The organism is Curtobacterium sp. MCPF17_050, assembly GCF_003224435.2.
GTDB lineage: Bacteria > Actinomycetota > Actinomycetes > Actinomycetales > Microbacteriaceae > Curtobacterium.
The window spans coordinates 2,843,996-2,901,666 of sequence record NZ_CP126250.1; the positions used below are offsets into that span (position 1 = coordinate 2,843,996).

At 71.5% G+C, this 57,671-nt stretch carries 46 protein-coding genes and 1 tRNA gene (2 of these 47 running past the window's edge); 18 read left to right on the forward strand and 29 right to left on the reverse strand.

Going from position 1 to position 57,671, the window contains the following annotated elements; genetic code table 11:
• From DEJ34_RS13560 to DEJ34_RS13575, 4 genes are all read left to right on the forward strand, one after another.
• Positions 1 to 1,566 carry the 3' portion of a helicase-associated domain-containing protein gene (locus DEJ34_RS13560; RefSeq protein ID WP_110911698.1) on the forward strand. 219 nt of this gene lie to the left of the window's left edge, so only the last 1,566 of its 1,785 coding nucleotides appear in the window; its start codon lies off the left edge, out of view; it ends in the stop codon at positions 1,564 to 1,566.
• A 58-nt stretch (positions 1,567 to 1,624) separates the two neighbouring features.
• Entirely contained in the window at positions 1,625 to 3,322 is a 1,698-nt protein-coding gene (locus tag DEJ34_RS13565; protein WP_110900941.1) for a DNA repair helicase XPB, read from the forward strand.
• A gap of 80 nt (positions 3,323 to 3,402) precedes the next feature.
• Positions 3,403 to 4,098 (forward strand): response regulator transcription factor, encoded by a 696-nt coding sequence (locus DEJ34_RS13570; protein WP_058740468.1) that lies wholly within the window; start codon positions 3,403 to 3,405, stop codon positions 4,096 to 4,098.
• Positions 4,099 to 4,181: 83 nt separating this feature from the next.
• Positions 4,182 to 5,888: a sensor histidine kinase gene (locus tag DEJ34_RS13575; protein ID WP_110824091.1), complete on the forward strand. Its 1,707-nt coding sequence runs from the start codon at positions 4,182 to 4,184 to the stop codon at positions 5,886 to 5,888.
• A 179-nt stretch (positions 5,889 to 6,067) separates the two neighbouring features.
• On the opposite strand, the gene DEJ34_RS13580 is transcribed toward DEJ34_RS13575, so the two are convergent.
• The 7 genes from DEJ34_RS13580 to DEJ34_RS13610 form a co-directional block, all read right to left on the reverse strand.
• A complete protein-coding gene (locus DEJ34_RS13580) occupies positions 6,068 to 6,850 on the reverse strand; it encodes a putative endonuclease domain-containing protein (protein WP_284180685.1) in 783 nt (260 codons plus the stop codon).
• A 403-nt stretch (positions 6,851 to 7,253) separates the two neighbouring features.
• Complete coding sequence (groL, locus tag DEJ34_RS13585; RefSeq protein WP_110824093.1) at positions 7,254 to 8,876, reverse strand: chaperonin GroEL; 1,623 nt, start codon at positions 8,874 to 8,876, stop codon at positions 7,254 to 7,256.
• A gap of 212 nt (positions 8,877 to 9,088) precedes the next feature.
• Positions 9,089 to 9,292 (reverse strand): cold-shock protein, encoded by a 204-nt coding sequence (locus DEJ34_RS13590; protein WP_022903461.1) that lies wholly within the window; start codon positions 9,290 to 9,292, stop codon positions 9,089 to 9,091.
• Positions 9,293 to 9,549: 257 nt separating this feature from the next.
• On the reverse strand, positions 9,550 to 10,173 hold the full coding sequence (locus DEJ34_RS13595; protein WP_110911700.1) for a LytR C-terminal domain-containing protein: 624 nt from the start codon (positions 10,171 to 10,173) through the stop codon (positions 9,550 to 9,552).
• On the reverse strand, positions 10,170 to 10,469 hold the full coding sequence (locus tag DEJ34_RS13600; RefSeq protein WP_220032726.1) for a DUF3263 domain-containing protein: 300 nt from the start codon (positions 10,467 to 10,469) through the stop codon (positions 10,170 to 10,172). Before DEJ34_RS13600 ends, DEJ34_RS13595 begins: the two co-directional genes overlap by 4 nt.
• Before the next feature lie 97 nt (positions 10,470 to 10,566).
• On the reverse strand, positions 10,567 to 11,685 hold the full coding sequence (locus DEJ34_RS13605) for a DUF2332 family protein (RefSeq protein ID WP_110911701.1): 1,119 nt from the start codon (positions 11,683 to 11,685) through the stop codon (positions 10,567 to 10,569).
• Positions 11,685 to 12,161 (reverse strand): GNAT family N-acetyltransferase, encoded by a 477-nt coding sequence (locus DEJ34_RS13610; protein ID WP_181422268.1) that lies wholly within the window; start codon positions 12,159 to 12,161, stop codon positions 11,685 to 11,687. Before DEJ34_RS13610 ends, DEJ34_RS13605 begins: the two co-directional genes overlap by 1 nt.
• Positions 12,162 to 12,234: 73 nt before the next feature.
• Between DEJ34_RS13610 and msrB the strand changes: the two genes are divergently transcribed.
• Together msrB and DEJ34_RS13620 are read left to right on the forward strand one after the other, a co-directional pair.
• Positions 12,235 to 12,636 (forward strand): peptide-methionine (R)-S-oxide reductase MsrB, encoded by a 402-nt coding sequence (gene msrB / locus DEJ34_RS13615; RefSeq protein WP_110900945.1) that lies wholly within the window; start codon positions 12,235 to 12,237, stop codon positions 12,634 to 12,636.
• A gap of 71 nt (positions 12,637 to 12,707) precedes the next feature.
• Positions 12,708 to 12,783: transfer RNA gene (locus DEJ34_RS13620), tRNA-Thr, on the forward strand.
• 101 nt (positions 12,784 to 12,884) lie between these two features.
• Here DEJ34_RS13620 and DEJ34_RS13625 read toward each other — a convergent pair.
• The 3 genes from DEJ34_RS13625 to DEJ34_RS13635 all read right to left on the reverse strand — a co-directional run bounded on the left by DEJ34_RS13625 (position 12,885) and on the right by DEJ34_RS13635 (position 16,606).
• A complete protein-coding gene (locus tag DEJ34_RS13625) occupies positions 12,885 to 14,477 on the reverse strand; it encodes an ArnT family glycosyltransferase (protein ID WP_181422269.1) in 1,593 nt (530 codons plus the stop codon).
• 229 nt (positions 14,478 to 14,706) lie between these two features.
• Positions 14,707 to 15,738, reverse strand: a complete 1,032-nt coding sequence (locus DEJ34_RS13630; protein WP_110911703.1) for an aldo/keto reductase — start codon at positions 15,736 to 15,738, stop codon at positions 14,707 to 14,709.
• A gap of 82 nt (positions 15,739 to 15,820) precedes the next feature.
• Positions 15,821 to 16,606: an alpha/beta fold hydrolase gene (locus DEJ34_RS13635; protein ID WP_110911704.1), complete on the reverse strand. Its 786-nt coding sequence runs from the start codon at positions 16,604 to 16,606 to the stop codon at positions 15,821 to 15,823.
• 35 nt (positions 16,607 to 16,641) lie between these two features.
• On the opposite strand from DEJ34_RS13635, the gene DEJ34_RS13640 reads away from it, so the two are divergent.
• Positions 16,642 to 17,406: an NAD(P)H-hydrate epimerase gene (locus DEJ34_RS13640; protein WP_110911705.1), complete on the forward strand. Its 765-nt coding sequence runs from the start codon at positions 16,642 to 16,644 to the stop codon at positions 17,404 to 17,406.
• Between the two features lie 29 nt (positions 17,407 to 17,435).
• Here DEJ34_RS13640 and DEJ34_RS13645 read toward each other — a convergent pair whose 3' ends face one another.
• Positions 17,436 to 18,377, reverse strand: a complete 942-nt coding sequence (locus tag DEJ34_RS13645; RefSeq protein ID WP_110911706.1) for a 2-deoxy-5-keto-D-gluconate 6-phosphate aldolase domain-containing protein — start codon at positions 18,375 to 18,377, stop codon at positions 17,436 to 17,438.
• A gap of 79 nt (positions 18,378 to 18,456) precedes the next feature.
• Between DEJ34_RS13645 and ypfJ the strand changes: the two genes are divergently transcribed.
• Complete coding sequence (gene ypfJ / locus DEJ34_RS13650) at positions 18,457 to 19,353, forward strand: KPN_02809 family neutral zinc metallopeptidase (protein ID WP_110911707.1); 897 nt, start codon at positions 18,457 to 18,459, stop codon at positions 19,351 to 19,353.
• Between the two features lie 91 nt (positions 19,354 to 19,444).
• Here ypfJ and DEJ34_RS13655 read toward each other — a convergent pair whose 3' ends face one another.
• Complete coding sequence (locus tag DEJ34_RS13655; protein ID WP_181422270.1) at positions 19,445 to 20,389, reverse strand: DsbA family protein; 945 nt, start codon at positions 20,387 to 20,389, stop codon at positions 19,445 to 19,447.
• A gap of 262 nt (positions 20,390 to 20,651) precedes the next feature.
• Here DEJ34_RS13655 and DEJ34_RS13660 point away from each other — a divergent pair, with 262 nt between their 5' ends.
• Both DEJ34_RS13660 and DEJ34_RS13665 read left to right on the forward strand, forming a co-directional pair.
• A complete protein-coding gene (locus tag DEJ34_RS13660; protein ID WP_110890964.1) occupies positions 20,652 to 21,752 on the forward strand; it encodes an ABC transporter ATP-binding protein in 1,101 nt (366 codons plus the stop codon).
• A gap of 145 nt (positions 21,753 to 21,897) precedes the next feature.
• Positions 21,898 to 23,184, forward strand: coding sequence for a DUF4032 domain-containing protein (locus DEJ34_RS13665; RefSeq protein WP_110890963.1), 1,287 nt, complete (start codon positions 21,898 to 21,900; stop codon positions 23,182 to 23,184).
• Positions 23,185 to 23,413: 229 nt separating this feature from the next.
• Here DEJ34_RS13665 and rlmB read toward each other — a convergent pair whose 3' ends face one another.
• From rlmB to DEJ34_RS13685, 4 genes are all read right to left on the reverse strand, one after another.
• A complete protein-coding gene (gene rlmB, locus DEJ34_RS13670; RefSeq protein WP_110824107.1) occupies positions 23,414 to 24,433 on the reverse strand; it encodes a 23S rRNA (guanosine(2251)-2'-O)-methyltransferase RlmB in 1,020 nt (339 codons plus the stop codon).
• A gap of 28 nt (positions 24,434 to 24,461) precedes the next feature.
• Positions 24,462 to 25,871 (reverse strand): cysteine--tRNA ligase, encoded by a 1,410-nt coding sequence (gene cysS, locus DEJ34_RS13675; protein ID WP_110900953.1) that lies wholly within the window; start codon positions 25,869 to 25,871, stop codon positions 24,462 to 24,464.
• 61 nt (positions 25,872 to 25,932) lie between these two features.
• Positions 25,933 to 27,108, reverse strand: a complete 1,176-nt coding sequence (gene ispD, locus DEJ34_RS13680; protein ID WP_110911818.1) for a 2-C-methyl-D-erythritol 4-phosphate cytidylyltransferase — start codon at positions 27,106 to 27,108, stop codon at positions 25,933 to 25,935.
• A 51-nt stretch (positions 27,109 to 27,159) separates the two neighbouring features.
• A complete protein-coding gene (locus DEJ34_RS13685; protein WP_017888066.1) occupies positions 27,160 to 27,642 on the reverse strand; it encodes a CarD family transcriptional regulator in 483 nt (160 codons plus the stop codon).
• Positions 27,643 to 27,827: 185 nt separating this feature from the next.
• Here DEJ34_RS13685 and DEJ34_RS13690 point away from each other — a divergent pair, with 185 nt between their 5' ends.
• Positions 27,828 to 28,415 carry a hypothetical protein gene (locus DEJ34_RS13690; protein ID WP_110911819.1) on the forward strand — a complete coding sequence of 196 codons (588 nt, stop codon included), beginning with the start codon at positions 27,828 to 27,830 and terminating at the stop codon, positions 28,413 to 28,415.
• Positions 28,416 to 28,489: 74 nt separating this feature from the next.
• Here the strand turns inward: DEJ34_RS13690 and DEJ34_RS13695 are convergent, their stop codons facing one another.
• The gene (locus tag DEJ34_RS13695) at positions 28,490 to 29,170 is read right to left on the reverse strand and encodes a response regulator (protein WP_110824111.1); all 681 of its coding nucleotides are present in this window, start codon (positions 29,168 to 29,170) and stop codon (positions 28,490 to 28,492) included.
• A complete protein-coding gene (locus tag DEJ34_RS13700) occupies positions 29,167 to 30,333 on the reverse strand; it encodes a sensor histidine kinase (RefSeq protein WP_110911820.1) in 1,167 nt (388 codons plus the stop codon). The genes DEJ34_RS13695 and DEJ34_RS13700 overlap by 4 nt, the downstream gene beginning before the upstream one ends.
• Before the next feature lie 146 nt (positions 30,334 to 30,479).
• Between DEJ34_RS13700 and phoU the strand changes: the two genes are divergently transcribed.
• Both phoU and DEJ34_RS13710 read left to right on the forward strand, forming a co-directional pair.
• On the forward strand, positions 30,480 to 31,151 hold the full coding sequence (gene phoU / locus DEJ34_RS13705; protein WP_110824113.1) for a phosphate signaling complex protein PhoU: 672 nt from the start codon (positions 30,480 to 30,482) through the stop codon (positions 31,149 to 31,151).
• A 119-nt stretch (positions 31,152 to 31,270) separates the two neighbouring features.
• On the forward strand, positions 31,271 to 31,813 hold the full coding sequence (locus DEJ34_RS13710; RefSeq protein WP_110911821.1) for a P-loop nucleotide/nucleoside kinase family protein: 543 nt from the start codon (positions 31,271 to 31,273) through the stop codon (positions 31,811 to 31,813).
• A gap of 71 nt (positions 31,814 to 31,884) precedes the next feature.
• On the opposite strand, the gene DEJ34_RS13715 is transcribed toward DEJ34_RS13710, so the two are convergent.
• The gene (locus DEJ34_RS13715; RefSeq protein ID WP_110824115.1) at positions 31,885 to 32,631 is read right to left on the reverse strand and encodes a phosphoglyceromutase; all 747 of its coding nucleotides are present in this window, start codon (positions 32,629 to 32,631) and stop codon (positions 31,885 to 31,887) included.
• 43 nt (positions 32,632 to 32,674) lie between these two features.
• Between DEJ34_RS13715 and DEJ34_RS13720 the strand changes: the two genes are divergently transcribed.
• A complete protein-coding gene (locus tag DEJ34_RS13720; RefSeq protein ID WP_110911822.1) occupies positions 32,675 to 33,463 on the forward strand; it encodes a class I SAM-dependent methyltransferase in 789 nt (262 codons plus the stop codon).
• A 119-nt stretch (positions 33,464 to 33,582) separates the two neighbouring features.
• On the opposite strand, the gene ygfZ is transcribed toward DEJ34_RS13720, so the two are convergent.
• The 3 genes from ygfZ to DEJ34_RS13735 form a co-directional block, all read right to left on the reverse strand.
• A complete protein-coding gene (ygfZ, locus tag DEJ34_RS13725) occupies positions 33,583 to 34,659 on the reverse strand; it encodes a CAF17-like 4Fe-4S cluster assembly/insertion protein YgfZ (protein ID WP_110911823.1) in 1,077 nt (358 codons plus the stop codon).
• Positions 34,659 to 35,261, reverse strand: a complete 603-nt coding sequence (locus tag DEJ34_RS13730) for a heme-binding beta-barrel domain-containing protein (RefSeq protein WP_110891080.1) — start codon at positions 35,259 to 35,261, stop codon at positions 34,659 to 34,661. Before DEJ34_RS13730 ends, ygfZ begins: the two co-directional genes overlap by 1 nt.
• A gap of 153 nt (positions 35,262 to 35,414) precedes the next feature.
• A complete protein-coding gene (locus tag DEJ34_RS13735; RefSeq protein ID WP_110824119.1) occupies positions 35,415 to 35,720 on the reverse strand; it encodes a hypothetical protein in 306 nt (101 codons plus the stop codon).
• Between the two features lie 98 nt (positions 35,721 to 35,818).
• Here DEJ34_RS13735 and DEJ34_RS13740 point away from each other — a divergent pair, with 98 nt between their 5' ends.
• From DEJ34_RS13740 to DEJ34_RS13750, 3 genes are read left to right on the forward strand one after another with little or no spacing between them, the layout of a single operon-like run.
• Entirely contained in the window at positions 35,819 to 36,499 is a 681-nt protein-coding gene (locus DEJ34_RS13740) for a response regulator transcription factor (RefSeq protein ID WP_110824120.1), read from the forward strand.
• Entirely contained in the window at positions 36,499 to 37,323 is an 825-nt protein-coding gene (mshD, locus tag DEJ34_RS13745; protein WP_146236946.1) for a mycothiol synthase, read from the forward strand. The genes DEJ34_RS13740 and mshD overlap by 1 nt, the downstream gene beginning before the upstream one ends.
• Before the next feature lie 47 nt (positions 37,324 to 37,370).
• Positions 37,371 to 39,539 (forward strand): serine/threonine-protein kinase, encoded by a 2,169-nt coding sequence (locus DEJ34_RS13750; RefSeq protein WP_110911825.1) that lies wholly within the window; start codon positions 37,371 to 37,373, stop codon positions 39,537 to 39,539.
• 315 nt (positions 39,540 to 39,854) lie between these two features.
• Here the strand turns inward: DEJ34_RS13750 and DEJ34_RS13755 are convergent, their stop codons facing one another.
• From DEJ34_RS13755 to DEJ34_RS13785, 7 genes are all read right to left on the reverse strand, one after another.
• Positions 39,855 to 44,150, reverse strand: a complete 4,296-nt coding sequence (locus DEJ34_RS13755) for a type VII secretion EssC family protein (RefSeq protein WP_110911826.1) — start codon at positions 44,148 to 44,150, stop codon at positions 39,855 to 39,857.
• Between the two features lie 100 nt (positions 44,151 to 44,250).
• Positions 44,251 to 45,603, reverse strand: a complete 1,353-nt coding sequence (locus DEJ34_RS13760) for a type 1 periplasmic-binding domain-containing protein (RefSeq protein WP_110911827.1) — start codon at positions 45,601 to 45,603, stop codon at positions 44,251 to 44,253.
• Complete coding sequence (locus DEJ34_RS13765) at positions 45,600 to 48,290, reverse strand: hypothetical protein (RefSeq protein ID WP_110911828.1); 2,691 nt, start codon at positions 48,288 to 48,290, stop codon at positions 45,600 to 45,602. Before DEJ34_RS13765 ends, DEJ34_RS13760 begins: the two co-directional genes overlap by 4 nt.
• Positions 48,291 to 48,584: 294 nt before the next feature.
• Positions 48,585 to 48,815 carry a hypothetical protein gene (locus DEJ34_RS13770; RefSeq protein ID WP_110891086.1) on the reverse strand — a complete coding sequence of 77 codons (231 nt, stop codon included), beginning with the start codon at positions 48,813 to 48,815 and terminating at the stop codon, positions 48,585 to 48,587.
• 763 nt (positions 48,816 to 49,578) lie between these two features.
• Complete coding sequence (locus DEJ34_RS13775) at positions 49,579 to 50,334, reverse strand: hypothetical protein (RefSeq protein ID WP_146236947.1); 756 nt, start codon at positions 50,332 to 50,334, stop codon at positions 49,579 to 49,581.
• A gap of 31 nt (positions 50,335 to 50,365) precedes the next feature.
• Positions 50,366 to 55,810, reverse strand: coding sequence for a DUF6531 domain-containing protein (locus tag DEJ34_RS13780; protein WP_110911830.1), 5,445 nt, complete (start codon positions 55,808 to 55,810; stop codon positions 50,366 to 50,368).
• A gap of 106 nt (positions 55,811 to 55,916) precedes the next feature.
• A complete protein-coding gene (locus tag DEJ34_RS13785) occupies positions 55,917 to 56,198 on the reverse strand; it encodes a pyrophosphorylase (protein ID WP_110823592.1) in 282 nt (93 codons plus the stop codon).
• Positions 56,199 to 56,407: 209 nt separating this feature from the next.
• On the opposite strand from DEJ34_RS13785, the gene DEJ34_RS13790 reads away from it, so the two are divergent.
• Positions 56,408 to 57,671 carry the 5' portion of an RNA degradosome polyphosphate kinase gene (locus DEJ34_RS13790; RefSeq protein WP_110824134.1) on the forward strand. 902 nt of this gene lie beyond the right edge of the window, so 1,264 of the gene's 2,166 nt are visible here — the first part of the coding sequence; it begins with the start codon at positions 56,408 to 56,410; its stop codon lies beyond the right edge, outside the window.

Sequence of the window (57,671 nt, forward strand, 5' to 3'; positions counted from 1 at the left end):
GACGGGGGCCCCGCCGAGGACCTCGCGCCGGCCGTCGCACTCGGGCTCGTCGGCCGTGACGGCGCCGTCGACGACGCGGTCACCTCCCGGCTCGCGGCCCGCCCGGACCTCGTCCCCGACGGCCCGGGAGGCCCGGCTCCGGTCCGCCCCGCAGCCGCCGCCCAGCAGGGTGCCGACGGCGGCACCGACGACGCCCGCGCCCGCGCGACCGGAGCGGAGCACGCCTTCGAGACGCTCACGGTGCTCGCGGAGCTCCTCCGCGCGGCCGACGACGGCGCCGTCCGCGAGCTCGCGAAGGGCGGGATCGGAGCGCCCCTCGCTCGACAGCTCGCCGAACGCACGGGGGCCGACGCCGCCGTGGTCGCGGACCGCCTCGCCCTGCTCGACCGGATCGGTGCCGCCCACCCCGTGGACGGGTCCTGGACGGTCTCGGACCGCGGCCGGACCTGGCTGCACGCCACGTGGCCGGAGCGGTGGGCATCGCTCGTGCACGACTGGCGCGACGCCCTCGCCCCCGCCGTGGTCGAGGTCCTCACGCTCGCGGACGACGACCTCACCGACCTCGTGGCGCTGGGCCGGTGGGCGTACCCAGCCGGCTCGCGCTGGCTCGACGCGGCCCTGCTCGACGCGGCCGGCGCCGCGGGTGTCCTCGGGCTCGCGGTGGCCGGGCGCCTGACGTCCACCGGGCACGCACTGCTCGGCGACGACCGCGACGCCGCTCTGGCCGCGGCGGTCGCCGACCTGCCGGGGACGGTCGACGGCGTGTACCTCCAGCCGGACCTGACGGTCATCGCGCCGGGTCCGCTGTCGCCCGCCGACGACGACGACCTCCGTGCCGTCGCCGACCTGGAGGCGCCGGGGCTCGCCGCTCGGTACCGGGTGTCCGAGGACTCGCTCCGCCGGGCGCTCCGGGCCGGACGGACCCGCGAGGAGGTCGTGGCGCTCTTCACCCGGCTCGGCGCCACGGACGTCCCGCAGCCCCTCACGTACCTCATCGACCAGGTCGCGACCCGGGACGGCAGTGTCGTCGTGGGCCGTGGCGAGGGCGACCTCGGGTCGGTCGTGCACGGGACGCCCGAGCAGCTCGACCTCGTCGGGGTCGACGCCGAGCTCCGCCAGCTGGCGTGGGAGCGGCCCGACCTCACGACCCTCGTGACGAAGTACCCGCCGCACGTCGTGGCCAGTGCACTCGAGGACCAGCGCTACCCGGCCGTGCTCGCAGCCGACGCCCGCCCGGAGACGCGATCCGGGCCTCCCGTCCGGCGGCGGACGCCGAGCCGCTCACCGGAGCAGGCGGCCCGCGCCCTGGTGGAGCGGCTGCGATTGACGACGGAACGCGGCGACGCGGAACCCGAGCAGGAGTGGATGGCCCGCCAGATCGACATGGCCGTGCGCGGTCGGACGCCGATCCGCGTGACCGTCCGGATGCCGGACGGGTCGGAGAAGCCGTTCTCGATCGTCCCGACCTCGGTCGCGGCCGGTCGGGTGCGGGGGAGGGACACCGCGGTCGACGTCGAGCGGACCCTCCCGCTCTCCCTCGTGGTCACGATCGAGAGCGATGCCTGACGGCCGTCCTGTGGACAACCGGGCGACGCACCAGCTGCGCCGCCTAGGCTGATCCGTCATGAACGGACCGCTGATCGTGCAGAGTGACCGCACCGTGCTGCTCGAGGTCGCGCACCCCGACGCCGAGGACGCCCGCCACGCGCTCGCGGTGTTCGCCGAGCTCGAGCGGGCACCCGAGCACGTGCACACGTACCGCATCACGCGGCTCGGCCTCTGGAACGCCCGGGCGGCCGGACACGACGCCGCGTCCATGGTCGACACCCTCGAACGGTTCGCCAAGTTCCCGGTGCCGCAGAGCGTCACGGTCGACATCGAGGACACCGTCTCCCGGTACGGCCGTCTGGTGATCCGGCGCGAGGAGCGCGAGGACGCCCCCGTCATCGCGAACTCCCCGACCGAGGAGCTCGAGCAGCAGCCCGCTCTCGTGCTGACCGCGTCGGACCCCGCGCTCCTGGCCGAGGTCACCCGGTCCAAGCGCATCCAGCCGCTCCTCGGTGAGCGCCGCTCGGACACGGCCGTCGAGCTGCAGGCCTGGGCCCGCGGGCAGGTCAAGCAGGAGCTCGTGAAGATCGGCTGGCCCGCCGAGGACCTCGCCGGCTACACGCCCGGTCAGCCGCACGACATCGACCTCGACACCACGGACTGGGACCTCCGGCCGTACCAGCACGACGCCGTGGACAGCTTCTTCCAGCAGGGGTCCGGCGTCGTCGTGCTGCCCTGTGGTGCCGGCAAGACGCTGGTCGGTGCCGGAGCGATGGCGACCGTGAAGGCGACGACGCTCATCCTCGTCACGAACACCGTCTCCGCCCGGCAGTGGCGGACCGAGCTGCTCAAGCGGACGACCCTCACCGAGGACGAGATCGGCGAGTACTCGGGCAGCGTCAAGGAGATCCGGCCGGTCACGATCGCGACCTACCAGATCCTCACCGCCCGCCGGAAGGGCGCGTACACGCACCTGTCGCTGCTCGACGCCCTCGACTGGGGGCTCGTGGTCTACGACGAGGTGCACCTGCTCCCCGCCCCGGTGTTCAAGCTGACCGCCGACCTCCAGGCACGTCGTCGCCTCGGGCTCACCGCGACGCTCGTGCGCGAGGACGGGCGCGAAGGGGACGTGTTCTCCCTGATCGGGCCGAAGCGCTACGACGCACCGTGGAAGGAGATCGAGGCCCAGGGCTACATCTCCCCCGCCGAGTGCTACGAGGTCCGGATCGACCTCGCACACGAAGACCGGCTGGAGTACGCGGCGTCGAGCGACGACGAGCGGTACCGGCTCGCGGCGACCTCACCGGCCAAGACCCCGGTCGTGCGGGACCTCATCGAGAAGCACCACGGTGAGCAGATCCTGGTGATCGGCCAGTACATCGACCAGCTCGACGAGCTCGCGGCCTCCCTGGACGCCGCCGAGATCACGGGCGCGACGCCGGTCGAGGAACGGGAGCGGCTGTACCAGGCGTTCCGCGAGGGCTCGATCGACGTGCTCGTGGTGTCCAAGGTCGCGAACTTCTCGGTCGACCTGCCGGACGCGACCGTGGCGATCCAGGTGTCGGGCTCGTTCGGGTCCCGCCAAGAAGAAGCACAGCGGCTCGGCCGCCTCCTCCGCCCGAACAAGGACGGCGTCCCGGCGTCGTTCTACACGCTCGTCACGCGGGACACGGTCGACCAGGACTTCGCGCAGAACCGGCAGCGGTTCCTCGCGGAGCAGGGGTACTCGTACACGATCCTCGACGCGGACCAGATCGCCCCGGCCGTGGCGTAGTACCCGGACTCCAGACCACCTCTGGCCAACACACGAAGTGCTCCCAGGAAGCAACCAGGGAACAGTCAGAGGATGGTCGCATGACCGACGGACCCAAGATCCTCATCGTCGACGACGAGCCGAACATCCGCGATCTCCTCACGACCTCGCTGCGCTTCGCCGGATTCGCGGTGCGTGCGGTCGGGAACGGCGCACAGGCGATCTCCGCCGTGCTCGAGGAGGAGCCGGACCTCATCATCCTCGACGTCATGCTCCCCGACATGAACGGGTTCGGCGTGACCAAGCGCCTCCGCTCGTCGGGCTACACCTCGCCGATCCTCTTCCTCACGGCGAAGGACGACACCGAGGACAAGATCACCGGTCTCACGGTCGGAGGTGATGACTACGTCACCAAGCCGTTCTCGCTCGACGAGATCGTCGCCCGCATCAAGGCGATCCTCCGTCGCACGATGAACGACGAAGAGGACGCGATCATCCGCGCGGGTGAGCTCACGATGGACCAGGACACGCACGAGGTCACCATCGGCGACGCGCAGATCGAACTCTCCCCCACGGAGTTCAAGCTCCTCCGCTACCTCATGCTCAACCCGAACCGCGTGCTCTCGAAGGCGCAGATCCTCGACCACGTGTGGGAGTACGACTTCAACGGCGACGCCGGGATCGTCGAGTCCTACATCTCCTACCTGCGCCGCAAGCTCGACCAGTACTCGTCCGAGCCGATCATCCAGACCAAGCGCGGGTTCGGCTACATGCTCAAGGCGACCAAGGCCTCCTGAGCGTCGGACCGCGCAGGTCGCACAGCTGACTGTCGGCGGCCGTCGGGATCTTCCCGACGGCCGCCGCTTACTGTTGGGGAAGCATGCACGAGCGAATGAGCCACTGGTGGGACGGGATCTCCCTCCGCACCAAGATCACCGGGATCACCGTCCTCCTGGTCGCCCTCGGCCTGCTCGTCGCCGGCCTCGGCACGATGACCGTCCTGAGCACATACCTCAACCTGCGACTCGACACGCAGGTCGAGACCACGAGCTCGCAGCTCGAGGGGCAGAACGTCAGCGACGGCGAGCAGTACTGCAACCTGTCCGTCGTCCTCGAGAAGAGCTCCTACGTGGCCGCGTACGACGGCAACGGCGAGCAGATCTGCGACACCCAGTCCTCGTCCCAGCCGGACATCTCCCGCGTGGACTTCACGGCCGCCGCGTCGGCTGCGCATCCGTTCAGCCTGTACGACCGGCAGCACAGCCACGAGTGGCGGGCCCAGGTCATCCCCGCGAACCTGCAGAACCTGTCGAACGGCGCCACCGAGACCGGGTACGTCCTCGTCGCCGTGTCCAGCGCGGACACCGACCAGACCATCCTCCGGTTCACCGTCATCTTCCTGTTCTTCGGCATCGCGGTGATCCTGCTCGGGGCGATGCTCACGCGCCTCCTCGTGACGGCGACGTTCGACCCGCTCCGCAACGTCGAGGACACGGCCGCCCGCTTCGCCGCCGGCGACTTCAACCAGCGCCTCGACGCCGACACCCCGAACACCGAGGTCGGGCGCCTCAACCGGTCCCTGAACGCCATGCTCGAACGCATCGACGACGCCTTCGAGGACCGGCAGCGCACCATCGACCAGATGCGCCGCTTCGTCGGTGACGCATCCCACGAACTCCGGACGCCGCTCGTGTCGCTCCGCGGGTACGCCGAGCTCTACCGGATGGGCGCCCTCCGCAAGGAGGAGGACGTCGCCCAGGCCATGGACCGGATCGAGAAGGAAGCCCAGCGCATGGGCCTGCTCGTGCAGGACCTGCTCCAGCTCGCCCGCATCGACGAGTCGAAGCCCCTCGAGCTCGGGCCCGTCGACCTCGTCGCCATCGCCCGCGACTCGGCCCTCGACACGATGGCCTCGAACCCGGACCGCGAGATCCAGGTCCTCGTCGAGGACGCCGTGACCGGCGAGAACGTCCCGCAGGCCGTCCGCCCCGCCAGCTCCTTCGGGCCGGCAGCGGACGGCGAGGCCGGTGGTCCCGCCCCGGTGTCGCCGTCGCTCAACACCACCGGGCCGATCGCGTTCTCGCGGCAGACGATCGCCAGACTGCGTGCTCGACGGACCCGGGCCATGAACGTCGACGCGAAGCCGACGGACGAGACCACCCCGCTGCCGACGATCGTGCTGCCGAAGCGCCCGCCGATCGTCCTGGCCGAGGAGAACAAGATCCGGCAGGTCATCACGAACCTGATGGGCAACGCGATGCGGTTCACCGAGCACGACGACCCGATCGAGATCGGCATCGGCGTGGACGACGACCGCGGCATGGCGCACATCGACGTCATCGACCACGGCGAGGGCATCCCGCCGCAGCTGCGCGACAAGATCTTCCAGCGCTTCTGGCGTGCCGACACCTCGCGCGCGCGGGACACCGGCGGCTCGGGGCTCGGTCTCGCGATCGTGTCGGGCATCGTGCACGCGCACCACGGGTCGGTCGAGGTGTTCGACACCCCGGGCGGTGGCGCGACCTTCCGCGTCTGGCTCCCGCTCCTGCCCCGCGACGCTGACCCCGCGGCCCCCACCCTGTCCTGACGCGCGCGCCGGGCGGCGGTCGGCGGTCGGCGGCTCCCCGCCGAGGTCGCACGAACTGCCTGCTCACCGTCCGTGCGGCGGCAGTCCGCGCGACCGCGGCGCATCGGCCGCGGCATGTCCTGCGACTTCAGGAGAACGGTAGCGGGGGGGAAACGGACGGCATGGCCTGGGTGCCGACATCAAGCGCCACGACTCCGAGCGGCGAACGCCTGCCGGAGTCGCTCGAAGACCAGAGCGGGACGTGCTGCATCCACCGCTGTGGCGTGCACCACCAACCAGTCGTTGACGACGAACCCGTTGTCACGCCGGTGGTCGTGGTGGAAGACGTCCCGGTCGCGATGATGGTCACCGTCGTACTCGAAGGCGATGCGTTGCTCAGGCCAGGCCATGTCGACCCGGCCGAGGAAGACTCCACCTGCGTCGAAGACCTCGACGTTCAAGTCGGGCTCCGGGAACCCCGCGTCGACGATCGCAAGACGGAACCACGTCTCCATCGGTGATTCCGCTCCGACCCGCACGAGTTCCAGCGCTGCTCGCGCCACCCTGACGTGGCGATGTCCCGGACGGATGGCAGCCGCGAGGCGGTCGATCGTCGTCAGCGACCCCCTGCCGACGAGGGCATCGCCCACCGCGACGAGTTCCCTGACGGTCAGGACGCTCGCGCACTCCCACCAACTCCGCTCGGGCGTGCTGAGACGGGTTCCGAACGCGGTGACGGTGGGAACGTCGGGTCGAGCACGATGCGCGGTGATGCCGGGGCGCCGCATCAAGGCGGCGGTCCCCGCGGTGGTGACGTGGACCTCCGCTCGGACGCGTCGCGGGAGTGGTGCTCCCCACAGGGCAGCAGCCGTGGTGTGACTGAAGAACTGGTCGGGCCGGAGGAGCGGCGTGAGCACGTCGACCATGGTGGCGTCGCTCCCGCGTACCACCCGGACGCCGTGGACGGGACGTTGCAGGTCCATCCGGCGGAGCCGACCCGGGTCGAGCCCCGACGCGAGAGCGTCCCGGACTCTGAACGGGCCGTCGGAGAACGGCGCGGGCAGCGGTCGTGGTTCCACCATCACCGCAGCATCGGGCAGCCGCGTCCGGTGCTCCGCCTGTGTCCCGAGCTTGTGGACGGAAGCTGCCTCCGTGCCTCCAGTGCAGGGCAGGCGTGAGCGATGGCTGCAAGGGGTCCTGATGACCCGTTTGAAGTCGCACGACACGCCGCGCTGGCATCACCGAGGGCGCTCGATGTGCCGCGCCGCAGGCAGGCAGGCGGCACTTCGTGCGACCTCGGCGACACAGCACCGGCCGTAACACGGCCGCGCACGCGGAAGGGCCCCCGCACGCGCAGCGTACGAGGGCCCTTGCCGGCAGGACGGACTAGAAGTCCATGCCACCCGTGGGGTCGCCGGCCGGCATGGCCGGGGTCTTCTCCGGCTTGTCGGCGACGACGGCCTCGGTCGTGAGGAACAGACCGGCGATCGACGCGGCGTTCTGCAGCGCCGAGCGCGTGACCTTGGCCGGGTCGATGATGCCCGCGGCGATGAGGTCGACGTACTCACCCGTCGCAGCGTTGAGGCCGTGGCCGGCCTCGAGCTCGCGAACACGAGCGGCGACGACACCCGGCTCGAGACCGGCGTTCAACGCGATCTGCTTGAGCGGGGCGTCGATGGCGACGCGCACGATGTTCGCACCCGTGGCCTCGTCACCCTCGAGCGAGAGACCGTCGAGCGCGACCTTGCCGGCCTGGATGAGGGCGACGCCACCACCGGCGACGATGCCCTCTTCGACGGCGGCCTTCGCGTTGCGGACGGCGTCCTCGATGCGGTGCTTGCGCTCCTTGAGCTCGACCTCGGTCGCGGCACCCGCCTTGATGACGGCGACGCCACCGGCGAGCTTCGCGAGGCGCTCCTGGAGCTTCTCGCGGTCGTAGTCGGAGTCGGTCGCCTCGATCTCGGCGCGGATCTGCTTGACGCGGCCCGCGATCTGGTCGGCGTCGCCGGCACCCTCGACGATCGTGGTCTCGTCCTTGGTGATGACGACCTTGCGGGCACGACCGAGCAGGTCGAGCGTCGCGTTCTCGAGCTTGAGGCCGACCTCTTCCGAGATGACCTGGCCGCCGGTGAGGATCGCGATGTCCTGCAGCATGGCCTTGCGGCGGTCGCCGAAGCCCGGGGCCTTGACGGCGACGGACTTGAAGATGCCGCGGATCTTGTTCACGACGAGCGTGGCCAGGGCCTCGCCGTCGACGTCCTCGGCGATGATCAGGAGCTGCTTGCCCGCCTGAATCACCTTGTCGACGACCGGCAGGAGGTCCTTGATGTTCGAGATCTTCGAGTTGACGATCAGGACGTACGCGTCCTCGAAGACGGCTTCCTGGCGCTCGGGGTCGGTGACGAAGTACTGCGACAGGTAGCCCTTGTCGAAGCGCATGCCCTCGGTGAGCTCGAGCTCGGTACCGAAGGTGTTCGACTCCTCGACGGTGACGACACCTTCCTTGCCGACCTTGTCGATTGCCTCGGCGATGAGCGCGCCGATGGTCGGGTCAGCGGCCGAGATCGACGCGGTGGCGGCGATCTGGTCCTTGGTCTCGATCTCCTTGGCGTCGGCGAGCAGCTGCTCGGAGACGGCCGCGACGGCCTTCTCGATGCCGCGCTTCAGGGAGATGGGGTCGGCGCCGGCGGCGACGTTGCGGAGGCCTTCGCGGACGAGGGCCTGGGCGAGGACGGTCGCGGTGGTCGTACCGTCACCGGCGACGTCGTCGGTCTTCTTGGCGACCTCCTTGACGAGCTCCGCACCGATCTTCTCGTACGGGTCGTCGAGCTCGATCTCCTTGGCGATGGAGACACCGTCGTTCGTGATCGTGGGGGCGCCCCACTTCTTCTCGAGGACGACGTTGCGGCCGCGCGGGCCGAGCGTCACCTTCACGGCGTCGGCCAGCTGGTTGAGGCCGCGCTCGAGGCCGCGTCGGGCCTCTTCGTTGAAAGCAATGATCTTTGCCATGTGAGTTCTTCGTCCCTCCCGGACGTCGTCATCGGGGTCGTTCTGGCACTCAGCCTGGCCGAGTGCCAAGCCCGATTCTGGCACTCGCCACCCGAGAGTGCAACACAGTGGGGAGGCTCTGCCCCACTCCACAGGTCGACCCACCGCGTCCCGGCGGACGACGAACGCGCCGCCCCCGAGGGGACGGCGCGTTCGCGAGTGGTTCCGGACGACTACGCGGGACGGACCGACTCGGCCTGCGGGCCCTTCGACCCGGTGCCGACGTCGAACGTCACCGCCTGGCCCTCCTCGAGGACCTTGTAGCCGCTCATGTCGATGGCCGAGTAGTGCACGAACACGTCCTGGCCCCCTCCATCCACGGTGATGAAGCCGAAGCCCTTCTCGGCGTTGAACCACTTCACGGTTCCGTTGGCCATGATCCTTGCTCCCTGCGGTACTGCTGTTGCGAACGACGGCCTCCTCGCGCGAGGTGACCGCCGGGTCCGAGCGCATGTCGACTCACCCGCTCCCGGACGGCAACATGAGGCGTCGTCGCGATCACGGGGTGACCACTGGTGACTCTGACCGAAGGACGGCATTTCGGCAAGGGGTGTGACACGCATTTCACGCGGAGCACCCCGATCCGCAACGTGACGGAAACACGACGACCACGGAGGACCGCCGCGGACCCCGATCAGCCCGTGTAGTCGGAGCCGAGCACGACCGAGACGTCCGCGTTCGGGAACGCCGCCGACTGCTGCACCGCGCTGACCCCGAGCGCCTGCGCGACGCCCTGTGCGACGGCCGCCTGCGACTCCTGCTGGTAGTAGACGATCGTCTGGGTCGCCCCGGTCGTCCCGGCGTCCCCGGTCGAACTCACGGTCCACCCGGCGGTCCCGAGCCGCGTCGAGGCGTTCGCGGCCAGACCGGTCGTCGAGGTCCCGTTCAGCACGACGAGCGTCGTCGCACCCTGGTCGGCAGCAGATGCGCCGGCCGCTGCCGACGGCGACTGCGTCGCTCCCCCGTCGTCCGACCCGGAGTCCGCGTCAGCGCCGGCACCCGAGTCCGAGTCCGAGGATGCGCTGGCCGAGGGCGTCGAGGTCGCGGACGCCGTCGACCCACCACTCCCCTCCGTGAACTGCACGCTGCCGTTCAGCAGGGCGAGGACGAGGACCCCGATGCCGACCAGCACGCCGGTCGCGAGTGCGGCCCACGCGAAGACGACCCACCCGCCACCCCGGCGGGCAGCACCACGGTGGGCGCCGACCCGGGGGCCGTCTGCGACGTCGTCGAACCGGTCTCGCGGGAATCTCGTCATCGTTCCTCTTCACGTCCTTCGGGGTCGGCCGGGGGCGCGACGAAACTGCGGGCAGCGCGTGCGCTCGTCCGGGCGCTGCGGAGCCGCTGCAGCCGGGTGACGAGCTGCGGGTCGTACGCGAGGGCGGCCGGTGTGTCGATCACGCGGTTGAGCACCTGGTAGTACCGCGTCGGCGACATGTCGAACTCGACCCGGATCTCCGCTTCCTTCGTCCGGTCGTGCCGCGCCCGGTCGTGCTCGAACGCGAGCACGTGCTTGGCGAGCTCGGTGAGCTCGTCGGCGGGGAGGGCGGTCACAGGCTGGTCCGATCGCGAACGGGTTGCAGGTCTCGCACATCGTAGGGGTGCGCGGCATGTCGACCCTGGCACGGTGCTGGACTGTCGCGGAACCCGCTCACCCCACGGTCTCCGCCAGCACCTCGGGCGGGGCGGACCACCGGACGCGGGTGCCGAAGGCGTCCGACACGGCGAGCGCCCGGCCGTCGAGCGAGAGCGTCGCGAAGGCGTCCGGGTCCGCGGGGTCGACGACCTCCGGCAGGGTCGCCGCGACCCCGGTGAGGACACCGGTGCGTTCGAGCGCCACCCAGCGGACACCCCGCTCGCGGAGCCGGTCGACGAAGCGCTGCCGCCCAACGCCCGGCACGTAGACGAGCGTCCCCGTGGTCATGACGACCGGCTCGCAGTCGTCCGGCAGGGCGTCGAGGGCCCGGTCGAGGTCGTCCGGCACGCTGCCGCGGACCCGGACGGGAGGCTCGACCAGCGTTGCCCGCAGCGCGTCCCGCATCAGGGCGGTCCGGTCCGTCGCCTCGGGCGGGACGGCCTCGACGAGTCGGGCGAACGCGTCCGGCGCCGCGGGGTCGATCGGGTTCGGGTCGAGGGCGACGCGGGCACCGATCCGGATCGGGGTCGTCGCGGGAGCGGGTGGTGTCCCCACGACCTCGGCGACGAGGTGCACCGCGGGCCCCTCGACCGCCGTGTGCACCCGGACGAGGTCGCCCGCCGTCGCGCTCCGTCGTCCGCGCTGCGTTGGCCCCGGGCCGGACGGGAACAGACCGGACGGGACCGGACCGCCCGGGACCGGACCGGCCGGACGCGCACGGTCGACGAGCCGGTGGTCGAGCGTCACGCGGTCCGGGATCGAGCAGAGTCCGGCCGCCGCTCCGACGTCGAGCAGACCGAGGGGTCGCGCCGAGGCCGCCGAGAGCGCGGCGAGCACCGGGACGACGGGGGCGAGCCGTCGCGGGTCGTTGGCCTGCACCGTGGCGGTGGTGAGGGCCGCGACGAGGGCGGGGCCGGCCTCCCGGCCGAGTGCGCGGAGCGCTGCCGGGTCAGCAGGGTCGGCACCCAGCCGTCGCGCGACCGCGAACAGGAGCTCGGGCTGGCGCTTCGGCTCCGGCACGGCGTCGAGCAGGTCGACGAGCGGACCCTCGACCGAGCGCGCCCAGGCGGCGTACGTCGGGGAGACCCCGTCGATCCGGTCGGCGTAGGCGCGGTAGCGGTCCCGCGTGTCCATCAGGCCCCGGGGCGGTACATGCCGACGTGGGTGATGCTGGCCTCGTCGTAGGGGGCGCCGAAGCGGACGAACCCGTGCCGTTCGTACAGTCCGGCGACGTACTGCTGGGCGTGCAGGACGAACGGCTCGGCGCCGTGCGACCCGAGCACCGCCGCCACCAGGCCGCCGGCGATGCCCTGGCCGCGGTGGTCGGGGTGGGTGGCGACACGGCCGATCACGCGGGTCGGCACAGCGGTCCCCGCGGGGTGCGGCTCGTCCGGGGCCGGCCGGACCAGGCGGAGGTACCCGACGACCGGTCCGTCCGCGCCCCCGACCCACCAGTGCTCGGTGTCCGGGTCGCGGTCACGGCCGTCGAAGTCCTCGGCCGAGACCCGCTGTTCGAGGGCGAACACCCGGTTCCGGAGCCGCACGATGTCGTACAGTTCGTCGGTCGTCAGGTGCTCCCAGCGGGCACGGCGGACGGAATGCTCGGACATCGGTCGGAGTTTACTGGTGTGACGCACGATGACCGGCGGGCACGAGCCCCGGTCGGAACCAGGAGGTACGCACATGGCTTACAAGGTCGAAAAGTCCGACGCCCAGTGGCGCGAGGAGCTCTCCCCTGACCAGTACGCCGTGCTGCGCCAGGCCGGGACGGAGCGCCCGTGGACCGGTGAACTCCTCGACGAGGAGCGTGCCGGCGTCTACACGTGTGCGGCGTGTGGTGCGGAGCTGTTCAAGAGCGGCACGAAGTTCGACTCCGGCTGCGGCTGGCCGTCGTTCTACGAGTCGGTCGATCCCGACGCGGTGCAGCTCATCGAGGACAACTCGCTCGGCATGGCCCGCACCGAGGTCCGCTGCGCGAACTGCGGCGGCCACCTCGGCCACGTGTTCCCGGACGGCTTCGGGACGCCCACGGGCGACCGCTACTGCATGAACTCGATCTCGCTCAACTTCTCGGCGCAGGAGTAGGCGGGTGTGACGGCGCTCGGGCTGCGGCCCGGGCGCCGTCGTCGTGTCCGCCCGGTACGATGGGCGGGTCAGCCGGCATGGCGCAATTGGTAGCGCACCGTACTTGTAATACGGGGGTTGCGGGTTCAAGTCCCGCTGCCGGCCCCAGATCACGGCTTCCCGTGCAGCCGAAGGCGGAGCCGTCGCTCACGGCCACCCACACCGGGGCGGCGCCCGACGGTCAGCGCCCGACGGTCAGCGCCCGACGGTCAGCGCCGCACGGTCAGCCCACCGTCGGACGTCCGGACGATCTCCCCGTCCGGGATCCACGCCACGACGCGGTCGAGTCGCACCCGCTCGAACGACGACCGCTCGGACGTCAGCAGTTCCTGCACCTCCGGCGGCAGCGGGAAGCGACGGTCCCGGCCGACCACGATTGCGACGAACGGTGCATCGACCACGTCCCGGACCCCGCGGTCCCCGACGTACTGGTCGTAGTCGCTCGGGGTGATCGCGCCGAAGAAGACCTGACCGTCCCGGATGCCCTCGTGCCGCAGGAGCGGGAGCAGCCGGGCGACGCCGGTGGCACGCGCCTCCCAGATCGTCCGCGCGGTCGGGATGCTCCCGACGAGTGTCACCACGACGAGCACGACGGCGATGCTGCTCGTCAGCCACCGCGGCCGCACGCGGCCGAGCTGCCCGAGCCCCACGGCGGCGAGCATCACGATGAACGGCATCCACGCCGCGTAGTAGGTCGGCAGCGCGATCTCGGCGGCGAGCGAGTAGAACGCCACGAGCAGCACGAGCGGCGCGAGGAGGAACAGCACGAGCCTGCCCGGACGCACGACCACCGCGAGCAGCACGGCGACGGCGAGCACCACCACGACGGGCGCGCCGACCCCGCGGAGCAGGAACCACCAGTTCGCCCACCACGGAGCGAACTGGTACGTGTGGCCGGCGATCGAGATGAGGTGTCCGTGCTCGTTCTGTCCGGACTGGAAGGTGAGCATGTACTGCACCGCGGAGCGCATCCCCATGGGGGCGTAAAGCGCGACGACGGTGACGACGAACGTGGCCGCCCACACCGCTCCGCCGACGACGAGCGCACGCCACCGGCCGAACAACACCGGGGCCAGGACGAAGACCGGCAGCAGCACGAGGGTCGACGCCTTCGACGTGACCGACGCCGCCATGAGCACCGCCGACACGGGCACCCACCACCAGCGGTCGGTACGGATCCACACCCAGATCGCGAAGAGTGCCGCCAGGGCGAAGAACACCATCACCGGGTCGAGCAGCGCCACCCGGTCCAGGCGGGCACCGGCACCGCCGCGAGGGGCGATGGTCCAGAGTGCGGCGGCCGCGAACCCGGACCAGAAGCCGACCTCCGCGCGCAGCCAGACGAACATGACCGCCGCACCGAGGACGACGAGCGACGCGACCAGGACCCGGGGTGCGACGGCGCCCGGCCCACCGACCAGTTGCGCGAGGCCGAACAGGTACTTGGCGGTCGGTGGGTGCTCGCGGTTCTGGTCGAACGCCCCGTGCACGTACGCGAGGCCGGCCTTGACGTAGGTGGCCTCGTCCCCGCCGATGTTGTCGGCGCCGATGCGCCAGAAGCACTGGTAGGCGGCCGCGACCGCGAGCAGCACGAGGGCCGTGACGCGCAGCCACGCCCGGTCGAGCACGCCGCGGTCGAGCGCTCGCCGAGCCAGTGGTCCGCGGTGCTGCGCTGCGTGGTGCGGCGCTCCGCGGTGCTGGACCGGACCGTCCGTGGCGCGATCGTCGGTCAGCGCTCGTGCCGCGTCGGGGTCGTCGACCGACCGGCGGTCAGGGGACCAGGGGGCGCGGCGACTGGGCACCCCGAGATCCTACGCAGGCCGCGGGCGTCTCCCACCGAGGAGGCCGGGCGGCGGCGTGGCGGCCGCACCCCGGCGCAGCACGGCGGCCAGGGCCCGTCCCGGCGGCCCGACCCCGGCACGGCGGCCCCACCTGGCATGCCGCGGCGCGGCGGCCCGGTGCGGCGCGGTAGGCCCCACGCGTCACCGGGGCACGCCGCGAAGGCGGGGCCCCGGCGACCGCCTGGCGCCGTCAGCGACCGCCGGTGGTCTTCCGCTCGCGCTGGGCGACGCCGGCCGTGCCGTACGGGTAGTCGTCGATGCGGGGAGCGCTCGCCTCGGTGAGCGTCTGCAGCTCGGCCTGGTCGAGCACGAGGTCCGCGGCGCCGAGGTTGTCCTGCAGCTGCTCGACGGTCCGTGCGCCGAGGAGGACGCTCGTCACCGCCGGCCGGGCGAGGAGCCAGGCCAGGGCGACCTGGGAGCGCGAGGCGCCGTGCGCGTCCGCGACGGCGGACACCGCGTCGAGCACCTTCCACGTGCGCTCGTCGGCGTTGCGGGCCTCCCACGCCTCCATGCCGCGCTTCGGGTCCTCACCGAGTCGGGTCGACCCGGTCGGGGCCTCGTCGCGCTGGTACTTCCCGGAGAGCCAGCCACCGGCGAGCGGGGACCACGGGAGCAGCCCGATCCCGGCGTCGAGGCAGGCGGGCACGACCTCGTGCTCGATGTCGCGGACGAGCAGGTTGTACTGCGGCTGGAGCGTGACCGGGGGCGCCCAGTCGTGCAGACGGGCCTCGTAGACCGCCTTCGTGACCTGGTAGCCCAGGTAGTTCGAGAACCCGTAGGAGCCGATCTTGCCGGCCGACACGGCGTCGTCGAGGAAGCGCAGGGTCTCCTCGATCGGGGTGAGGGCGTCCCACGCGTGCATCTGGTAGAGGTCGATGTGGTCGACGCCGAGCCGCTCCAGCGACGCGTCGAGGGCAACGCGGAGGTGCCGGCGCGAGAGGCCGAGGTCGTTCGGGCCGTCGCCCTGCGGGAAGCGCCCCTTCGTGGTGAGCACCACCTGCTGCGCGTCGGTGGGGTGGTCGCGGAGCCAGCGTCCGATGATGCGCTCGGAGTCGTTGCCCGAGTACACGTCGGCGGTGTCGATGAACGTGCCACCGCCCGCGACGAAGGCGTCGATGATGGCGTGGGAGGTCGGTTCGTCAGCTTCGCTGCCGAACGTCATGGTGCCGAGGGTCAGCGACGACACCACTGTCCCGCTGTTGCCGAGGAGTCTGTAGTCCATGCGGCGGACGCTACGCCGCGCCCCCTCGACGGCGGAAGGGTCCACGAGTACCGGTCAACGGTCTGCAGACGCGAGCGCCCCGCTACCGCCCCTGCCCCAGGAACGCGATCGCCGCCTCCCGGAAGTGCCGCGACGTGGGGGCATTGAAGTGGTTGCGCCCCGGGATCTCGACGAAGGTCGCGTGCGGCGCTGCCTCGGCGAGCCGGAGCGCGCTGTCCTTGATCCCGTCCTCGCTGCCGGCGGCCAGCAGCAGCGGCTGCGTCGGCGCGTTCGCCGGCGTCGGCTCGACGCTGTCGCGCATCCCCTCCACCATCGCGACGAGCGCGCGGAGGTCGTTGCCCTCGACGTTCGCCGCCATCGTGAGGTACCCGTTCGTGACGCGGTCCTCGACCGGGGTGCCGTCGGTGATGAACGCCCACGCCTGGTCGACGCGGACGCGCCGCATGGGGTCCGCGTCCGGGATCCCGCCGAGCACCGCGCGCGAGATCCGGTCCGACATCCGCTCGGCGGCGTGCCACCCGACCCGGGCGCCGAGGGAGTACCCCAGGAACGCGACGTCGTCGAGCAGGTAGGTGTCCACCACCGCCGTGACGTCGTCGACGAGCAGGTCCATGGAGTAGCTGTGCGGCTCGTGCGGCTTCCCGCTGGCGCCGTGGCCGCGCTGGTCGAACGCGAGGACGCGGTGGCCGGCGCGGACGAGGTCGCGGGTCCAGCCGGAGGCGTGCCAGTTGAGGACGGCCCCGGACGCGAAGCCGTGCACGGCGAGGACCGCGGGCGCGTCGGGATCGCCGAAGTCGTAGGTGGCGAGCGGCAGACCGTCCGGGGACATCACGACGCGGGGACGGGGCGCTTCGGGGACGAGTGACATGGCCCGTCCAGGGTAGTGGGGCCACAGTGGCCGGTATGGACGGCTACGGCGGCGACCAGATCCGAGCGGCGGAACGCCCCCACCTCGAGGCGGGTGAGCCGCTCATGCAGCGGGCCGCGGACGGGCTCGCCGCGATCGTCGCGGACCTGCTCGACGACCCCGCGATCCGCCCGGGGGACGGCCCCGGCTCCGTCCTCGTCCTGGTCGGCAGCGGTGACAACGGCGGTGACGCGCTGTTCGCCGCTGCGCGGCTGGCGGCGGCCGGGAGGCACGTGACGGTCCTCCGCGTCGGCTCCCGTGTCCACGAGGCGGGCCTGGCCGCAGCCCGGGAGGCCGGGGCGCGCCTCCTGGACGACCCCGCGGACGGCGGCCCGGTGCCCTCGGCGGCGGGGGCCGCCGACATCCTGCGTGCGGCGACGCCCCCGGCGGGGGAACGGCTCGCGTCGGTCGCGCGGGAGGCGGCGCTCGAGGCCGACCTGGTGCTCGACGGGATCCTGGGGATCGGCGGCGGAGGACCGCTGCGTTCCCCCGCGCGCGACGTCGTCGCGGCGCTCCGGGAGCTCGCACGCGAACAGCGGGCCCCGTTCGTCGTGGCCGTCGACGTGCCGAGTGGCATCGACGTGGACACCGGCGGCATCGCGGACGACCACGTGCTCCACGCCGACGTCACCGTGACGTTCGGCGGGGTGAAGGCCGGGCTCCTCCGCGGTCCGGCGGCGACGCTCGCCGGGCGCATCGAACTGGTGGACGTCGGGATCGGCGCGGACCTGGCGTCCGTGGAGCCGCTGGTCCGCACCTGACCCGCGTCGACCGGCCGGGTCCGGTCAGCTCAGACGGCGCCCGCGTCCACACCGTGCTCGATCCCTCTGCGGGCCTCGAGCCAGGTGTCGACGAAGTGGCGGTAGTTGGCCGCGATGAGCTGTTCGGCGGCCTCGGTGTCGAGGTGCTCGCGGACGACGTCCTCGAGCGCCTCCTCCCAGTTGCTCCGTCCGATCGCGAAGCCGACGAACCCGTCGACCGGCGCCGCGGTGCGCAGCCAGTGGTCGAGCTGCTCCTCGGGGGCGTCCCGCCCGAGGACGATGCACCGGACGGCGTCCCGACCACCGCGGCGGGCGGCGGCGACGACGCGCTCGGCGTCCTCGGTGCGGTCGAGCCCCTCGAGCTTCCACACGTCGGCTTCGACGCCGTGGTCCTGCAGGTACTCGAGGACCTGCACGACGAGGTCCGGGCGGAGGTCGCGGTCGTAGTCCTCGACCGCGTCGCGCTGCTCGTCGGTCGCCGGGACGAGCAGTTCCACGAGGAACGGACGGCCCGCGTCGTGCAGGGTCGCCGCGACGTCGGCGAGCGCGGCGGCCTGCTGCGCACGGTGCTCGGCGTCGAACGCCGGGTTGTCCCGCACGAGCACCTTCACCCAGTCCGGGTCGAACGCGTCGACGTGGGCGACCCAGTCGTCGCCGTACTCGAGCTCGAACCACTCGCGGCCGGACCGCTCGACCGGCATCGCGAGCTGCAGCCCGGCCTCCTTGACGAGCCGGGCCACGTCGGCGCCGTACCGCTCGTCGACGAGGACACCCGTGTGCTCGCGCGCTGCACCGGCGGCGAGGGCGGTGAGCAGGCCACGGTAGACGAGCTGTTTGCCGGCACGGACGCGCTGGGCCTCGGCCTCGTCCGCGGGCTCTCCGGAGTCCTCGTCGTAGGTGTGCTCGAGGAGCGAGGACCGTTGGTCCATCGCGAGCAGGAACAAGGGGTGGGTCTCGTCGAGGATCGGCATGCCCCCGGTCTACTCGCGCCACGCCCGACGGTCGCACCGGTGCACACGTCCCCCGCGCCATGTCCGTAGGTTCGACGCCATGACGTTCAACGACGACTCGCAGCTCAGTGGCGGCAAGGTCAAGCGGCGCGGCCCCGGTCGTGGTGTGGCGATCGGCGGCGGGTCCATCGGCACCGTGATCGTGGTGTTCCTCATCGCACAGTTCACCGGGGTCGACCTCAGCGGCGTCGTCGGCGGTGGCGGCGGATTGACGACCATCCAGCAGGGCGGCGCGCAGGCCTCACCGGTCGCCGAGTGCCGCACCGGTCGCGACGCGAACGCGAGCATCGACTGCCGCATGGAGGGCGCTGCGGAGTCCCTCGACGCGTACTGGTCCGCCGAGGCCGAGCAGCTCGGGGTCAGCTATTCGACGCCGGAGTTCTTCCTGTTCACCGGGTCGACCGACACCGGATGCGGGACGGCCTCGGCGTCGACGGGCCCGTTCTACTGCCCGCCCGACCGTGCTCTCTACGTCGACACGGACTTCTACGACGAGCTCCGCTCCACGTACGGGGCGTCCGGCGGACCGCTCGCCGAGATGTACGTCGTCGCGCACGAGTGGGGCCACCACGTCCAGCAGCTCGAGGGCACCTTCGCCGAGACCGACCGCAGCGGCAGCGGGGCCGCGTCGGACAGCGTCCGCGTCGAGCTCCAGGCGGACTGCTACGCCGGCGCCTGGGTCGGTGACGCGGCGACCACTAAGTCGGCGAACGGGGAGACGTTCTTCGAGCCCGTCACCCGCGCCCAGGTCGCGGACGCACTGTCGGCGGCGAGCGCGGTCGGCGACGACAGCATCCAGGAGCGCGCCACCGGCCGGGTCGACCCCGACTCGTTCACGCACGGCACGAGCGAGCAGCGTCAGGACTGGTTCGAGCGGGGCTACGAGCGGGGTGCGACGAGCTGCGACACGCTCACCGTGCCCGCGTCGGCCCTCTGAACGGCGTCGGCCGGGATGCCTCGTGGAGGCGTCCCGGCCGTCGTGCGCGTCCGACACGTGGTCGGTCGTGCTGGTCAGCTCGTGTGCGGTGTCAGCCGGCGGTCGGCGACGCGGACCCGGACGGCGCCGCGGACGCGGTGGGGGTCGCGCTCGGGGTCGGCGTGGGGGTCGTCTCGGTGCTGCCCGCGGCGCTGACGACGAAGGTCCGGAACTCGTCGTTCGTCGAGGCGGTGGAGTACGGGTACTGCTGGCCGTTGACGAGCACGAGCGGGGTCCCCGGGAAGGTCGTGAGCTCCGAGCCGGGGATGTCCCCGCCCGTCACGGCGGTGGTGCGCTCGTCGACCCACTTGCCGTACCGCTGGTCCTCGATGCACTGCTCGATCGTCGAACCCTTGCGCACACCGGGCACGGTCGTGACGACGTCGGCGAGCTGCTCGTCGGTGAGGCCCGGCGTGCCCTCCTCCGGCTGCGCGGCGAACAGTGCGCGGTTCACGGCGAAGAACGAGTCCGGGGACTCCTGCGCGACGCAGGCCGCCGCGTTCGCGGCACGGAGGGAGTACTTCGTGCCCTGGGAGCGGTTCGTCAGGATCGCGACGGGGTGCACGTCGAGGGTCGCGGCACCGGAGTCGACGAGCCCCTCGATGTACTCGCTGTTCGTCTGCTCGAACGAACCGCAGATCGGGCAGAGGTAGTCCACGTAGAGGGTGATCCGGACCTGTTCGGCCGAGGCGGTCGAGCTCGGCGACGGCGTGGACGCAGCGCCGGGCTCGACGGCCTTGAGCCCGGCGCCGATCGTGATCCCGCCGTCGGCCATGGTGTCCGGCCCGGGGCCGGCCGGACGCGAGGAGTTCACGAGCACCAGCGTGACGATGGTGGCGGCGGCGATCAGCACGACGCCCAGTCCGACCTGGAGCCCGATGCGGACACCCCGCTGGCGTCGCTTCTGCTGGGTACGGGTTCGCTGAGCTCGCTCGCGCGCGGCGGCACGACGCGCGTTGCGCTCGGCGCGGGCGTCGCCTTCGGGGCGGTTGGTCATCGTGCGGTCGTCCTCCTGGTCGGTGTCCGCCGGCCTCCCCCCGGTCGGCGGACGGACCCGGCGATTGTAGTGGCGGCCGATGGGAACCAGCCAACCAGCCGACGACGCCCGGAGCCCGCGTGCCCCCCGCACTGGCGCCAGCCGGAGAACTCGTGTTGTATGAGGCGTGACGGTCGACGGCGACCGTCCGGGGCCCGACAGGGCCGCCGCTTCACCACGGATCGTCCGGCACGTACCTGCCGGTGGAGAGGACCGAACGCTCATGGCGTCCGTCACCTATGACAAGGCAACCCGTCTCTACCCCGGGGGCAACCGCCCCGCGGTGGACTCCCTCGACCTGGACGTCGCCGACGGCGAGTTCCTCGTCCTCGTCGGCCCGTCGGGCTGTGGCAAGTCCACGTCCCTGCGCATGCTCGCCGGCCTCGAAGAGGTCAACTCCGGCGCCATCCGCATCGGCGACCGTGACGTCACCGACGTCCCGCCGAAGGACCGCGACATCGCGATGGTGTTCCAGAACTACGCGCTGTACCCGCACATGACCGTCGCCGAGAACATGGGCTTCGCGCTCAAGATCGCCGGCGTCGGCAAGGAGGAGCGCGCCACCCGCGTGCAGGAGGCCGCCAAGCTCCTCGACCTCGAGCAGTACCTCGGTCGCAAGCCGAAGGCGCTCTCCGGTGGTCAGCGTCAGCGCGTCGCGATGGGCCGTGCGATCGTCCGTCAGCCGCAGGTGTTCCTCATGGACGAGCCGCTGTCGAACCTCGACGCCAAGCTCCGCGTCCAGACCCGTACCCAGATCGCGTCGCTGCAGCGTCGTCTCGGCGTCACCACGGTCTACGTCACGCACGACCAGACCGAGGCGCTGACGATGGGCGACCGCATCGCGGTGCTCAAGGACGGCATCCTGCAGCAGGTCGGCACCCCGCGCGACCTCTACGAGAAGCCGAACAACGTGTTCGTCGCCGGCTTCATCGGCTCGCCGGCCATGAACCTCCTGCCGGCGTCGGTGCTCGAAGGCGGCATCAGCTTCGGGTCGCTCAACCACCCGATCGACCGCGACACCCTGTCGAACGCCCGCTCGGGTGCCGTCACGGTGGGCGTCCGCCCCGAGGACATCATCGTGTCCCAGTCCGGCGAGGGCCTGCCCGTGACGGTCGACGTCGTCGAGGAGCTCGGCGCGGACGGCTACCTCTACGGCCACGCCGACGTGAACGGCACGCGCACCGACATCGTCACGCGCGTCGACGGTCGCAACCACCCCTCGATCGGTGACACGATCGTCGTGAGCCCGAAGCAGGGTCACGTGCACGTGTTCGACGCCGAGTCGGGCGAGCGCCTCGACGACAAGGCCGTCGTCAGCGCCTGATCACCACCCCCGGGAGCCCGTCATCCGCCGTCACCGGCGCCTGGCGGGCTCCCGTCGTTCCCACCTGCGGGACGGGAGGCTCGGTGCGGGCCCGCACCGAGCCTCCCGTCCTCCAGACCCACCGCCGAGCACCTGAGGACCCGTCGTGCCCGACTCCATGACCATCACCGCCGCCACCGTCGACCCCGGCCTGCTCGACCTTCCCTGGGACCTGCCGCTCGAGGCCTGGCCCGACGAGACGATCGTCGCGCTGCCGAAGGGCATCTCGCGGCACCTGGTGCGGTTCGTGCACCTCAGCGGCTACGTCGTCGCGGTCAAGGAGACGAGCGCCGAACTCGCGCGCTCCGAGTACGACATGCTCCGGACCCTGCAGCGCATGGACGTGCCGTGCGTGGACCCCGTCGCGGTCATCACGAACCGCGTCGGCCGCGAGGGCGAGGAGCTCCAGCCCGTCCTCGTCACCCGGCACCTGCGCTTCTCGCTGCCCTACCGGGCGCTGTACTCGCAGACGCTGCGCCCGGACACGGCCACCCGTCTGGTGGACGCCCTGGCGCTCCTGCTCGTCCGGCTGCACGTCATCGGCTTCTACTGGGGGGACGTCTCGCTGTCGAACACGCTGTTCCGCCGCGACGCCGGCTCGTTCGCCGCGTACCTGGTGGACGCCGAGACCGGGAAGCTCTACCCGGGCGGGCTGTCGAACGGGCAGCGGGAGAACGACCTCGAGGTCGCGCGCGTGAACATCGCCGGCGAGCTCCTCGACCTGGAGGCCGGCGGACGTCTCGACGAGAACGCCGACCCCGTGGACGTGTCGAACCGCATCGTGGCGCAGTACCGGACCCTCTGGACGGAACTCACCGGCACCGAGCAGTTCGACGCGGCGGAGCGCTGGCGCATCAACGACCGCGTGGAGCGGCTCAACGCACTCGGCTTCGACATCGAGGAGCTGTCGATCCGCACCGCGGAGTCCGGCGCACAGGTCCGCATCCAGCCGAAGGTCGTCGACGCCGGACACCACCAGCGCCGTCTGCTGCGTCTGACCGGCCTCGACGCCGAGGAGAACCAGGCCCGACGACTGCTCAACGACCTGGACGCGTACCGTGCCCGCAACGGCCGCGAGGAGCTCGACGAGGAGATGGTCGCGCACGAGTGGGTCTCGCGGGTGTTCGAGCCCGTCGTGCGGGCGATCCCGCGGGACCTGCGCGGCCGGCTCGAACCCGCCGAGGTGTTCCACGAGTTGCTCGAGCACCGCTGGTTCATGTCGCAGCAGGAGGAGCGCTCGGTGTCGCTCCCCGAGGCCACGACCGCCTACATCAACGACGTGCTGCGGCACCGGCGGGACGAGCGCACGCTCATCAACCCGCCGACGTCGTCGATCGCGCTGCCGCTCGACGGCGAGGACGAGGACGACGAGGACTGGCGCGCGTCCGTCTGAGCCGTCCCCCCTCCCCCCCAGGTTCCGCAATTCGCGCATCTCGCGCGTCGAGATCCCGCGATCGCGGAACCACGGCGGACGTGAGCGGCAGGTCGTGCGACCGCGGCAGACGCGGTCGGGCGGGGTGGGCGGGCTGGGCGGGGCGGCGCCCTCCAGGGCAGACGGACGGGAGGCCCGGCGCCGGTCGCGTGGACCGGCACCGGGCCTCCCGGATGTCGCTGGTGAAGCGCTACTCGGCGCGTCGGCGCCGGGCGACCTCCCACAGGGTCACGCTCGCGGCGATGCCCGCGTTGAGGGACTCGGTCGCGCTCGAGATCGGGATGGAGACGATCGCGTCGCACGTCTCGGTGACGAGGCGGGAGAGCCCCTTGCCCTCCGAGCCGACGACGATGACGATCGGCCGGTCGGCGAGCTCGAGGGCGTCCAGCTCGACGTCCCCACCACCGTCGAGACCGAGGACGAACAGCCCCATCGACTTCAGCGACTTGAGGGTCTGCGTCAGGTTCGGCGCCATCGCGACGGGGGTCCGGGCAGCGGCACCCGCGGACGTCTTCCACGCCGACGCGGTCACGCCGACGGAGCGACGCTGCGGCACGATGACCCCGTGCCCACCGAACGCGGCCGTCGACCGGATGATCGCACCGAGGTTGCGCGGGTCGGTGATGCCGTCGAGCGCGACGATGAGCGGGACCTGGTCGCGCGAGAACGCCCGCTCGACGAGGTCCTCGGCGACCGCGTACTCGTACGCCGGCACCTTGAGCGCGACACCCTGGTGCACGCTGTCGTGCCCCGTGATGCGGTCGAGCTCCGGACGCATGATCTCCATGATCGGCACGCCGCGGTGGTTGGCGAGCGCCAGGATCTCCTTGACGCGGTCGTCGACCTCGATCCGGGCGGCGATGTAGAGCGTCGTCGACGGCGTCTTCGTCCGGAGCGCCTCGAGCACCGAGTTGCGGCCGGTCACCAGCTCGCTGTCGTCGGTCTTGCGGGCGGGCGGTCGACCACCCGAGCGGGTCTGCGGCGCCGAGGCGCTGCTGCCGCCACGACGGGCACGCGCAGCCTCGAAGCGCTCCTTGGCGGCCTTGCGCTTGCCGGCCGGGTGGTACGGGCGGTCCTCGGCCTTCGGCGTCGGCTTGCGGCCCTCGAGCGCCTGCGCGCCCTGCCCGCCGGAACCGACCTGCTTGTTGCCCTTGCGGCCGGTCCGGACGGCGCCCGGACGACCCTTCTTGCTCCCCGAGACGTTCTTCATGCAGTTCTCCTGTTCGGCACTGCCGTGTTCAGGCGATGCTCCAGCGTGTTCCGGACGGTGTGTCCTCGATCGTGATGCCCGCGCCTGCGAGGTCGTCCCGGACGCGGTCGGCCGTGGCGAAGTCCCGTGCGGCCCTGGCGTCGGCGCGTTCCTGCACGAGGCGTTCGACGAGGGCGGCGAGCGGTGCTGCGGCGGTGTCGTGCGCACCACCCGACCAGTGCGGCGCCCGCGGGTCGATGCCGAGCACCTCCACCATCGCGGCCACCTGATGGTACGCGACACCGAGCGCTTCCGCATCGTCGGCGTCGAGCGCTGCGTTCCCGGACCGGACGGTCTCGTGCAGGACGGCCAGCGCCTGGGGCACCGCGAGGTCGTCGTCCATGGCGTCGGCGAACGCCTGCGGCACGGTCGGGGCGTCGGCGAGCCGGACCCCTTCGAGTCGTGCGGCACCGCGCTCGAGGAAGCCCTCGATGCGGTCGAGTGCGGCCTCGGCCTCGGCGAGGGAGCCCTCGTGGTGGTCGATCGTGGACCGGTAGTGAGCGGCGCCGAGGAAGTAGCGGACGACGACGGGGCGTGCGGCCGCCAGGAAGTCCGCGGCGAAGATCGAGTTGCCGAGGGACTTGGACATCTTCTGCCCGCCGACGGTCACGAGCCCGTTGTGCAGCCAGTACGAGGCGAAAGCGTCCCCCGCCGCGCTGGACTGTGCGAGTTCGTTCTCGTGGTGCGGGAACCGCAGGTCGAGGCCGCCGCCGTGGATGTCGAACGCCGGGCCGAGGTAGCGCCGGGACATCGCCGAGCACTCGATGTGCCACCCCGGGCGGCCAGCACCCCACGGCGAGTCCCAGCTGGCGGTGGACGGCTCCCCCGCCTTGCTGCCCTTCCACAGGGCGAAGTCGCGGGCGTCCCGCTTGCCCCGGGGGTCGGCGTCGGTGGCGTCGACCATGTCGTCGCGTCGCTGACGGGTCAGGGCGCCGTACTCCGGCCAGCTCGCGGTGTCGAAGTACACGTCACCGCTGCCGTCCGCTGCCGGGTAGGCGTGCCCGCGCTCGATGAGGCTCGTGATGATGTCCTGCATCTGCGGGATGCTCGCCGTCGCGCGGGGCTCGTACGTCGGCGGCAGGATGCCGAGCGCGGCGTAGGCGGCGGTGAACTCGAGTTCGACGCGGTAGGCCCGCGCCCACCACGCCTCGTCGGTGCCCGCGGCGAGGTCGAGCACCTTGTCGTCGATGTCGGTGACGTTCCGCACGAGGGTGACCCGGTACCCGCGGTGACTCAACCAGCGACGCCAGATGTCGTAGACGAGCGCGGACCGGAGGTGTCCGATGTGCGGGGAGGACTGCACGGTCGGCCCACACACGTACATGCTGACCTGTCCGTCGACCAGGGGCACGAGGTCGACGACGTCGGCGGCGCGGGAGTCGTACAGGCGAACGGTCACAGGACAAGCCTAGAGGGGGACGCCCCCACCGCGACGGAACAGGGCAGGGCCTGTGGAGTGTTCAGACGGCCCGGACGACGGCCGTGGCGATCGCGGTGAGCCCCTCGCCCCGCCCGGTGAAGCCGAGCCCGTCGGTCGTCGTGCCGGAGACCGCGACGGGAGCGCCGACGACCGCGGCGAGGGCGTCCTGCATCTCCTCGCGACGAGCCCCGATGCGCGGGCGGTTCCCGACGACCTGGACCGTGACACGGACGGGGACGAGGCCCTCCGCGCGGAGCAGCTCGACGGCCCCGCGGACGAAGACGTCCCCGGTCGCTCCGGCGTACCGCGGGTCGGACGTGCCGAACCGCCCGCCGATGTCCCCGAGGCCGCCTGCGGAGAGCAGCGCGTCGCACACCGCGTGCGCGACGGCGTCCCCGTCGCTGTGTCCGGAGAGGCCCGCTTCACCCGGGAAGTCGAGCAGACCGACGCGGCAGGGGCTCGCGGCGTCGAAGGCGTGCACGTCGACACCGAGCCCGACCCTGAGGTCGAGCGACGGAGGCGTCGACGCGGCCGCCGCACGCTCGGCGACGACGGCCTCGGCACGACCGAGGTCCCACCGCGTGGTGATCTTGAACGCGTCGGCGTCACCGGGCACGGTCCGGACCGTCCCGCCGGCCGCCTGGAACACCCCGGCGTCGTCGGTCTCGGCGCGGGCGGCCCCGGCGTACGCGCGGCGGAGGTCCGCGAGCGGGAAGCCCTGCGGCGTCTGCACCCCGACCAGCGCCGACCGGTCGACGGTCTCGACCACGGTGTCCCCGTCGACATGCTTCACGGTGTCGGTGACCGGCAGGCCCGGGACCACCCCGGCGCCCGACGCCAGCACCGCGGCGAAGACCCGCTCGAACTGGCTCGCCGGGGTGAGGCACCGCGCGGCGTCGTGAACGAGGACCGTGACGACGGAGTCCGGCAGGGCTGCCAGGCCGGCCTCGACCGACGCGTGGCGGTCCGCGCCTCCCGGCACGACCGTCGTGTACGCGACCGCGGCGCCCGCGACGGAGGCGACGAGTTCCCGGCACTCGTCGAGCCAGTCCGCCGGTGCCACGACCGCGACGAACGTCGGCTCGGTCAGCGCGAGCACCGTCCGCAATGCGCGGACGAGCATGCGTTCACCGGCGACGGGGACGAACGCCTTGGCCGTCCCGAGCCCGAGGCGGGTGCCGGAACCCGCCGCGACGACGACGACCGCCCTGCTCACCCGATCGGGGAGCAGGACGGTCGTCGTCGTGTGGTCCAGCTGCGGTTCGCGCTAGGAGGCGAGGACCTCGTCGAGGACGGTCGATGCCTTGTCCTCGTCGGTCTTCTCGGCCAGGGCCAGCTCGGAGATGAGGATCTGCCGAGCCTTGGCCAGCATCCGCTTCTCGCCCGCGGAGAGTCCGCGGTCCTGGTCGCGGCGCCAGAGGTCACGCACGACCTCGGACACCTTGATGACGTCCCCCGAAGCGAGCTTCTCGAGGTTCGCCTTGTAGCGGCGCGACCAGTTGGTTGGCTCCTCGGTGAACGGTGCCCGCAGGACCTCGAAGACCTTGTCGAGGCCTTCCTTGCCGATCACGTCGCGGACGCCGACCAGGTCGACGTTGTCCGCCGGGACCTCGATCGTGAGGTCACCCTGCGTGACGCGCAGCTTCAGGTAGACCTTCTCCTCGCCCTTGATGACGCGAGTCTTGACTTCAGAGATGGTTGCCGCCCCGTGATGGGGGTAGACGACGGTCTCGCCGACCTCGAATTGCATGTATCAGGCTCCGTTCCCAGACCTTCAGTTTACCACAAGGCCCGTTCGGGTAATGGGCCGGGCCGGCGGCGACGGGCCGGGGCGCGCGGGGCACCGCCGACCCTGACCTCCGGCCGTCCCGGGGCCTGGGTAGGATGATCGCCAGGGCCGCACGGTCCGCCATCGTTGACTTCCGGAGGAACCTCTTGCGAGCTCGGGTACTCGTTTCCGTCGCCGTCGCCGCGTCCATCGCCCTCGGCGCCACCGGCTGCGAGTTCTTGTCGCCGGCGCGCACCAAGGAGATCCGCCAGATCACCGACGGCGTCGACGTGTCGACGGGCAGCATCGACGTGCGCAACGCCCTGCTCATCACGGACACCGGCGAGGACGCCCGCTTCGTCGGCACCCTGGTCAACACCGGGGAGCGCGACCGCACCGTCACGCTCGAGCTCGACGGCACCGACCAGACCGTCGAGGTCCCGAGCAACTCGACCGTCGTGCTCGCCGACGACGAGCAGCACGACACCGTCGACTTCGACGACGTCACCGCGAAGCCGGGCTCGCTCGTGAAGATGTACTTCTCGTACCAGGGCGCCGAGGGCGCGTCGGCCACCGTGCCGGTCCTCACGAGCGCGCAGGAGGAGTACCAGACCCTCGCGCCGACCCCCACGCCGACGCCGACCGAGACCTCCCCCTCCGTCAGCGGCACGCAGCCGACCGGTGGCGCCGACGCCCCCGGCACGCAGGAGGGTCCGCAGACCGACTCGTCCGAGGGCGACAACGGCACGAACTGACGCAGCAGACACCCGGGAGGCCCGGGGCTGGTCCCGCAGGACCGGCTCCGGGCCTCCTGTCTGTCCGGACGCGGCTACGCCTCGATGCGGTACCCGAGCCCGCGGACCGTCACGAGGACCTCCGGGGTGCTCGGCACGCGCTCGATCTTCGAGCGGATGCGCTTGATGTGCACGTCGAGCGTCTTCGTGTCGCCGAAGTAGTCCGACCCCCACACCCGGTCGATGAGCTGCCCGCGGGTGAGCACGCGGCCGGCGTTGCGCAGCAGCAGCTCGAGCAGCTCGAACTCCTTGAGCGGCATCGGCGTCTCCGAGCCGTCGACCGACACCGTGTGGCGCTCGACGTCCATCCGGATGCCGCCCACCTGCAGGATGCCGACGTCGCCCGGGTCGTCCTCGGTGCGACGGCGGAGGACGGCACGGAGCCGGGCCAGGAGCTCCCGCGTTGAGTACGGCTTCGTCACGTAGTCGTCCGCGCCGAGCTCCAGCCCGACGACGATGTCCACCTCGGAGTCCTTCGCGGTGAGCATGATGATGGGGACGTTCGACCGGGTGCGGATCTGCCGGCACACCTCGGTGCCGCTCAGGCCGGGGAGCATGAGGTCGAGCAGGACGAGGTCGGGGTCGTCCGTGTCGAACTTCGACAGCGCGGTGACGCCGTCGGCAGCGACGGAGGTGTCGTACCCCTCGCGCTGCAGCAGGAACTCCAGGGGTTCGCTCAGGGCCGGCTCGTCGTCGACGATGAGGATCTTGGTCACGATGGCTGCTCTTCCAGTTGCTCTTCGAGTGCTGTGGTCAGTTCGGGGTCTGCTTCGGGGAGCCGGATGGTGAACGTCGAGCCCTTGCCCGGCTGCGACCACACGCGGACGTCACCGCCGTGGTTGCTCACGATGTGCTTCACGATGGCGAGGCCGAGGCCGGTCCCGCCGGTCGCGCGGGACCGTGCGGGGTCGACGCGGTAGAACCGCTCGAACACGCGGTCGAGGTCGGACTGCGGGATGCCGACGCCCTGGTCGGTGACCGCGATCTCCACGAAGCCCTTCACCCGCCGGACGCCGACGCCGACGCGGGTGTGGTCCGGGGAGTACTTCACCGCGTTCGCGATGAGGTTCGACACCGCCACCTGCAGCAGGCCGGGGTCGCCGATCACCCGCAGCTTCGACCGCTTCGCACGGACGAGCTCGATGTCGCGGGCCCGGGCGACGACCTCGTTGCCGTCGATCGCGGCCTGCACGACCTCGTCGATCGCGGTCTCCTCGCTGGCCTCGAGCGCGTCGACGGACTGCAGTCGGGACAGCTCGATGATGTCCTTGGTCAGGGCGCCGAGCCGCTCCGACTCGGAGACGAGCTGCGCGGCGAACTTCCGCACGTGCGCGGGGTCGTCGGCGGCGAGCACCAGGGTCTCGGAGAGCAGGCCGATCGCGCCGATCGGGGTCTTCAGCTCGTGCGAGATGTTGGCGAGGAAGTCCCGTCGGACCTCGTCGATCCGCCTGCTCTCGGTGAGGTCGTCGGCCGTGACGAGCACGTACCGGTTGCCGAGCTGTGCCGCGCGGAAGCTGAGGTAGCCGATGACGTCGCCCCGTCCCCCGCGCGGGAGTTCGAGGTCCTCCGACCCCATCTCCCCGCTGCGCCGCACCTGGTCCACGAGTTCGGCGAGCTCGGCGTGCACGAGCTTGCGCCGGACCACCAGTCCGACCGCGAGTGCCTGCGGGGAGGCGGCGACGACGGTGTTCGACGGGTCGACGACGACGGCGGGGTTGTGCATCGTGGCGATCACTGCGGCGACGCCGTCGGGGAGGGTCCGTTCCGCCACGTCGGCAGCCCGTGCCGTGCGCTCGGCGGTGATGATCAGCACCACGACGCCCGCTCCGAACACACCGCCGAGGAGCATCGACAGTGGCACGAGCCACGCGTTGTCCATGCCGTCAGTGTAGGAGTGGTCACACGCGGTTCCGATCCCGTTCACCGCCCTCTCCGGGCCGGAACGCGAACCGTTCAGCCGCAGGTCACCGATCGTTCACCTGGGCTGACGACACTCGTCCGGTACGCAGAGAGAGGTTCTCCCCCATGCGCGAAGTGTTCCAGCAGGAGCTGCAGGACGTCCAAGAGCGTCTGACCGAGATCGCCGGACTCGTCGAGTCCGCGATCACCCGAGCGACCCAGGCGTTCAGCGACTCCGACGTCGCACTCGCCGAGGAGGTGATCGCCGACGACCAGAAGATCGACGAGGCCGCCTCGAACCTCGACGAGGTCGCGATCGACATCCTCGCCCGCCAGGCCCCGGTCGCGCGCGACCTCCGTGTCGTCGTGACCGCCCTCCGCGTGAGCTCCTCGCTCGAGCGCATGGGTGACATGGCCGAGCACATCGCGCAGCTCACGCGCCAGCGCTTCCCCGAGAAGGTCGTCCCGAAGGGCCTGCGCGGCACCTTCAAGCAGATGGGCGCACACGACGTCGCGATGTCGCAGAAGCTCACGCGCCTGCTCGCGACCGAGGACATCGCCCTCGCTGCCGAGATCCGCGACGAGGACGACGCCGTCGACGAGCTGCACGCGAGCGTCTTCGACTTCGTGCTCGGTGAGGCCTGGAAGGGCGGGCCGGTCGACACGGTCGACGCCACCCTGGCCTCCCGCTACCACGAGCGCTTCGCCGACCACGCGGTCTCCATCGCGAAGAAGGTCGAGTACCTGGCGACCGGCGACTGGGCCGGCGCCGCGGCGGTCACGACCTCGCCGGCCTGACGACTCCGGCTGCCTGACGACTCCGGCTGCCCGTCAGGTCCGGCTGCCCGTCAGCTCCGGCTGCCGCTCACGCCTGTCCCGGCGGTGTGCTGCGGTCGGAGACCTGGGAGGATCAGGGCATGGCCCAGGTCGCGATCATCGTCAACGGCATGCCCGGTTCCGGCAAGAGCACGGTGGGGGCAGCCCTCGCCGAGGTGCTCGGCTGCCCCTTCCTGTCGAAGGACCGGATCAAGGAGCCCCTGGCCGACATCGCCGGTCCGATGATCGCCTCGCGCACGCTCGGCGGTGTCGCCCTGGACACGATGTGGTCGATGGCCGGTGCGGTCGAGAACGGGGTCGTCCTCGACGCCGTCTGGCTGCCGTCCCGCGACCGCGGTTTCCTGGAGGCCGGACTCACCACCGCCGGGTCGCCGCGCGCGGTCGAGGTGTGGTGTGACGTCGACCGCGCCACGGCCGAGGAGCGCCTCCGCGACCGGTACGACCCGGGCACGCTGCCGGTGCGCCACGACGTGCACGGCGACCTCGCGTCGGTGCTCGCCTTCTGGGACGAGCACGGCGACGCGGCCGGTCCGGTCGGGGTGACGCCCGTCGTCCGGGTCGACACCGCCCGCCCCTACGACGTGGGCATGCTCGTGCAGGAGATCGCCGCGCACTTCGCCTGACGGACAAGAGGCCCGCCCCGGCCGGGGACGGGCCTCCTGTCCGGACGCGACGCACGTCGCCCCGGGTGGTCCTACTTCTTCGCGCCCTGCGCGGCGACGGCCGCGGCGCCGGCGGCGGCGGCCTCGGGGTCGAGGTACACCGCGGGCTTCGTCGGACGGTGGTCGTCGTCGAGCTCGTACACGAGCGGGATGCCCGTCGGGATGTTCAGCCCCGCGATGTCGTCGTCGGAGATGCCGTCGAGGTGCTTCACGAGCGCGCGCAGCGAGTTGCCGTGCGCGGTGACGAGGACGGTCTTCCCCGCGGCGAGGTCCTGCGTGATGTCGGACTCCCAGTACGGCAGCAGGCGCTCGATGACGAGCTTGAGCGACTCGGTGCGGGGCAGCTGGTCGCCGAGTCCGGCGTAGCGGCGGTCACCGGCCTGCGACCACTCAGCGTCGTCGGCGATGGGGGGCGGCGGCACGTCGAACGAGCGGCGCCACTCCATGAACTGCTCCTCGCCGTACTGCTCGAGGGTCTGCGCCTTGTCCTTGCCCTGCAGGTCGCCGTAGTGGCGCTCGTTGAGGCGCCAGTCGCGCTTCACCGGCAGCCAGGCGAGGTCCGCCTCGAGCAGGGCGATGTCGGCCGTCTGGATCGCACGGGTCAGGAGCGACGTGTACAGGACGTCGGGCACGATGCCCGACTCGGCGATGAGCTCGCCGGCGCGCTTCGCCTCCTTCTCGCCGAGCTCGGAGAGCCGGACGTCGACCCAACCGGTGAACAGGTTCTTCTGGTTCCAGTCACTGTTGCCGTGACGCAGCAGGACGAGCGTGGAGGTCATGCGCCGAGTCTACCGAGCGGCGCTCCACCCGTACCCTGGTCCCATGCCCGGGAACGCCTCGCCGATCGGCACCGTCACGCGCGGGACGACCGGGCACAACCGGCTCCGCCGCGTCGACCGGTGGATCGCCACGCTCCCGGTGCTCCGCCGGACGGACGACCCGCTCGTCGCCGACGTCGGCTACGGCGCGAGCCCGACGACGACGCTCGAGCTCCGCGACCGGCTGGCCCGCGTCCGACCGGACGTCGAGGTCACCGGCATCGAGATCGAGCCCTCGCGCGTGGCCCTCGCGAACGCCGGCACCCGTGACGGCGTCACCTTCCGGCTCGGCGGCTTCGAGACCCCGACGCCGGGCGGACGGCGGCCCGCCGTGATCCGCGCGTTCAACGTGCTGCGGCAGTACGACGAGTCGGCGGTCGTCGGCTCGTGGCGGATCATGCAGGACCGGCTCCAGCCCGGCGGCCAGCTCGTCGAGGGCACCTGCAACGAGGTCGGTCGCGTCGCCTCGTGGGTCACGCTCGACCGGGAGGCCCCGCACACCTTCACGGTCGCCCTGCGGTTGGCCGGGCTCGACGTCCCGAGCATCGTGGCGGAACGCCTGCCGAAGGCGCTCATCCACCGCAACGTCCCCGGGGAGCGGGTGCACGCGTTCCTCCGCGACCTCGACCTGGCCTGGGCGGTCGCGGCACCGCTCGGTACGTACGGCCCGCGGCAACGATGGATCGCGGCGGTCCGTGGCATGCGCGACCGCGGGTGGCCCGTGCTGCACGGGGTCGCCCGGTGGCGGCTCGGTGAGCTCAGCGTCCCGTGGTCGGCGGTCGCCCCGGCCTGAGCGACGCCGGCGTCGGCCTCGGCGTTGCGCCCCTCGACGGACATCGCGCCCCGACGGGACGGGGCGCGATGAGCGGAACGGGGCGCGATGGGTGTGCGGCGCTCGGCGCCGACGGGTCGTCAGCCGCGGCGGACGGCCCCGAGCCGCGGGAGGCGCGGCACGTCGGCGGTCGCACCGGCCCCGGGAGGCACGATGACCTCCTGCGCGGCGGTCACCACGACGTCGTCGGCCGGAAGGGTCAGCACCGCCGACGGGTCGAGCGAACGCTTGACCACGGCGAGCCCCACCGGCCCGAGCTCGTGGTGCGTGGCCGAGGCGACGAGCCGCCCGACCTCGGTGCCGTCGAGCGTGACGGGGGTGCCCGGTGCGGGGACCACGCCGTCGGAGCCGTCGAGGTGCAGCATCACGAGCCGCCGCGGCGGACGCCCGAGGTTGTGCACCTTCGCGACGGTCTCCTGCCCGCGGTAGCAGCCCTTCGACAGGTGCACGGCGGAGCGGAGCCAGTCGAGCTCGTGCGGGATCGTCCGCTCGTCGACGTCGGTGAGCGCCGGGCGCCAGGCGGCGATCCGCAGGGCCTCGAGCGCGAGGAGGCCGGCGACCGGCACGTCCGAGGCCGCGACGGCAGCGGCGGTGTCGGGGGTGACGACGGCGATGCGGAGGGTCCAGTCGGAGCCGGGGTGGGCCTCCAGGTCGGCGTAGCCCCAGCCGCCCGGCGCGACGGACGACCACGGGTCGACCCAGGTCGCGAGCGGAGCGGCGTCGCCGAGCGGGTCCGCACCCGCGAACCAGCCGAGCGTGGCGAGGTCGGCCGAACGGTCGGTGACCTCGACGCGGAGCATGAACCGCATCGACGACAGCCACGCGGCGAGCGGCGCGGCGTCGTCCGGCTCGGTGAGGAGCCAGGTCGTCTCGCCGTCGTCGACGACACGGGCGGCGTGTTCGACCCGACCGGACGCGTCGAGCACGAGCGTCTCGGTGCTGACGCCCGGCGCCAGGCCGAGCAGCAGCTGCGACGTGATCGAGTTCAGCCAGGACAGCCGGTCCGGGCCCGACACCGTGACGACCCCGAGCCCGAGTTCCACGACCGCGCGGCCCCGGGCGAGCAGGCGCTGCTCGCCGAGCGGGTTGCCGAGGTGCGCGGCCGGACCGGCCTCGGACGCCACGAAGCCGTCGTGTCCGGCGAACGGGGACGGCATCAGTCGACCTTCGCGAGCTGCCCCGAGGCGTGCGAGGTGAGCTCACGGCCGAGCGCGGCGATGTCCCACGCCCAGAACAGCTTGCCCTCGACGAGGCCGTACATGCGCGTCGCCGCCGAGTACTCCTTGGCGTTGGCGGAGCGCATCACGGCGTCGGTGGCGAGGTCGATGCGGCCCTGCTTCACCCGGCCCACGTAGAGCTCGTTGACCCCGGTGGGGTGGATGATCGCCGCTTCGACGTCGAACCCGTCGGTCTGGTTGCGCAGCGTCTCGACGCTCTGCGTGGTCGAGAACGGCACCGGTCCGTCGCCGAGCAGCATCGCCGGACCGCGGTCACCGGGCTCGGACGGACGGTCGAGTCGCCAGTAGCCCATCTCGGCGGCGAGCGGCGTGCGGTCCTCGTCGAGCAGCCACGTCGTGGACGAGTAGTTGAGGTACGGCAGACCGTCGTGGCTGAAGCTCACGCGCTGGCCGAACTCGTACGTGCGGACGGTGTCGTCCTCGCCCACGGGGTACTCGACCACCCCGGTGCCCTCCCACACGCCGACCAGCCACGACAGCGGGACGAGTTCAGCCGAGAGGCCCTCCGGCAGTTCGATCACCGCTGGCCCTTGAAGAGCTTGACGATGACCGTCACCGAGATGAACGCGATGGCGAGCGACGCCAGGCCGAGCAGGCCCACGTAGAAGAGCTCGAGCGCAAGCAGCGAATCCATGCCGCAACTCTACGCGGCCGGCACCGACAGCGCAGGACGCTCAGCGAGCCAGCAGGACGAGCGCGGTGACGAGCACGACCACGAACGACCCGGACGAGGCGATGCTGATCCGCTCGACCAGACCGTCCTTCGTCTGCGTCGCGAGCTGGAGCACGAAGCTGACGAACACTGCCGCGACGAACACGAGCAGGAGCCAGGCGAACGAGTCCTTCGCCGTCAGGGTGAGCACGAGCACCGCCCCGACCACCGCGAGCAACCAGACCGGCACGACGGACGCCAGCCGCAGTCGGCGCTGGCTCGGCCCGACGGGCGGCTCGGCCGTCGCGGGGTCGCTCGTCTCGCTCACGTCCCCATCATGACAGTCCCGCGCTGGACCGTCCGTCCGGGTGGGTTCTGCGGGCTCACTAGGATGGCGCAACGACGTCTTCTCCCTCTGGAGGTCCTGTGGCACAGCTCCTGGTACTCACCTCGGCCGCGCCCGGCGACGTCCTCCCGAGCCTCGGCCTGCTGAGCCACCGGATCCGCCACGTCCCGGCCGAGGCCGCGCAGCTGGTGAACGCACCGCAGAGCGACCTCATGTTCGTCGACGCCCGCACCGACCTGGTCAGTGCCAAGGCCCTGTGCAAGATCCTCGCCACGAGCGGCTCGACCACCCCCGTCGTCCTCGTGGTCACCGAGGGCGGCCTCACCGCGGTGACGACCGAGTGGAACATCGACGACGTCGTGCTCGAGTCCGCCGGCCCCGCGGAGGTCGACGCCCGCATCCGCCTGAACGCCGGTCGCGCGTCGAAGAACCCGACCGGGTCGAAGATCCAGGCCTCCGGCGTCGTCATCGACGAGGCGAGCTACTCCGCCAAGGTGCGTGGCCGGCCGCTCGACCTGACGTTCAAGGAGTTCGAGCTCCTCCGGTTCTTCGCGTCGCACCCCGCCCGGGTCTTCACCCGCGAGCAGCTGCTCAGCGAGGTCTGGGGGTACGACTACTTCGGCGGCACCCGGACGGTCGACGTGCACGTCCGACGCCTGCGCGCCAAGCTCGGCGACCTCGAGTCGCTCATCGGCACCGTCCGCAACGTCGGGTACCGCTTCAACGTCCACGACGACGACGAACGGCTGCAGGGGCAGTGATGCTCGCCGTCGTCGAGCAGCTCGCCGACGCCGCGGTCGCGGACGGCGAGGCTCCCCCGTTCTCCGACCAGACGCTCGTGGACCTGCGGGCCGGTCGGGCGCGGGTGCTCGGAGACGACTCCGGCGTCGCCGTCGTCCGGGACGACGAGGTCGAGGTCGTCGTCCGCCGGGAGGCCCGGGGGCGCGGCATCGGGACCGGCCTCGTCGAGCAGGTGCTCGCCCTCGGCGACGACGCACCGGTCCGCGCGTGGGCGCACGGCGACCACCCGGCCGCACGCGCCCTCGCGGCCCGGTACGGCTGGTCCGCGGAGCGGACGCTGCTGCAGTTGCGCGCACCGGTGCCGACCGCGGCACCGGAGACGGGCCTCCCGGACGGCTACCGACTCGACGCCTTCCGCGCGGGCTCCACGGAGGACGAGACCGACTGGCTCGCGCTCAACGAGGCCGCCTTCGCCACGCACCCGGAGCAGGGCCGGATGACGCTCGAGGACCTGCGGGCCCGCGAGTCCGACGCCTGGTTCTCCGGCGACGACCTCGTGCTGCTGCGCGACGCCGACGGACGCCTGGCCGGCTCGTGCTGGCTCAAGGTGGAGGACGGCGTCGGCGAGTTCTACGCCGTCGCCGTCCGCCCCGACCTGCAGGGGCAGGGCCTCGGCGGCGTGCTCATGCGTGCGGGGTCCGCCCGGCTCGTCGGCCGCGGGCTCGACGCCGTCGCCCTGTACGTCGAGGGCGACAACACCCCCGCGCTGGCGCTCTACCGACGGCAGGGGTTCGTCGCCCACACGATCGACGTCCAGTACGCGGCGCCGGGGTCCGGCCGGTAACATGGGGCGGCCGGTGACGCGCCGGTGATCGTGGGTCTGGGGGATCTGTGGCGGAGGACGGACAGCACGCGCAGTACGGCCGTGGTGAGCCGCTCGGTGCGTCCTACCGCCTGGTCGAGCTGCTCGGGACCGGAGCGTCCGGCGAGGTCTGGCGGACCGAGCACACCGCGACCGGCGAGCAGTTCGCCGCGAAGCTCCTGCGCGCCGAACTCGCCGCGGAGCCCGACGTCGTCGAGCGGTTCGTCCGCGAGCGTTCGGTGCTCCTCGCCCTCCGACACCCCTCGATCGTCCGGGTCCGTGACCTCGTCGTCGAGGGTGACCGGCTCGCGATCGTCATGGACCTGGTCCGTGGGGGTTCGGCCCGGGACCTGCTGCTCGCCGTCGGCACGCTCCCGCCGGCCGACGCGCTGACGATCACCGCGGAGACACTCGACGCCCTCGCCGCCGCACACGAGCAGGACGTCAGCCACCGCGACGTCAAGCCGGACAACGTGCTCCTCGACTCCGCGTGGACCGCGGGCAGGACCGGCGACGTGCGGGTGTCGGACTTCGGCATCGCCTCGGTCGTGGCCGAACGGGACCGCAAGACGACCGGGCTCCTCGGCACGCCGCAGTACATGGCGCCGGAGTCGATCAGCCAGGGCCGGTCCGGTCCGGCTTCGGACGTGTACGGCGCCGGCGTCATGCTCTACGAACTCCTGTCCGGGCGGACACCGTTCGCCGGACCGGGCACCGACTTCGCCGTCGCCTACCGGCACGTGACCTCGACCCCGCCGCGGCTCGACGTGCCCGACGCGCTGTGGTCGACGCTCTCGTCGCTCCTGGCCAAGGACCCGGCAGCGCGACCCTCCGCGGTCGACGCCGCGGCCACCCTCCGCCGGCTGGCACGCTCGCTCCGGGACGCGCCGGCCCTGCCGCGGGCGGACGACCCCGACTTGTTCGACGAGGTCGAGCGGCCGGCGACGGTGGTGCGCGGTGGGTCCGGCACTGCGGGTGGCGCCGGTGGTGTCGGCGGCGGCGCTCTCTCGGCGGGTGCGTCCACGGCCGGTGCGGGTGACGGGGACGCGGGCAGCGCGCTCGCAGCCGTCGACGCCGGCCCCGAACCCGAGCTCGGGCAGGCCGGTTCACAGACCGTCATCCGACCCCTCGCCCGCCCGCCGGTCGCCGTCGCCGCCGCCGAACCCGAGCCGCCCCGACGCCGCCTCCGTCGGCCGGACTGGCTGACGAACCGGATGCTCGCCCTCGGCGTCGTCGGGGTCGTCCTCGTCGTGGTGCTCGTCGTCGCCGCCGTCGTGTGGCTGCCCGGCGCCGGCCGGGAGGAACCCGGCGCGGGCACCGGCACCGCGCAGGCAGCGAGCGCGTACCAGCAGGACCGACCGCTCCCCACCGGGCTGACGACCACGCGCAAGGCCGTCGTCGACTCCCAGGCCGGCACCGTCGAGGTCTCGATCACGTACAGCGCGCAGACCGCACCGCTCAGCGGCCCCCTGCTCGAGGTCCTCCCCGGCGCGGACGAGGACGCCGAGTGCCCGGCAGTGACGTGGAACGGCGAGGGTGTGACGGCCAAGCGGAACCAGCCGTCCCTGACCGGGGTCGACACCGCGTGCGCGTGGAGCCTGACCGGGGTCGAGATCGAGGCGGGCGGCTCCGTCACCGTGCAGGCCTCCGTGCCGCAAGACGTGGTGGCGGCCGGTGGCTCGGAGGCGGGCGTCACGGGGGCTGGCGGTTCCGGGTCTGGCGGTTCCGGGTCTGGCGGTTCCGGGTCTGGCGGTTCCGGGTCTGGCGGTTCCGGTCTGCAGGAGTGGCTCGACGCCGTCGGCGAGGCGACCACCGCAGCGGTGACCGACCAGGAGGTGACCGGTACCGCGTACCCGGTGCAGCGCCTCCAGGGTGTCGACGTCCGCACCCCCGACCGCACCGTCAGCCAGACCACGCTGCCCGTGACGCTCGTGCCCGTGTGGCCGAGCGGTGCGGACGAGCTGAACCCGCTGTACCGCAGCCCGAGCGCCGGGAAGCCCTCGGAGATGCTGACCGACGTCGCGGGTGGAGAGTCCGGCGTGCGGTTCGCCGACGGCTGCTCGGGGGCGCTCGCGGTGTCGTCGGACGGGCTCGTCGTGACCGCGCTGTCGGTCGCGCCGTCGTGCACGGTGCGGGCAACCGTGGGGAACTTCACGAACCTCGAGAGCCAGCCGTTCGGGATCACCACGCGCGACTGACCGGCAGGCCGCGGTCTCGGCGGGCTCGGATCGGCGGCGGCCTGGGCAGTCGGCGGTCAGGGCAGTCGGGGTCTCGGCGGGAGCCGCCCGGGCGGTCGATCTGGGCGCGGAACCGACAGATCAGCCCGGGACTTCCGCGGTGATTTGTCGGTTTGATGCCTGGGTCCGGCTCTGGCCTCGGCCGCGGCCGCGGGGCGCGCCGGACCTCACGGGGTCGGGCCTCGCCGGGCCGGCCGGCCAGGCGCGGCCGGCCGCCGGGCCGTGCTGGCCCGACCGGGCTGGGCCGGGCGGCTGTTCCGAGGTGGGCGGAGGGGATCAGCTCGCGGCGGACGCCGTCTGCACGAGCCGCACCGCGCCTCCCGAGGCCGCGTACCCGCGCCCGGTCGTCAGCGCGACCGGAGAGCGTCGAGGCAGCGTGACGCCGAGGAGCTCGCCGTCGTAGTCGACGTCGGGCTGCAGGAGGACCCCGCACCGGGCCTTCCGGACCGCTCGGGTCCAGTGGCTGTACATCGAACGGAGGTCCGCCGACCGCCCGGCGGCGACCACGCAGAGCCCGGGGCGCTCGGACGTCAGGAGCGACGCGATGCTCTGGTCGCCGTCGTCGAACCGTTCGGCGTCGTCGATGAGCAGCAGCACCGGTCCACGCTCGAGCCGGAGGCCGGCCAGCAGCGCCGGGACCTCGTCGGCACCGACGGCGAGACGGTCGACCGCCCCGGTGTCGAGCGCGCTCGCGAGCGGTGAGCGTCGGTCGCAGACGGCCCACACGGCGGGTCGGGTGCCCTCCGCGCTCCGTGCGGCTGCGGCCAGGGCGAGGAGCACCGAGGACTTGCCGGAGCGCGCGGGTCCGGCGACGAGGACGTGCTCGCCGTCGTACACCTCGAGCACGGCGGTGCCGAGGTCGTCCTCCGCGATGCCGACCGGGAGCTGCCACGGCTCGGTGTCGAAGCGGGCGGGGACGGCGAGGTCAGTGACCGCGACCGAGCCCGGGAGCCGACCGACCGCGCTGGCCTTCGGCGTGAGGTCGCCCCACTGCTCGCGGACCGCGCGGACGGCCTCGGCGAGGGAGCCCGTCGGCGTGCCCACGTGCGACTGCAGCTTCGCCGTCGAGTCGATGAACCGGCCGGGGACGGGCGGCGGCACGTCCTTCGGTCGGACGCCGATGGTCGCGTAGTCGTAGGGGTCCGCGAGGCGGAAGAGCCACTTCTGCGTCGTCACCTCGTCCATCGCCGAGGGGACGGCCTTCGCCCGGGTGGTGGACACGGCGAACGAGATGCCGAGCGCCGGCCCCTCGGCGTAGACGCGGTAGAGCGCGTCGAGCAGCTGCTGTCCCTCGAAGTCCTGGTACTCGTCGCGGAGCGCCGCCAGACCGTCGAGGAGCACGACGGCCCGACGACCACCCGGCGCAGCACGGCGGCGGTCGAGCTCGGTGCGGAGGTGTCGGAGCATGCGGGTCTGCAGCTCGGCAGCACCGGCACCGGCACCGGACCCGACGTAGGCGCTCGTGTGCGGGAGGTCCGCCAGGGGCGCGAGGTCGCCGGCACCCATGTCGAGGACGAGCAGGTCGAGGTCGTCGGGGCTCGTCGTGCGGGCCAGCTGCAGCGCGATCGACGCGAGGGCCGTGCTCGTCCCGCTGCCGGGGATGCCCATGAGCATGAGGTTGCCCTCGGCGAGGTCCCACCCGGTTCGGACCTGGCGCTGGTTGTCGGGGTCGTCGGCCAGGGCCACCGGGACGCGGGTCGGTGCGGACGTCTGCTGTGTCGTGTCGGGTGCCGGCAGGAGCGCGTCGAGCGGGACAGACGTGCCGAGCGCTTCCGGCCAGATCGGCCGTGGCGGTGCGTAGCCGGCCTCGTCGTTGGCCGTGCGGATCGCGTCGATGAGGACGTCGAGGTCGGTGAGGTCGTTCGACGCCGGTGCGGAGAACGCCACGGGCGCGGGGACGCCGAAGACGTCGGTGGGGCGGACCGTGACGGGCTGCTCGGCGCGGGCGTCGCGGGCGCGACCGGTGACGAGCGCGGTCTGCACCGGCGTGATGTCGTCCTGGCCGAGCTTCACGTAGGCACGACCGGTCTGCTGCCGTCCGATGCCGGCGGCCGACGGCACGCCGATGACGTTCGTCGAGTCCTCACGACTCTGCACGCGCAGGGCCACGCGCATGTTCGTGTTGGCGAGGATGTCCTCGCTGACGACACCGGCCGGCCGCTGCGTGGCGAGGACCATGTGCACGCCGAGGGTACGACCCACCGCGGCGATCGCCACGAGGGACGTCAGGACGTCCGGGAAGTCCTTCGCCAGCATCGCGAACTCGTCGACCACGAAGAGCAGTCGGGGCATCGGCTCGGACGGCTTGGTCGCCAGGTAGGCGTCGAGGTTGTCGATGTCGGCACCGGCGGCGGCGAACACCCGCTGGCGTCGCCCGAGCTCGGCCTCGAGCGCCCGGATGGCGCGGTCGGCCAGCTGCTCGTCGAGGTTCGAGATCGTGCCGATCGTGTGCGGCAGACGCTCACACGCGGCGAAGGCGGCGCCGCCCTTGAAGTCCACGAGCAGGAAGTTCAGGCGCGTCGGGTCGTTGCGCGCGGCGAGCCCGGCGACGAAGGAGCGCAGGAACTCGCTCTTGCCGGAACCCGTCGTCCCACCGACCAGGCCGTGCGGGCCGTCGCGGACCAGGTCGATCTCGAGGACGCCGCTCTCCGACGACCCGATCGGCGTCGAGAAGCCGGTCCGGGCGTCCCAGGCGGCACGGATGGCCGCGGGACCGCTCGGCTCGGAAGCAGAGTCGGGGGCGGCGCTCGCGAGCAGGTCGGGCAGCCGCACGAGCGACGGCAGCGAGGCACCCGGCACCAGGAGTTCCGGGTCGTCGAAGTGCGAGACGTGCCGGGCGCACTGCTCGGCGTCCGCCGGGCTGAGACCCGCGAGCACGACGTCGTCCACGCGCGTGCGGTCCTCCGGGCGGTACACCGTCGCGGCCGCGTCGGCCCCCACCGTGATGATCGTCGTGCACGCGGCGGGGAGCTGCTGCTCGTTCGTCGCGATGACGATCCCACTCACCCGGCGGGGCCGCTCGCCCGGACGACGCACCTGGCCGAGCGCTGCCCGACCATGGCCGAGCAGGCTCCGGGCCGGGGCGTCGCGCCCCTCGGTGAGGACCTCGGAGTCGATGAGCACGAGGAGCTCCGGGGTCGGCAGCTCGTCGATGGACTCGCGCAGGCCGCGGAGCACCGCGGCGCCCTGGTCACGCTGCGCGGACATCCACCGCTGGCCGGTGCTGCTCCCCGCGACGCGGGTGTGCGGCAGCCAGGAGGCCCAGGACCAGTCGTCCTCGCGGCCCCTGTCGCAGAACACACCGACGGTCAGGTCGGCGGGTCCGCAGTGCACCGTCGCCTGGACCAGGAGGCTCCGGGCAAGTGCGAGGGCACCCTCGCGGTCGCCGACGATGCCCACGACGCCGGCGTCGCTGAGGTCCGCGACGACCGGGGCCGCCGTCAGCTTGCTCTCCTCGATGGCGGTCTTCGCCGCCTCCTCGAGCTTCATCTGCGTCGCGCGGGAGTCGAGCTGGGGACGCCAGGGCGCGTCGCCCGTGCCGGCGTGCAGGCTGAGGAAGTCGACATCGTCGGCCCGGCGCTGCCACAGGGTCGTCGCGGGCAACAGCGCGCGTCGGACCACGGTCGCCGGGTCGGGGACGAGTTCCTGGCGACGGGCGGCCTCGATCGCGGCGGCAGCGGTGATCTCCCCGCTGAAGTCGCGGACCGCCTCCGCGAAGCGCTCGTCCTCCTCCTTCAGGTTCTTCGCGCGCCGGTGCTTCTGCTCGAACCACATGCCGATCGCCGTGACGGGGCTGAGCAGGGCGAAGAGCGCGAAGCGGGCGTCCCCGAGCAGTGCGACCATCGCACCGGCGAGGACCAGCGGAGCGGCGACCGTGATCCAGCTGAACTTCGACGCCGGCGGCACGTCCCGCTTGCTCGGCGGCGACACGGGCTCCACGTCCCGGTTGCGCCCCGGACGCGGAGGACGGTTGAACGGCGCCGTGGCCGCGGGGGTGAGGTTCGGGAGCGAACCCGGAGCAGGAACCGGCGTCTCGTGCAGGTCCGGGCGCACGAGCAACACGGCGCCACCCACGATGACGCTCGTGCCGACCTCGACGAGGACGCCCTCCTCGTCGAGTCGCTCCCCCGCCACGACGGTGCCGTTCGTCGACCCGGAGTCCCGGATCCGGACCCCGTCGTCCTCGAGCTCGAGCGTGCAGTGCTCCCACGAGGCGCTCTCGGTGGGCAGGACCAGGTCGGCCTGCGGCGCCCGACCGACCACGAGCCTCCTGGACCGGGGGATCGGGACGACTGCCCCGGTGTCGAGACCGCCGGCCAAGGTGACGGACCAGCCGTCGACCAGCTGGGGGCGTTCCTCGGGCGTCCGGGCGATGCGGGAGCCCTCGAGCAGGACGAGGTCGCGGATCGGGGTGTCCACGCTCGTCCGGTGTCCGTCGACCGCCAGGGTCGTGCCGGGCTCGAGGCTGATGCCCACGGCGGACTGGACGAGTTCGCCGAGACACGACGTGGCTGCCCACCCGTCGACCTCGACCGCTTCACGTCGGTCGTCGAGCTCGATCAACAGTCGCATGCTCGCTCCTCCTGGTCCGTGCGGTGGGGCGGGTACCGGCGGTCCGGTTGCCCGTCGTCTGGGGTGCCGGCGACTCGTGCGCCGGTGCGCCGGTGCGTGGTCAGCGAGCGGTGGAGTCCTGGAACCACACGAGCGACGCGGTCGGTTCCGCGGTCGCCGGTCGGAGCCCGAGGGTCTGCGACGAGGCTGCGAGGACCGTCGCATCCGTCCGGAGTGCCTGCTGCTGGCGGAAGTCGAGCGCAGGTCCTGCGATCCCGTCGCCGGCGTCCAGACGCAGTGTGGCGAGCGCGTCGGTCACCTCGGACGGGTCGTCGCTGCGAGCCGAGCCGACGGCTCGCACCAAGGCCACGACCGCGTCATGGCTCCGCGAGTCAGCAGCCCAGGCCACCGCGGAGAACGGCTGGTCCGCGGTGAGGTTCTGCGCATCCGGGTCGTCAGCGAGCACCCGGACGCCGCCGAGGAACGCCGACATCGCACGGCCCTGCTCGTCGGAGGTGAGCGCACGCGCGTCGTCGGTCGCGACGCCCGCGGAGACGAACGTGCCCGACAGGCTGCCGTTCGCGTCGGCGAGCGCGGTGCCGAACGCCGGACTGGTCGCCTGCGGGGTGAGGACGACGGGCACCGTCACGTCCGCGGACTGCAGGGCGGCGACGAACGCCCCCTGTCGAGCCGCCGAGCCGCTGACGACGACCGCGTCCGAGTCCGCCGGAGCGGGGGCATCGGCCGGGTCGTCACCGGCTGCGGGCGTGGCGTCCGCCGTCACGGCACCGGTCCGCTCGGCGACCGTCGTCGCGAGCGCGGTGTCGTCGGCGGCGGCATCCGCGGTGAGCACGTGGGCGACCTCCAGCCCGGAGGGCGCACCGCCGCCGAGGTCGACCAGCAGCGGGGAGTCGGCGCCTCGGAGCGCGCGTTCCATGGCGGCGCTCGTGGAGGCCGGCGACGGCGCCGTCGACCACGAGTCGCTGCCACTGGATGCGTACGGGAGGACGACCGGCACCCCGGCGTCGGCGGCGGCCTCGAGCGCGCCGAAGACGTGTGCACCGGACGAGGCGACCACGATGCCCGAGACGCCGCTGTCGACGAGTGCCTCGACGGCACGCTCCCCACCGCCGGCGCTGCCGCCGTCGTTCCGCGTCACGAGTTCGACGTCCGTCCCGCCCAGCGTGAGACGACGTTCCGCGACGAGGGCACCTTGCGCCGCTTCGTCCCAGTCGGCCCCCTCGCCGTCGCCGAGCGTGACGACCACACCGATCTTCGTGCCCTCGGGCACATGGGCGACCCGGATCGGGACCGGCACGGTCGCCGGGACGGCCTCGGCCGCGGGCGTGTTCCGGTCGACCACGAACACCACGACCGCGAGGACCACCGCGATGACGAGCACCGCGATCGCGACGATCACGAGCGGCTGGCGCGGCCGCCGGTCGTGCTGCATGTCGTCGACGGCGTGCGTCATCGTGTGCCCCCGATGGTGAAGGTGTACAGCGTCGTCGAGGTCGCGCTCTCCGGCACGTCCATCCGGAACGCCGGCAGAGTGGTCGCCGCGTCGAGCGATGCGCGGAACTGCTCCTGCTGGAGGAGGATGCCCGCCACGTCCTCGGCGCGCACGTTGGCGTACCCAGCTGCGTTCTGCGAGGCCAAGGCGAGCTGGTAGTCGGCGGAGTCGGACTTCGCCGCGCTCGTCGCCATCGCGCCGAGGATGCCGGAGCCGTTGACCTTGCGGTCACCCAGGTCGAGCATCACGCGGTTGAGGTCTCCGGTCAGCAGCGTGCTCGCGCCCTCGACGTCGCGGGTCGACGCCGTGGTGCTCGCGTCGATCCGCGCCAGGCTCTGCTTCGTCTGCTCGTCCACTGCGCTCGCGAGGGCCGAGTTCTCCCGCTCGAGCTTGCCGCGCTGCTCGTCGATCGTGCCCTTGGCTCCGGATGTCACCTGCTTCGACGTCGAGCGGAGGCCGGCGATCGACTGGTCGAATGCCTTCAGCACCGCGGTGTTGCTCGTCTGGGCCTGTTCCGAGACGTCCCGGACTTGCTGGTCGATGAGGTCCCCGACCTTCTTCTTTGTCTCCTCGTTGGCATCGGCGAAGCGCTCCTCAACCTTCTCCGCCAGCGCACCCTTCTGCGTCACGACCGCTCCGAGGCCCGTCGCCACCTTCTGGTCGGATGCAACGAGACCATTGACGAGCCGTCGAAGTTCATGTATCGAGTCCTGCACACCTCCGTCGCCCTCCTCGGTGGCCGTCCTGACGGCGTCCACCGCCGTCCTGACCTCGTCAATGCTCGTCTCCAAGTCTCCGAGCGTGGCGCCGATGCCGGACTTCGTGTCATCGACGTTCGTGGCGCTCACGATGGCGTCCCATGCCTCGTGCTGGTCATCGAGCCGGACGTCCATTGGCCTGGAGAACGGGAAGGGCGGGTCGAGCGGCTCCTCGACCGTCTGGTCGTCACCGTCCTCGCACGGCGTCGCCGTCAGGTAGGAGCGCAGGTCATCTGCTTGGTCCTCGGTGAGCCCCGAGGTCGTTGGCAACAGCGGAATCCCGCTCGGGTCGCGTCCGATGAGGCGGCAGATCTGGTCCGCAAGTGCAGCGTTCTGCGCCTGCATCGACGGTCCGGACGGGTCCTCGATCTCGCCGAGCGCCGTCCGCGCACCCTCCGCCTGGTCGTGCACCGCGCGGAGCTGACCACGGACGGCGTCGACCTTCCCGCTCATCTGCTCCACGCTTGCTCGCAGCATCTTCAGAGCCTTCTGAATCTCGCCGGAGTCGGACGTCGACCCGGACGTGAGCTGTGCCAGCTCTGCTTCGATGCCACTGACTGCGGCACTGACCTTGCCGTAGTCGGCCAGGGCGTCCTCCGCGAACTGCGTCTTCCTGAGACTGTCCGCGAGGTCCTTGCCGGTGGCGACGAGCCCGGTCAACGCCTGCATGATCGTCGTCGAGGATGCGAACAGCGCACACGTCAGGGAGGAGCGGGCGGCCTCGAGCGCGCACTTCTCCGCTGTCGGCTCACTGGGCCCGACGGACGATGCGAGCTGCACACTGACCTGCTGCTTGCACTCCTCGCTCGCCGTCGCGTACCCCTCCAACTGCGACGACACCCGCAAGAGGTTGCCGTACACACTCGCGCCACCATCCGCCTGCTGCGGAGCTGCCACGCAGCCCTCGCCGTCGATCGCCGGACGGGGAGCGGTGGCGGAGGTGTCACCGAGCAACGCGTCGAGGCTCGTGGTCGTCTCCTGCAGCTGCTGCAAGACAGTGGACTGCGTTGCACCGACCGTCGAGCCGAGGTCGGACTTCAACGAGCCGAGCTGGCCGGACAACGACTTCAACGTGCTGGCGAGCGACGTGCTGCTCTCTTTGAGCCGGTCAGCGGTCCGCACACCGAGCGTGGACGACGTCGTCTCGAGGTTCGACCGGACCTCGGTGATCGTGCTCCCGGCACGCGCGAGGACCTCGTTCACCTGCGAGATGAGGTCGATCGTGCGTCGCTGGAGCGCCAGTTCGGAGTCCGTGTCGGACCCGAAGGCCGCGTTCACCACCCCGGTGGAGGACAGGTCGGTCGAGATGCCCGGCTGCGCGGCCAGGTCGAAGGAGGGCGCGGCGAAGTCCTCCACGTTCGCCACCAGGTGCAGGGTCGTGCTCGCACCCGACGTGGGCGGGGCGAGCAGGCGTCCCCACTGCACGACGGCATCGCCGTTCCCGTTCGCGCTGACGACGCCGTCGGTCGCGGTCCGGTCGTCAGCGGTCTCGGTGACGACACTGTTCGGCCGGGTGCCCGGCAGCACGGTCGACGCGGCGATGCTGAAGGGAGCACCGACGAGCGCCGGCGTCGTCCGGGAGGTCCCAGCCACGTCGTAGGTCAGGTTCCGCGACCGGACGGTCAGGTTCTCGACGGTCAGGTCGATCTCGACCCGACCGGAGTAGCCCGCCAGGTCTGCGAGGTCGGTCCCGCTCTTCTTCGCCGTCGTGTACTGCGTGGTCACGCGCAGCGGCAGGTCACCCGCGGCCTTCGCCGCCTCGTGCTCCGTGACCGAGGACGACGAATCGTCCTTGCCGACCGAGATGGCGGTGTCGGAGATCGTGGTGATCGATCCGTCCGCCGCGAGGCGCGTGTCCACGGTCTGCAGGACACGGGACGGGTTCTCCACCGCGCGATCCGTCGATGTGCACCCCGCCAGGACAACCGCAGCAGCGCCCGCCATCGCGACCACCGCGAGCGCGCGGCTGTTCCTCGTTCGTACCCCTGGATGCAGCGTGCGCAACGACATTGGCGACCGTCCCCCTCAAGAACCGACAAGCGACTCGATCCTAACGGGGCTGCGCCGCGGAGGGACGACTGTGCACAGGCGCCCGGGTCCCCCGTTCGGGCGACACGACCAACGGCGATGACTCGCGGGCCGTTCGGCGTTCGGCGTTCGGTGCAGCGATCACCGAGACCCGAGCTACACCGACTGCGCGAAGGTCAGCACCAGCGCCCCGAGCTCGCTTCCGACAGGCCAGGAATCCGCGACCAGCCGTCCGGCCTCCCGCACCAACGACCGGGACACGGGGCTCCCGTGTTCCTGCACCAGAGCCCGGGTGAGGACGGACTGCACCGCGTGGATCTGTTCGTCAGAGGCCGCGTCTTCAGCACCGCGATCGTCCAGGGTGTCGATCAGGTCGAGCAAGCTCATGTCGTCCCTCCAGTCGCGCCTGCGCCGACCGAGCGCCGAACTCGAGAACGACGGTATCCGAGGAGTTCCGGCGCGGCACCGAACACCCGCGACGAAGCCCTCACCTCGAGGGAGCCGCCACCGGCATCAAGAATGTACTCCTCTCCGGTCTCGAAGCTGATGCGATGTCACCTCGGTTGTCCACCGTGACGCCCTCGCGCAGCACGAACCGCCCGCAACCGCCCTGTTCGATGAGCTCTTGAGGAACCGATGCTCCGACGCCGCTAGCCGAGCGCGTGGACCCCCTAACCGCCTCCGCTGAGGAGATGAAACACGACAAACGGACGCGATGTGCAACGTCGCACGACTGGAATACCGCAGAGCCTGCGAGGAGGAACGCACTCGCGAAGACGATCGCGAAGGCCCACACGAGGAACAACACCCACGCCTTGGCCTTCGACATCTTCGGTAGGGACCCGGTTGCTGTTGCCTTCGGTGACTTCACGCTGACGAAGCGGACACGATCACTGGCGGCGAGTTGAGCCCTGATCGGCACGGGCGTCAGCGCTCAGATGCGATGAAAGTCCTTGACGTACAAAGCTTGGCGGTTGCTGTTGAGAAACGGGTGCAGACAGTACGAGCCCGCGCCGACATCGAAATCACACGCCATCCCCGGCTTACCTCCCTCCGGCTCGGCCGGACTGACGGGAATCCGACCGCAGTCGGAAGTCGTGACCTCAACCTCGGCGGATGACCGCCCTCGTCCTGGTGACGCCGCAACCGCTCAATCAAACGACGGACGCACTGTCAGCACCTGCGCACCCTCCCACCAGTCAGGCTCCGGCCGTACGGATTTGCCGAGCTCGAATGCCGTCGCAATCGTGACGGCTTTCTCGACATCGATGAGCAAGCCCCGATTCACGGGCGCGACGACGTTTCCCAGCCGCACTTCAATTTCTCCGACGTCAGTTGGTTTCGCTGGCATTCGCCAGGACGCATCGTCACGCACGTCTCCCGCTTCGAAGAGCACGAAACGCCCGGCAGCTCCATGACAAACATCCAGGCGCCCGTGGCCCTTAACCAACGAGACCAATGTGCGCTCCTGGCCGTCAAGAGCGCGGATCTTGGCTTCAACTTGAGGGACAGTCGGGGACCATTCGCGGAAGGACTTGCCCCTCACGTCCCAATCGAGGTGGTGCTGCTTGGCCTCTGGTTCCGTTCCCCGCTGGCCACGTAGTTGCCCGATCATGGCGCCGGCGAACCACCCCGCCAGGACAGACAAGAACCACGCTGCCCTCGCAAGAGGGAAGTTCGTCAGCCCGGCCACGTCGAGGAGAGGAATGCCAACCGCCACGAGCATGAGCACTCCCAAGAGCCATCCGCGTCCCATTGCTGCAAACACGGCGCCGACGACGAACGGGAGCACGACGCTTGACAACACCAGGTGAGTCGGTGTGAAGCCACGCATCGCTGAGGCAAGGGCCAGGGCGAGGAAGACGACCATGATCCCTGAGTTCCATATTGCCGTCGTCTGGGACATCGGCGTCATTCTCTGCCGACGCCGTTCGGACTTAGCCACTGAACATTTCCCAGACAGCGTCGCCGATGCCCCCGACAGTGGCACCCGACGCGGTCGAACCCCAGAGAGCAACGCTGTTCTGCTGGGAGCTGAACAGCCCGTCAGCGGTTCGGGGCTGTGTGTAGGGCATCTTCCTCAAGACTTCCATGTTCGTCTGTTCGAATTGTGGGCGTACCGCTGGCAGGTGAACCGACCCGCCGCCCGAGATGGTACTGAAGGCCATGTCCTGCCAAGTCATGTCATGCCCGTCGATCATGGACGAAATGCCGGCACCGCCGACCGAACTCGCCGAGCCGATCAATGAACTTGCTCCCTTCGCCACGAAGCCCTCCACAGGACGCCCCAAGGTTTCCGCGATGGTACCGCCAGCGGGACCGCTCAGGCCGCCCAGCGAGCCGCTGACGAATCCACCGACTGAGGAGGCCACAAGACCCCGACCGGTCACCTGCTCGCCCTTGGCAACCGATGTCCCTGCATAGACCGCCGTGGACATGCCCGATGAAATACCCCCGTTCACCGCCATGTTCGTCGCGAGGGACTTCACGACCTGACTGGTGGGCGCCACTCGCTGAGCGACGAACTGCGTGGCTGGTCCGCCGAAACGAGCGCCTTTGAGCAACGTGCCCATCCCCGCACCTACTCCGCCCATGACTGTCATAGCGCCAGCCTCAACCCAATTGACAGTGCCAGTGGTTGCCTTCTGGTATATGACGTCCGCGCCTCCGCTGATGAGCATCATGCCGAGCGGTCCACCGAATCCGGTGGCCATTGCCAGTACCCCGAGAGCAACGGCGCCACCACCGACCAGGTATGCATTGTCATTCATCAACGTCTTCAGACCGCCCTGGTGCGCATCCCGGTACGCCTGCAGGTCCTTGTCCGTCGCCGGCCGCAGCCCGAGTGGGTCGACCGCGTGCAGCGGATCGTTCCCCGCGTACGAGTAGGGGTTCCCCGACCACCCAGCTCCGACGACCGGAGCGAGCGGGTCCGTCGACAGGAAGCCCTTCGCCACGGGGTCGTACACCCGGGCCCCGAGCCACTCCATCCCCGCGATGCTCAGGCTGCCGCCCGGGGTCAGCCCGACGCCGGACGGCAGGGCAGCTCCGCCGCCGATCCCGTTCGTCGATGCGAGGAGCGCCCAGGGGTCGGTCGCATCGGTCGCACGCGCCCCGCGCCAGGTCGATGCCGTCCAGTTCCCGTCGATGGCCACGATCCCGCCCGGAGCCTCCAGGACAGGCGTCGCGCCGACGGAGGCCAGAACTGGGACACCCGCAGCGGTGTCCCACCAGGTGACGGATCCTCCGACCTCCGCGACCTCGCCCAGGGCGTCGGTCCACACCTCGAGTCGGCCGGTCTCGTCGTACGTCGCGTCTCGTTCGACGACGCCGGCCAGGAACCCGAGGTCCGACCATGCGTACTCGGTGGTCGAACCGTCCGGAGCAGTCCGCCGGACGCGCCGTCCGAGTCCGTCGTGCACGTACTCGGTCCGCGCACCGTCAGCACCGGTGGTGGCGACGAGTTGCCCGGCAGCGTCGTACTCGTGTCGGAGTTCGGCACCGCCGACGGTCTCGGCGACGAGGCGTCCCGCGGCGTCGTACCGCCAGGTCCGCCCACGGCCGCTGTCGTCGAGCGCACTGACCAGCTGCGCCGCGGCGTCATGGGTGTAGGTCCTCCGGCCGTCCGCGCCGGTGATCCCCGCGATGCGGTCGTCCTCGTCGCGGTCGATGCGGGTCGTCGTGCCGCCTTCCGGCGTGGTCACGGTGTGTTCGACGAGCGCCCCGCGCTCGTAGGACCACGACTGGACGACGTCACCGGTCGAGGCCTGGACAATGCGCCCGAGGGTGTCCAGGGTGAACGCGGCGGGCGTGAGTCCTTCCCGTTCGACGCCGACGACGCGGCCTGCGGCGTCCCTGCGCCATGTCGTGCGATTGCCGTCGGGGTCCGTGCGCGCCGTACGACGTCCGTCGGCGTCGTACTCCCACGACATCGCCCGCCCACCCCGGCTCCGCCGGACGAGCAGACCTCGCCGGTCGAAGCACAGCTCGTGCTCGATTGCCCGTCCGAGGCCGCGCGTGTGGTCGGTGACGACCACGGTCCGTCGAGCCCTGTCGTGCATGGTCTCCGCCACGAGAGCACCGTCCACCGAGAGCCGCCGCTCACGTCCTGCAGCGTCGTACGCCCATTCGACCACCCCGCCGTCGGGGTCCGTCTGCTGGATGCGGCGGCCCGCGGCGTCGAGTCGTGCTGTGGTCGTCCTGCCGAGCGGATCCGTGATGGCGGTCAGCCGTCCGGCGCCGTCGTAGGTGTACCGGGTGATGCCACCCACCGGGTCGGTCGCGCTGGTCAGGCGCCCGTCGACGTCGTACGTGTACGCGGTCACTCCACCGACGCCGTTCTCGGCCTCAGTGAGCTGGCCCGCGGCGTCGTAGCGGAACCGACGTCGACCGTGACGTGCGTCGTGGACGGAGACGAGCCTCCCGGCCGCGTCCCAGCGGTAGCGAGCCGTTCCTTCTCCGGGTGCGGTCCGCGCGACGACGCGTCCGACGACGTCGTACTCGATGCGCTCGACGTCACCCGTCGGCAAGATCCGCGCGACGACCCGTGAGTCTGCGTCGTAGGTGATCGTCGTCCGCGCCCCGAGTGGGTCGGTGGCGGCCGAAGGCCGGCCACAGGCGTCGTACTCGTAGGTCGTCCGCCCACCGCTCGGCGACGTGATCGCGCTGATCCGGCCACTCGGGTCGCGCTCGATACGGGTGAGGCCACCCTCACCGTCCACCAGCTCGACCGGTCGGCCACAAGCGTCGTACGTCACGAGTTCGGAACCGGTCTCGTCGGACGTCACCTCGACGGGCCGTCCGAACTCGTCTGACCGGACGGTGGTCGTCGCGAACGCGTCCGACAACGTGGAGATGCCAGTGGCCGGGTCCTCCGAGAACTCCTTGCGGACTCCGGTGGGGTCGGTCACGGCGTGCAGGTCGCCGTTGACCCCGTACTCCCGGCGCCACACTGCGCCGGTGGGGTCGACGACGGACTGGAGGCGCGACAAGGCGTCGTGCGCGAAGGTCCAGGACGCGCCGCTCGGCAGGGTGACCTGCAGCGGGTTGGCCTGGTCGTCGTAGGTCCGGCGGGTGGTCCGTCCGAGCGCGTCGGTCGTGGAGGCGAGTTCACCGTCCGCCCCGTAGGCGAGGACGGTCCGCGCATCGATCGGGTCGGTCACGGCGCTGACGCGTCCACCCGCGGTGTACTCGACCGTCCACATCGCGCCGTCGGGGTCACGGCGAGCGACGACCTGACCGGCGGCACCGTATCGGTACTCCGTGCGGGCGCCGGTGGGGCTGATGGTCGCGACGGCGTGACCGGCGGCGTCCCGCTCGATCCGTGCGACGTGCCCGGCAGCGTTGGTCACGGCGACGAGCTCGCCCGACGCGTCGTGGTCGAGGCTGAGCGTGACACCGGTGGGGTCGACGACCCGGAGGAGCAGGCCGTGGTCCCACGTGAGTTCGGTTCGTCCGCCCATCGGGTCGATGACGACCGACGGGTCACGCTCGTCACCGTCGTACTCGTACGTGACGACGCTGCCGCTCTCCGTGACCACGGTCGTGACGCGGTCGGCGTCGTCGTAGCCGTACGTCAGGTCCCCACCGGTCGGCGTGACCGTCCGCGTACGGCGGCCTCGCGCGTCGTAGGCGTGCACGGTGACCGCACCGTCGCGTTCCGTCGCTGACACGAGGTTGCCGTGCGGGTCGTAGCTCATCGACTGTCGACGGTCATCCGAGTCGATGATCCCGACGAGTCGACCCTTCGGGTCCGCGATCCAGGCGTTCGAACGCGTCCCGTCCTGGTCGGAGACCACGGTCACGCGGCCGGGGAGGTAGGCGAACCGGACTCGGCGGCCGTGCGGGCTGGTCTGCTCGACGACACGACGCTGCGCGTCGTACACGTTGTCGACCTCGAGCACGCCGTCGGCACTCGTGACCGTCACGATGAGGTCGTCCTCGTCCCAGCCGTACGTCCTGGTCCCGAGCGGGGTCGCGGCCGAGACCAGGCGCCCTCGGTCGTCGTACCCGTACTCCACCCGACGTCCGTCGGAGGCCCGCAGCACGGCGACACGACCGTCGACGTACTCGACGTCCACGAAGCGACCGCGTTCGTGGCGGAGACGCACGACGGCGTCGGAAGCGTCCCGTTCCACCGCCACGGCTGTTCCGGGTCCGGCGCTCTCGCCGACCCAGAGACCAGTCGGGGTGAAGTCGATACGACCACCCTCGTTGTCCCGCACGACCAGGAGGTCTGCCTCCGTCGTGAGCCACCGGTTCTCGCCGACGCCGCGCGCCCAACCGGTGCCGGCCCGGGGGAAGCGGACGAGCCGGCCGTCGGCACCGACGAAGGACGCGCCCTCGTCGTCGAGGAGCAGGCGGGTCTCGAGGACGGACGCCCACCCCGGGCCGAAGACCCCGACCCGCTGGTCGAGGGAGTTGTACATGCGCGAGACCCTGAGGGACGCGGATGCGCCGTCGAAGGAGAGGTCGAGCTCTGGCTCGAGGAAGTTGCCGGTCGTCGTGTTGACCGGGTCCATCGAGTAACCGGTCGTCGGCTGCGCGCCGTAGGCGGTGGGCGGATCGATCTGCAGGTCGGTCCGGTTGGCCGACACGCCCGCGGCCTGCAGAGCTGCGCCGAGCGCTGCGTCGGACACGGTCGAGACCGCGCCTTCACCCCCGGCGGCGGCGAAGGCGTCGGCGATGGTCTTCGCCCAGGCGACGTCCTGGTCGTTGGCTGCGAGCCACCGCTCGAAGCCGGTGACGAGCCCGTCCGCGTTGATCGTGCCCCAGGAGCACAGGGACGCGAAGTCGGACAGCTTGCCCCGGAGCAGCCCGGGCTTCCCGGACAGCTCGGAGTTCAACGACGCCGAGCCCGTGGCGAAGGACCGGAGGTCTTCCGGCTTCGCGGACGACGTCCCGCCCCCGCCGCCGCCGGAACCCGGGGAAGGCGTCTGCCTCGGCTTCGGCTGCATCTCCGCGGGGCCGAACGGAGGCGCGGGCTTGTTCTCGATGTCCGGCGGGTTCCCGGTGCCGAACGTGTCGTCCCACCACTTCTCGAACCCGTTGCGTTCAGCCTGCTGCTCCTGCCACTCACGGGCCTGGCGACGCCGTTCGCGTTCTTCTGCGGCGAGCTTCTTCATCTGGTCGACCCACCCCGCGACCGTGCGCATCAGGTCTGAGAGGGTCGTACCGTCGCTCTTCGCGATCGTCGCGTTCTCGGTGAACAACTGCGAGAAGTGGCCGCGGAACTCCTGCGAGGCCGTCGACACGTACGACTGACGACTCCCGATCTGACCGTCGATCGCACTCGCCGCGCCGCGCATGGCGCTGGCGAGCGCATCAGCGGTGGCGTCGTCGAACTCGATCGGATCGGTGTTGGCGTGCAGCTGTCCTGACACGGTTGTCGTCCCCCCGGAAGAAGTGGTGCTGGTCGTGATGGTCCGCGTCGAACGCGGGAACCCGGGCCGTCGAACCAGTCGACGACCCGGGCGCTGTCGGTCGGTGTTACGCGCCGCCACCCGCGGTGAAGATGTCCTGCGAGATCTTGTCGAGCTGCGTCCGGAGCTGCTCGAGCTCCGTCTTCGCCTTGTCCAGCGCAGCCTTGGTCTCCGGCCACGTCGAACCACGGAAGTTCGCAGCCAACGGCCCGTCCCACACGTTCGAGTCGGACAGGATGCGCCCCTGCGCATCGAGCTGCGAGATCTGGTCCGTGAACCCACCGTTCACGATGGACTGGATCTGACGGATGGCGGTCTTCGCCTGCTCGGTCGAAAGCACACGCGACATGGTGAACCCCTCTTCTCTTCGTACCTGCACCCCCGCGCAGAAGATCCCCCGGAGGCTCTGACGCGCACCACCATACCGAGTCGTCCACCCGCTCGTACCCTCCTGTGGACAGCTGATCCGCCGTCCCGACGACTGCCCGTTCACCCTCTGTCTCCACAGGCGCAACCCGGGCCGCTCCCGGTGCAGGGTGCTGGTGGCAGGATGTGGCCATGGACACCGAACCGCAGCTGGACGGCGACTCCGTCGCGAACGACCTCGACGACTTCGACGAGGTCGTGGAGATCGAGCACGAGTCGCTGCCCTCGGACCGGTACTTCGACCGTGAGCTCAGCTGGCTCCGCTTCAACCAGCGCGTGCTCGAGCTCGGTGAAGACCGGACGCAGCCGCTGCTCGAGCGTGCGAACTTCCTCGCGATCTTCGCGTCGAACCTCGACGAGTTCTTCATGGTCCGCGTCGCCGGCCTGAAGCGCCGCATCGACACCGGCATCGCGGTCCCCACCAACGTCGGTCGCGCGCCGAGCGACGTCCTGCGCGACATCGCGATGAAGGCGCACGAGCTGCAGGAACGGCACGCCAACGCCTTCATCGGGTCGCTCAAGCCCGACCTCGACGCCGCCGGCATCCACGTCGAGCACTGGTCCGACCTGGGCGAGGACGACCGCCTGCGGATGCGTGAGTACTTCAGCGAGCAGATCTTCCCGGTGCTCATGCCGCTCGCAGTCGACCCGGCACACCCGTTCCCCTACATCTCCGGCCTCTCGCTCAACCTGGCGGTGCGGGTGCGCAACCCGAAGTCGCAGCGGCAGGAGTTCGCGCGCCTCAAGGTGCCGCAGAACTACCCGCGCTTCATCAAGCTCCCGGACGACAACTCGGGGCGGCTGCGCTTCATCCCCCTCGAAGACCTCATCGCGAACCACCTGCCGGACCTGTTCCCGGGCATGGAGGTCCTCGAGCACCACGTGTTCCGCATCACCCGCAACGAGGACGTCGAGATCGAGGAGGACGAGGCCGAGAACCTCATCCAGGCACTCGAGCGAGAGCTCCTCCGCCGTCGCTTCGGTCCGCCGATCCGGCTCGAGATCACCGAGGACATGGACCCGGTGACGCTCGACCTCCTGGTGCGCGAACTCGACATCACCGAGCAGGAGGTCTACCGCCTGCCGTCGCCGCTCGACCTCGGCGGGCTGTTCGAGATCGCCAAGATCGCCCGTCCCGACCTGCACTACCCGCGTCACGTCCCGACGACCCCGGTGCAGTTCCAGCCGGGCGAACCGAACACGAAGCCCGACCTGTTCCGCGCGATCGCCGCGCGCGACGTCCTGGTCCACCACCCGTACGAGTCCTTCGCGACCAGCGTGCAGGCGTTCCTCGAGCAGGCCGCAGCCGACCCGAACGTCCTCGCGATCAAGCAGACGCTGTACCGCACGTCGGGCGACTCCCCCATCGTCGAGGCCCTCATCGACGCCGCAGCTG

Bases quoted from the DNA above. Each gene is read 5' to 3' on its own strand.
- DEJ34_RS13565 (WP_110900941.1), top strand. From the start codon at position 1,625: ATGAACGGACCGCTGATCGTGCAGAGTGACCGCACCGTGCTGCTCGAG.
- DEJ34_RS13570 (WP_058740468.1), top strand. From the start codon at position 3,403: ATGACCGACGGACCCAAGATCCTCATCGTCGACGACGAGCCGAACATC.
- DEJ34_RS13575 (WP_110824091.1), top strand. From the start codon at position 4,182: ATGCACGAGCGAATGAGCCACTGGTGGGACGGGATCTCCCTCCGCACC.
- DEJ34_RS13580 (WP_284180685.1), bottom strand. From the start codon at position 6,850: ATGGACCTGCAACGTCCCGTCCACGGCGTCCGGGTGGTACGCGGGAGC.
- groL (WP_110824093.1), bottom strand. From the start codon at position 8,876: ATGGCAAAGATCATTGCTTTCAACGAAGAGGCCCGACGCGGCCTCGAG.
- DEJ34_RS13590 (WP_022903461.1), bottom strand. From the start codon at position 9,292: ATGGCCAACGGAACCGTGAAGTGGTTCAACGCCGAGAAGGGCTTCGGC.
- DEJ34_RS13595 (WP_110911700.1), bottom strand. From the start codon at position 10,173: ATGACGAGATTCCCGCGAGACCGGTTCGACGACGTCGCAGACGGCCCC.
- DEJ34_RS13605 (WP_110911701.1), bottom strand. From the start codon at position 11,685: ATGGACACGCGGGACCGCTACCGCGCCTACGCCGACCGGATCGACGGG.
- DEJ34_RS13610 (WP_181422268.1), bottom strand. From the start codon at position 12,161: ATGTCCGAGCATTCCGTCCGCCGTGCCCGCTGGGAGCACCTGACGACC.
- msrB (WP_110900945.1), top strand. From the start codon at position 12,235: ATGGCTTACAAGGTCGAAAAGTCCGACGCCCAGTGGCGCGAGGAGCTC.
- DEJ34_RS13630 (WP_110911703.1), bottom strand. From the start codon at position 15,738: ATGGACTACAGACTCCTCGGCAACAGCGGGACAGTGGTGTCGTCGCTG.
- DEJ34_RS13635 (WP_110911704.1), bottom strand. From the start codon at position 16,606: ATGTCACTCGTCCCCGAAGCGCCCCGTCCCCGCGTCGTGATGTCCCCG.
- DEJ34_RS13640 (WP_110911705.1), top strand. From the start codon at position 16,642: ATGGACGGCTACGGCGGCGACCAGATCCGAGCGGCGGAACGCCCCCAC.
- DEJ34_RS13645 (WP_110911706.1), bottom strand. From the start codon at position 18,377: ATGCCGATCCTCGACGAGACCCACCCCTTGTTCCTGCTCGCGATGGAC.
- ypfJ (WP_110911707.1), top strand. From the start codon at position 18,457: ATGACGTTCAACGACGACTCGCAGCTCAGTGGCGGCAAGGTCAAGCGG.
- DEJ34_RS13655 (WP_181422270.1), bottom strand. From the start codon at position 20,389: ATGACCAACCGCCCCGAAGGCGACGCCCGCGCCGAGCGCAACGCGCGT.
- DEJ34_RS13660 (WP_110890964.1), top strand. From the start codon at position 20,652: ATGGCGTCCGTCACCTATGACAAGGCAACCCGTCTCTACCCCGGGGGC.
- rlmB (WP_110824107.1), bottom strand. From the start codon at position 24,433: ATGAAGAACGTCTCGGGGAGCAAGAAGGGTCGTCCGGGCGCCGTCCGG.
- DEJ34_RS13685 (WP_017888066.1), bottom strand. From the start codon at position 27,642: ATGCAATTCGAGGTCGGCGAGACCGTCGTCTACCCCCATCACGGGGCG.
- DEJ34_RS13700 (WP_110911820.1), bottom strand. From the start codon at position 30,333: ATGGACAACGCGTGGCTCGTGCCACTGTCGATGCTCCTCGGCGGTGTG.
- phoU (WP_110824113.1), top strand. From the start codon at position 30,480: ATGCGCGAAGTGTTCCAGCAGGAGCTGCAGGACGTCCAAGAGCGTCTG.
- DEJ34_RS13710 (WP_110911821.1), top strand. From the start codon at position 31,271: ATGGCCCAGGTCGCGATCATCGTCAACGGCATGCCCGGTTCCGGCAAG.
- DEJ34_RS13715 (WP_110824115.1), bottom strand. From the start codon at position 32,631: ATGACCTCCACGCTCGTCCTGCTGCGTCACGGCAACAGTGACTGGAAC.
- DEJ34_RS13720 (WP_110911822.1), top strand. From the start codon at position 32,675: ATGCCCGGGAACGCCTCGCCGATCGGCACCGTCACGCGCGGGACGACC.
- ygfZ (WP_110911823.1), bottom strand. From the start codon at position 34,659: ATGCCGTCCCCGTTCGCCGGACACGACGGCTTCGTGGCGTCCGAGGCC.
- mshD (WP_146236946.1), top strand. From the start codon at position 36,499: ATGCTCGCCGTCGTCGAGCAGCTCGCCGACGCCGCGGTCGCGGACGGC.
- DEJ34_RS13755 (WP_110911826.1), bottom strand. From the start codon at position 44,150: ATGCGACTGTTGATCGAGCTCGACGACCGACGTGAAGCGGTCGAGGTC.
- DEJ34_RS13760 (WP_110911827.1), bottom strand. From the start codon at position 45,603: ATGACGCACGCCGTCGACGACATGCAGCACGACCGGCGGCCGCGCCAG.
- DEJ34_RS13770 (WP_110891086.1), bottom strand. From the start codon at position 48,815: ATGAGCTTGCTCGACCTGATCGACACCCTGGACGATCGCGGTGCTGAA.
- DEJ34_RS13775 (WP_146236947.1), bottom strand. From the start codon at position 50,334: ATGTCCCAGACGACGGCAATATGGAACTCAGGGATCATGGTCGTCTTC.
- DEJ34_RS13785 (WP_110823592.1), bottom strand. From the start codon at position 56,198: ATGTCGCGTGTGCTTTCGACCGAGCAGGCGAAGACCGCCATCCGTCAG.